Origin of the sequence: Paenibacillus hodogayensis (assembly GCF_039536325.1) — a bacterium.
GTDB lineage: Bacteria > Bacillota > Bacilli > Paenibacillales > NBRC-103111 > Paenibacillus_AB > Paenibacillus_AB hodogayensis.
On record NZ_BAAAYO010000018.1, the window covers coordinates 115,344 to 173,014 of the forward strand.

The following is a 57,671-nucleotide window of genomic DNA, read 5'->3' on the forward strand; positions in this document are numbered from 1 at the left end:
TACGCCTGGGTCAGGACCGGCTCGCCGAAGATCGTCTGGAAGAAGGTCCGCCACCGTTCATCCTTGTTCATCGTTGGCGAGCCGTTTTTCGGATCGACGAACGGTAAGCCCATTTGGTTCCAATTGAGCAGCAGCTGGGTATGGACGCTCAGGCCGATATAGGACTTGTCGCCCTCCACACGGGTCAGTTTTTTGGCTAGTTCCATCATCTCCTGCCACGTCATGCCGTTTTTCGGATAAGGCACCCCGAAGCGGTCGAACACCGTTTTGTTGTAAAACACGACCAGGTTGTTTCCGTTACCTGGAAGCGCATACATTTTGCCGTCGGAAAGCTTCCTAACATAATCGACAAGTCCTTTTTCATAGTCGGCCGGATTGATATTGTATGTTTTGATCAGATCGGTCATATCGTATTGCAGCCTGTTGGCGATATATTCCTCCGCAAAGCCGCCGGCGCTTTTTCCATACAGATCGATCGGCGTTCCGTTCGTGAGCAGCTCCGGGATGGAGTTTCCTTTCGTGGACTGGTTAATATGTCGTATCGTGTAGTTCGGAAACTTCTTGCCGAGTCTTTCGATGAACGCTTCGTTAAAATCCGCGTCGGGCGTAACCACTACGAGCTCCACAGGCCCTTTCGTCTCCGGCTTGGCCGGATTGCCCGCGGGGGCGTTATCCCCCGCGTTCGTACCCGCTCCCTCTTTCGATCCGCATGCGGCTGCGGTCAGCAGCGACAGAACACACAACGACGTTTTCCATTTGTTGCTCATTTGTCCCTATCTCCCCTTCTCATCTGGCTTGCTTTACAAAATCTTCGCGGTTTTGGGCACTTCGATCATATGGCCGCACTCGTGCGAACGGTATATGCTCTCTACTACGGCAATGACGCCGCGGGCATAATCCAGCGAGCATTCCGGCTCGCGGCCGGAGCGGATCGCCTCCAGAAAATCTGCGTACTGCCGCGCGAACAGCAGCTCGCCCGAATCGACCTCCACCCGTTCGTAGCTTCCTCCTCGGCTGACCGAAAGCGCGCCGCCGCCCTCCACCCGGATCATGCCGCCGGTGAAAATCAGCTCCAGCTCATTGCGAGGCGCTCCTTTATAACCGGATTGCGAGATCATGATCGGCACACCTTCTTCGTTCTCCGAGTACACTAGCCCGCTGCCCTCGACATCTCCGCGATTGCCGTAAAACGTAAGAGACGCCTTCACCTTGTTTATTGACCGGTCCGTAATCCATTGAATGCGATCGATCGAATGCGAGCCGAGATTCATCATTCTTCCGCCGCCCGCCAGTTCTTTCCGAAAAAACCAATCCGGCCGGTCAGCCGAGAAATAGTCGCCGTGCCGTGTATCATTGATCATAACAAGCTTGCCCAGCGATCCGTTGCGCACGAGCTCTCTGGCGGTACGATTCGCCGCCATGTAGTGTTGGGTGTGGCCGACCATCGCCATGACCCCGCTCCGGCGCACGGCGGCGCTGATTTCGTCGCATTCGTTCAGACTGATCGCCATCGGCTTCTCGATCATCAGATGGCAGCCGTGCTCGGCGCAAAAAACCGCCGCCTCCCGATGCAAATAATGCGGAAGCGCGATAATCGCCGCGTCCGGCTTTTCCTCGCGGATCATCTCCCGGTAATCGGCGTAGCAGTTCAGCCGGTCCGTTTGACCGAGTTCCCGCGCCCGCTCCTCGTTTACATCCGCAATCGCAACGAGCGCAAACTCAGGAATCGCTCGAACCCCGCTGAGATGGCTGTTGGCGATTCGCCCCGCGCCGATGACCGCTGTCCGGTACCCCATTGTTCCACTTCCTTAGATTCCGTCTGTAGTGCTCGTATTCGTGTCGAAGCTTATCGATTCCAATCTGGCGCATAGCTCCTCCTCGTCGATCAGATCGGCCCAGTACGCCTTGATCGGATTAAATAAAATCCGTAAAGCCGCCGCCGGCACATTCAGATCGCGATGCGTGCGGAGCGAAAACATCATGTCGCGAAACATCGGATACCTCTCCGGTCGGCGAATCGCATCGTCCGTCACCCGCACCGGCAGCGAACGGCTGCTCGGAATACTCATCGTGTGTTTCTGGATAAACCGCTGCGCGATCGGGGAGGTGAAGAAGCCGGCCAGCAAGCGCGCTTCTTCCGGATAACGGGTTTCCGTGCTTACGCCCACGCCAAGACAAATCGACAACGTCCTGGGCGAGCCGATAAAAGGAACCGGCGCGATATCGTAGTCCAGCTCCGTCCGTTTCCAGCGGTTCAAGCCGAGATATGTCGTCAAAATCATCGAAATTTTGCCTTCCGCAAACATTTGGCTGATATCGTAATTATCCTGGGACAAATATAGCGGAAACGCCTTCCGGTTCTGAATCAGATTTCGGCACAGCCGGAGTCCTTCCAACAGCGGCGTGCCACGAATCGGCTTCAGCCTCGCGCCGTCCCAGTCGAATCGTCCTCCTCCAAGCAATAAAAACAGCGGCCATCGATTCAGATCCGGCACATGAAAACAAAATCCGTAACGGCCTTTCACCTCGGACAGCTTCTCCGCGCTTTCGGCCAAATCGTCCCACGTCCAACTGCCATCGGGGATATATAACCCGCATTCGCGAAAATGCGTCTTGTTGTAGCAAAGAACTACCGGCGAAAACACGATCGGCTGCAAGTACAGCCGGTCCCGCAGCATGAACTGTCCGAACAGTCCCGGATAAAGGTCCGGCGGCGGCTCAAGCGGCTCCAATGCCGGGGGCGCCCCCGTTTCTATCCAACTTTGAAACTGAAAATTGTCCATAGTGATCACATCCCCGTCCATCGATTGGGCCGAGGTGATCTTGTAGTCTACTTGGATCCACGGATACTGCTTATGAAACTCGTCCAGCAGCCTCGGAAGCTCCAGATTGCGCACCGTCACGTCATTGCAGGAAATCGTCAACGAAACAGGCTCCCTTTTTGTTCTCTTGATGCGCACCCTGTTTCCTACCCGCGGAATTTTCTCGATTAACTCTTCCTCCACCAGCTGTTCCAGCCCTTTTCGAACCGAAACGTTGCCTAGCCCGAAGCGCGCCGCCAGAAGCTTCTCCGACGGCAAACATTCACCGGCCGCATAACGGCCTCTGACGATTTCACTGCGCAGTGTATTAACCATATCCTCCAGCTGCTTCTGGAATTGCTCGCTCGTCGGTCTGCCTTTCATCGCCCAACTCTCCAATACATCAATAGAATGGTGAATCTTTTATTTTCACTTTACCATATTTCTTTCTCCTTTCTGGTTTTTATTTTTATAAACCAATTATTGAATTCATTGGAAAAAACCCGGGTTTATTTAGTTATATAACGGTAAAACCTCATTGTCAATCCATTATAAAAACCACATAAAATATTTATTGAAACCTGATTCTGTCTAACAATAGGTCCCTGTCGATAAGTCCTTGCGATGGCGAAGGCTGCTGGCAGTTCATTGCGGTTAAAAAAAAGCAAAGCCGCCGGAATTGATCCCGCAGCCCTGCTTCTATGGTCCGGTGATTTGCAAACACGTTAAGCCGCCACGTCTCTTCGCGTAAACATTAACCAGGAGATTAGATTAAAGGCAATAAAGTAAAAAGCAAGCACTCCGATAGAGAATGAAAGCGTCATTCCGTCCTGATAAGGTCTCCCGCTCAAATATGGGGTAAGATCGGTGTTCGCAAATAATAGGTATCTGCTCCAATCGAACCGGTGCAGCGCCTCCAGTAAAATATTGCCTGCAAACAAGGTGGCGATGGAGAAGCCGATGGCCATGGTGCTGCTGCGGAAAGACGACGAGATCATAAAGGCCATAGTAACGTACAGGATCGTGGAAATCCCGTTTAGCAGATACGTTTTCCACAGGTTGAGGAGCATATTCTTCTCGACGATGAACCCGTCATTCGTCACTTCGATCAAAGGCAGATCCAGATGTCCGAAGCCGTATAAGATACCGTTCACCGTGAAGGAAACGACAAACAGTGTGAGCAGCAAAAGCAAACCGAACATCAACGAAGTGGTATATTTGGCTATGAGAATTTTGAGGCGATTGGCCGGCCGGATGAGCAGCAGCTTGATCGTACCGGACGAGAATTCTCCCGCCAGACTGTCTCCCGCAATAATGATGGTGAACACGGTAATGACGAGCACCAGAGCGGCCGAACCGTTTACGCCATCCCACATCGTCCCTTCTGTTGTATGTATATTTCGCTCCAGATGATAATCGATGACGGCGATCTGTTGCAGGTTGTAGGTGCGGCTCTCTTCAGCCAGTTCAGGCTTCTTCAGAGTCTCGAGCCGGTGCTCCTTTTCTTGCTGCAGTTCCGCTCGCCATCCTTCGCCCTGCGACTTTTTCCCTTCGGAGTGCCATTCCATGATATTTACAAAAAGCACCAAGGCGATCATAAATCCGAGCAGAATCCACGTTCGCACCCGTCGATAAATCTTCATGTTTTCATTGCGCACAAGATTAAACAATCTGTCTCCCCCCTGTTATTTCCAGAAAACGATCTTCCAGCGATTGACGAACCATCTGAACGCCATAGATCCGAATTTGGCGCTGCATTAGCTGGTTAAGAATTTCGGGAATTCGCTCCCTTTCGGTCGCGAGCTCGATTTGTCCCTCTTCGATCAGCTTGGCCGTCTGGATTCCATCCATAGATCTCAACGCTTCAAGCGCCAGCTCCGCCGGCTGCGCTTCGATCCGATACGTCAGAGCCTGGTCGGTTCCCTGGGTGAAATGCTGAATCGGCTTCACATCCACCAGCCGGCCTTGCTGGAGAATAGCGATCCGGTCGCACATCAGTTCCATCTCGGACAAGAGATGACTGGAGACGATAACCGTGATGCCTTCCGTGCGGGTCAACTGCCGCAAATAATCGCGCAGCTCGCGAATCCCTGCCGGGTCCAGACCATTCGTCGGCTCGTCCAGAATCAGCAGGGACGGCCGATGCAGCAGCGCCTGAGCGACTCCGAGACGCTGGCGCATGCCGAGCGAGTACTTTTTCACTTTGTCGTGAATTCGGCTCTCCAGCTTGACCAGCTTAACCACTTCGTCGATCCTTTCTTTAGTCACACCCGGCACCATACGGGCGTAATGAACGAGATTCAGATAGCCGCTCAAATACTTGTACATTTCCGGATTTTCAACGATGGCTCCGACGTGACGGATCGCTTGCTCGAATTCGGTTTTGATGTTTTTCCCTTTGATCAGGATCTGCCCCTTGGTGGTCGACATCAGTCCGACGATCATGCGGATGGTCGTTGTTTTACCGGCCCCGTTCGGGCCAAGGAAACCGAAGATTTCGCCTTGCGGCACGTCAAACGTAAGACCGTCGACAATTGTCGTTCGGCCGATCCGTTTCGTCACGTTTTGCAAACTGATGATAGGTTCGCTATTCATACACGGCCTCTCTCCTTTACCTAGTGCTCGTTCCTTACTAATAGCAGTTTGAATTTATCACAATATTTATCGTTTTACAATATATAATTATCGTTATAAATGATAAAATGGATTCAAAACGGTGTAGCCCGATAGCCTCGGGAATGTCGCAATAAAAAAACCGCGAATTTTCGCGGCTTTTGACATCCTCAAAATTTTTCATCATTCTTGTTTCCTCAGTAAACCAAAATGTCCTTATCCAGAACAGATTTGTTTTGCACGGGGTTCCCCAGAAGATATAGCAGTTTCAACTTAGGCAAATTCACTAAAGGCTCTACGTCAGAAATGGCGTTATTCTCCAAATGAAGCTCCTCCAGCTGCTGCCAGTTTTTCAGAAACTGTAACGATTGAAGGGAGCTGTCCTGCAATGTAAAGGAACGCAAGGCCGTCACATTGGCAAAGTAAGGCATCACCTGATCCATTTCTTTCAGATTATCGCCATTCCCTATTCGAAAAGAGGGATGGTTCAAAGTTAAATGCTCCAGCGTGTTATTCGCAAACGGACTCTGACTATTCAGTTGGAACCAGCATTTATTACAGTCGATCGTCGTTACATGCTGCAAATTGAATAAGGCATCCGCTCCGTTGAAAAAAGCCGTCTCATTTAAAATCAGCGTGCGAAGACTTGGCAGCTGATTTAATGATTTAATCCCTCTAAAGCTTCCATACTCCATCAATGTAAGCTGCTCGAGCTGCGGATATTTCACCAGATTTGCCCCGTCCATATCGCCCCCGCGAATGTAAACCTTCAAAGCTTTTAAAGCGGGTGCCTCCAATTTGGGCAGAAAAGCGTCTTTTAGTTCGGCCTGCTTCAAATTCGGTAAAAACAGCGCCGGTATCGACCCGTAATAACCGGATATCGTTAATTCAGTTAGGGACGTCAGGCTATTGATAAACTCGATAGATCCGATTTGACTTCCGGCGAATACATGCAGCTTGGTCAAAGATGTTTTATTTCTAAGGCGTTCCAAGTTCGTAACGCCGACCTGATCCATGTCGAGCGATTGCAAGTTGGGCATATTTTGAATAAAATCAATCGTTTTTAAGTTTTTTACAAAAGCTAGCTTCAACGCTTGCAATTGACTCAGCGAATACAAAGAGCTGAAATCTGTCGCTTCGCTATAATGAACTGCCAATGATTCCAGACCGGTTAAGGATGACAGCCACCTTAGGTCATTGATGCGAGTGATGGACAATGACTTTAAAGGAAGCTGGTTCAGCAGTTGAAAGTCTGTTACCGATTCGTCGACATAACTGATTTCCAGCGAGCGCAGCTTCGGAAACTCGAGTAAAAAAGCCAGCTCCGCATTGCTTCGAATTTGTATGGAAAGCTCATCTATTTTAGTTTTATCGCCAAAATAATCGGCAATCTTTCGAAAAGATTCGTTAAAGCCGCCCGTATAGCTTTTTAATCCTTGCATATGCCGAAAGCTCACTTTTTCACTTTGGGAAATCTGGTATTCGCCCATCAGGTTTAACACGGTAAGTCCGCGAAACACCTCGAAATCTTTTTGTTCGATTCTTTGCGTATTCAATACTTTATCCATAATGACATAGTCGGAAATGACAGCTTGCTTATTCGTAAACGGATCGTCAAAGCTATAAGCAAAATGCCACTGATTATCTTCGTAGCGGGTGGACAAATAACGGATTTTAGCGATTTCCTCTTCTGTCGGTGCCGCTGTCCCTTTATGTAAAATATCTCTTAAAAAGAAAAGGAGGACTTCGCTTTCAGGGACTGTGCGGACAGTCGCTTTTACATTGCTGCTGTGTTCCGATGGATTACTGTTCACAAGAAAATACACAGCTATAAAACAAATGAGTACGAATGGCACAAGGAATAGCTTCTTATAATTCGCCTTTGGTTGTGCCGTTGTTTTGACAGGAGCTGACCCGTAATAATTATTAATGATTACGTTATTCTCCTTTAGCAATAATTCCGTTTGGCAATATGGACACTTGAATGCTCGCCCCTCTTTATATTCGATGTTGCCATTGCAATTCGGACAAGTTAATTTAATAAAATCCAATGGTCATCCTCCTAGCTAAACTTGGCTGCTTCTTCAATACATAAATATACCAGCAAATCCCTGAACTACAACCCTTTATTGTACAAAATGAGGCCCTTTACCTACTCTGAAACGACAAAAAAAGAGCTGCCCTTACGGCAGCTCCACGATCGTTCACGGCTATAACATGTTCGACGTTCATTCCTGACCCGGCGGGTTCAATCTTCCACCATCAAGCGCCTGAACGCAACCTGATTATGCATAGCTCTCCAAAAAAGGCTCCAGCACAGTTAGCGCCTCTTGCTGCTGCGTGCTGCCAATCCCATAAAAAAAACCGTGCTCCGCTTCCGGAAACAACACCGCCTCCGAACGTTTGGACAACCGCCGAAGCTCCTCGCTCATTCCATAAATAAAGGAATGCGGGAAAAACTTCTCCTTGCCTGCAAGAATAAACAGAAAGTCGGCTGCCTCCCCTTCCACATACGCGCTCGGAGAAGCTTTCCGAAATAACGCACTTTCTTCCTCGTATGTGACGCCGAGCATATTCTCAATATCGCGTTTGATGCCTTCGTGCATAGGTTCCCACTTCTCCAATGTGGCCGGCCCATTGATGGAAACGCAAGCGATTGGCCGGAGCCACGGTTCGTTCCATTCCATTCCCGGATTAAATACAGCCGGGTCGGTCAATGCGAGTAAGGAAGCCAGATGCGCGCCTGCAGAGCTTCCGAGCACGATCACCCGCTCGATCCCCAGCTCCCGCTCCCTGATATAAGCGAGAAACCGATCATAGCCGGTAGCGACATCTTCCATCTGCTCCGTGAAATGAACAGTCGGCGCAAGCCGGTAACCTGCCGAGGCGCACACATACCCTTTGCGGGAAAAATAGTACAAGTGCCGGTGAAAGCCGTCCCGCGCTCCCGCTCTCCAGCCGCCGCCATGAATGTAGAAGAGGGCTACCCTCTTGGTAACAGTCGTCGGACAAACGATATCGACAGCTCGTTTCAATATAATTTCCTCATCGTAATAGCGGGTAATCAGTTCCATTCTGCCATTCCTCCTGGCTCCTTCACGCGATCAGATCAAACCGTTCAGTTCCGGCAAAACGAAATGCTGAACAAATTGCTTCAGGTCGACATAAGGCCGAATATCGTTAACGTCGGCGATCGTATAAACGAGTGGGGAGTAGATCTCATAGCTTTCACCGTTTGCAGGCGATTTCCCGCAAGGCCACATGTCCACTGTTACACTCGACGCGGATGAAGCCGCTTTCAGAGCGCTGGTGATAATGGCAAATTCCGTAGTGCGAAACAGATTCCCGTGTCCGTAATGCTCGAATTCGAAAGATTGCCCGCTCGTTTGCAGCGTAATCGCGGTGTATGGGGTACGCCCGATTGTCTTTTGACGAAGCATCCAGCACACGACTACCCATTCCCCCGATACGACCGAAATATCGAACTGCTCCGTAATGCGGCGTGTCGCGACCGTCCCTATCACAGGCGGTATAGCAGGCGCCCCTTGGCTCCAAACTGGTTTTTGTAACAGTTGCGGATCGAAGCGGTCGCTCCGGAAGTACGGTGTCGTCGCACTATTGTTTAATAGTTTCTCGGTATTGTTAGTCCCCGGCATCACAAATTCCATCTTATTCGTTTGCTGCGGCCAATAAGGATCGCTGCATCTGCCGTTGAGCGATTGACTGAGCAGAACCCGGTGTGTGGTTTGCGGTCGGGTCATATAGTTTTCACCGATATCGAAAGGTCCATTGTGGCGATTCACGTAAATAATGGCCTCGCCCGTATTCGCTTCGAAATAATTGTTTTTGATCGTCAGCCCTCGCTGGCCGCCCGAAATCCGTATAGGGTCTCTTTGCCCTTCCAAAACGTTACGGCAAATCGATATGTTGTGTCCCGAAATGTGGATGCCGCCCGTACCTGCGTTTTTCCCATTGTTTCCGCCTTCGTTATAATCGTAGACAAAGCCGTTCCATGCCGTTGCATCTATCGTCCGGGCAATAAAGTCATTGTGCATAGTCGTACAACTCTGAATCCGAATGACGCCCATCGCTGCAAAACTGGTACCGCTGGAAGCGGAGCTCGCGTATAACTCGAACGCTTTCCCGAATTTTCCGACCGATACGTGCTCGAAGACGAACTCTCTTCGGAACTGCCCTTCCCCGCCCACATCGAAACCAAAGCAGCGTTCCGCCTTCAAGCTCTGTGAACCTGACGCTTTCTTTACATTCGTAACGAAAGTCAAGCGATTTGCCGCAAATCCGTTCAAATTGTACGCATGGGACAACCAGACGCAATCCCCGGTATGATCGGCCAATATCGTAGAGGGAACGGTATGGTCGAAGCTGTACTCCCCTTCTCTGTGCAGATGGTGGATACTCCGTTTCCCCGTACCCGATAACATCACATTCCGGTGTTTGACGATCAGCTTCGATGTAGTTCGGTAAGTTCCGTCAGGGAAAAATACGATTCCGCCTTCCGGCATATGATCCATAGCTGCTTGTATCGCTGCGGTGTCATCGGCCAATCCGTCGCCGGCGGCGCCGAACCATTTCACATTTACGCCGCGGCCTTCATGAATACGTTTGAACCGGGCGCCGTATGCCGTAACGATGACGGTTCCCGTATTGTCCGGCGTGGTCGTGTCGAGCGGATCGTAGCGAAAGATGCCTTCTTTGCCTTCATCCGTTACGACATACAGATCGACTGTCGGCGCAGCGGCCATCAAGCGCATATCCGCTATCGCAATCGTCTGTAGACATGATTCATCCAGCATCGTAGTAAGCATGGGAGGGACGAGTTGTTGAATCATTGGCGGCACGTTTTCCTCGACTACTTGCTCGGCGACGCTCCGAATTCCATTCGCATTACCGCCCTTGTTTTCGAAGCCCACTCCATATACCGAAGCGGACACATTCCCTTCCGGGTCCAGTGCCCGGGCATGAAGCAAGCCTCCTACGGCAAACGACGCTCCGGCCGCCCCCATGGAAACAAGCAGCTTTCTCCGGCTTATCGAGTCTGACGGGTTTGGATGTTCTTGGGTCATAGGTTTTTCCTCCCTAAAATAACTTTGCATCATAAGCGTCCGTCATTTTTAATGGCCCAAACCGTCACTTGCTCTTCTCCGCTGCAACCAACTTGTTGATCTCTTCCTCCGCTTGCGCAAGCGCGGTATTCTCGTCTATCGTACCGTTTACATACTCTCTGAATTTGTTCACGAGGACGCCCTCCGCCTTCCCTCGATATGGCGAAGCGACCGGGTACTCAACAGGAATGCTTTTAAAAATGCTTGGCAAACGTTTGCTTTTCAAGTCGGGATTGTCGGCGCCGAGCGCTTGCTTCACTTGATCGCTCTTCAGAGGCGACAGTCTTCCTTTTCGGGACAATGCGAGCTGCACTTCCTCCGAAGTGATCAGTTCGATCGCTTTTACCGCTTCATCCCGGTGTTTGCCCGTTTTGGTCGCAAGCATGACGTATACGCTGGCATTGCCATACGTATTCGGCTTTTCCGTATAGCTCGGATACTGTGCAATATCCCAGTTTAATCCATCTTTTCCGGCAGCCGATAGTTGAGTCAATAGGTTTAAATCCAGCAGCACGGCTAAAGTTTTGCTTTTCATGAACTGATCTTTCGGTGAAGGAGTTATGAGGCCGTTGCCGGGAATATCATAAATCGATTTCGCCAGCTTGAACACTCTGCTCCATTTGTCGTTATTGACGCTCGCTTTATCCGTTTTCGGATCGATCGCGGCGATGGATAACGGCTGAGACATCCATATAACGGTATTTCCCGGATCTAGTCCACGGAACCCCGTCCCCCCTTCCATCCGGGTCACTTTCTTGGCCAAATCAATGAGCTGTTCCCAGCTCATCCCATCCGTCGGATACGCCGCCCCGAATTTATCGAATATGTCTTTGTTGTAGTACATCGCGTGGTAATTCACGTTAATGGGCAATCCATACATTTCGCCTTTATCCGATGCGTTCTTCACATCGCTGATGTAACCGGGCTCGAAACGGTTGAGGTCGATATTGGCTGTTCGGAACAGCGACGTCATATCGGAGACGAGTTCTTTTTCTTTATACGAAGCCAAATTGCCGTTAAAGGTTACGATGAGATCCGGTATCGTTCCGGAAGCAAGCAGCGCATCAAGCGACGTACCGGCGCTCTCCGGATTATAATTCAACGTAATATGCGGGTATTTCTTTTCCAAAAACGACTGGACGACATTTTTAAACTCCTCATCCAAAACCGTACTGGCGCCTTGGCTTGCCACCTGCAGCGTTACCGGGTTTGCTTTAGCCGGCGGAGGTTTTGGCTGTTCGCCTTGCGCTCCTTGCTCGGACGGCGTCCGGCTGCAGCCGGTAAATAGGATTACGCCAATACTGAGCAGGGACAGGAAACTTCTAGTTCTCATATGCTCACCCTCTCCAATTGTACTTTCCAACCGCCTTATGAGGCGGCTCAACTTTCATTCAATATGAATGTTTACGATGCGGGCATGATTGAACCCGTTCGTTTCGATTACTTCCAACCGCAAGCAGGAAACGCTGTTAATCGGTATGTCGAACTTCGCCTGGCGCATATAATTGTCGCGGACGTGGACGATCTCCGTAACCTCGCCGCTAATTTCCGCCAGTATTCGAAATTGCTTGATTGTTTCCGGCTGAGGCCCCCATATCATTTTGCTTTGCTGCGCTTTTTGATGCGTTAGCGACAAGTGACGATGCAGCCCCGTGTCCAGCACGATGGTGATGGCGCGAATGTCGATCGGCTCATCCCAGCGCAGCTCCAACCAAGGCGCCTTGTCGGACGGCTCCGACATCCAGCGGTGCGTACCGGGCTCGGTTAAATCCGGTCGTACACCAAGCGGCCCCGACACCGTCCTGGTATGACCGTCGATGACTTGCGCCGCACGGCCGATTTCTTGCTCGGAGGAGGCCGTTATTCGGGCTTCCGCCGCCCGATTGCCGTCCGCAAGCAGCCGTCCCGGCAAATACGCTCCTTGCCGGAGCAGCTGCTGCTGAGCTTTGGCGATAAGCTGCTTGTCGCACCAAGCGTCCGCCAGCGGTTTTCCCGATTTCAATACAACAGCGGCGAACGTGCCGAGCCCTTCTCCCGCCACCGCGCAAGTAGCCATCACCCTCGTGCTGGAAAATGCAATGTGCGTAGCCGACATGTTGCGCCCGGCGAACATCAGGTTTGCGATATTTTCGCTAATGAGCGAGCGCAGCGGGATGCCGTACATGTGAGGCGTGTAAGGCTGTGCGCACGGCTTCTCCTCTTTGGCGTCGATGCCGGCCGGGGGGTGCGTATCCATCGACCAGCCGCCGTAAGCGATTACATCTTCGAAATCGACCGCCTGCTCCAAATCGTTCTGGGTGAGCACATGTTTCCCGATAAACCGGCGCGATTCCCGTTTGCCAGGCAAAAATCCGAACCAATCGAGCGCCCAATTCATCGATTCGGGATGATTCCCGCTGTTCTTAATGTGATCCCAAACCCCCATCATAATCGCCAACAGCTCATCCCGGATCGTTTCGTTGTCTTTGATCGTATCCATCGTGCCGCCAAACTCAATCCACCAGAATCCGTATTCCCACGAGTTATGCCCGCGGAAACGCAAATCGTCCTCGCTGAATGTGCGTGCCCATGCGGGCTTTACAAACGGCATCGGCTTCCCCTCGTCCCGTGCCGTGAATAGAAGAGAGGAACCAAGGCGGTATGCATCGCTCAGAGCGACTGCCGCGGATTCTCCATACTCCCCGGCCGCTTCCCTCCCAGTCGTGAACGACGCACCCGCCTCGTACCCCAGCCTTCCGTCACCCGTGCAGTCGACGAAAATGTCAGCTGTAATTTCAAAGCGGTCCTCTGTGCTCTCCCGGTTGGCGTATGCTGCCATAATACGGTTCCCTTCTTTCCGCACGCCAACGACCGCCGTATTGAGCATTAGCGTCAGTAAAGGTTCGTCCATACATTTTTCGTGCAAAATCAGATCGAGCATCGAAGCACTTCGCTGAGGGTTGCGTACTGCGCATTCCAGCATGATTTCTTCGATGATTCCGCTCTCCCTCGCCTCCGTTTGCAGCTCCTTTCCACGTGGAGACGAGCCGGATACGTGCATTCGAACCTCTGACGAAGCGTTTCCTCCCAATACCGATCGGTCTTGACAAAGGATCACTCTAGCTCCGTTGCGTGCCGCTGCAAGCGCGGCCGATACTCCGGCAAGCCCCCCTCCCGCGACGAATAGTTGCGTGTTCAGAATCGTTCTTTTGCGCTCCTCTTGATCAAGTTGCATAATTTCCTCCGCGAAATTTAATAGGTATGGTTTCTGACTTCATACTAAATCAGCCGTTTTCCTTTTAAAATGCCAGGATTTTAATTAAAATGTATACATAATTTAATTGCGCACACTTTTTGCGGCAGAGGAGGGAAAACCAGTGGATGACTTCCTGTTGAGCGATTGCGTGCCCCGCTCAATTTACTCGATGTACTGGGAGCGCAAAGACAAATTTTTGTTTTATGAAGATACGTACAAGGAATGGACCGTTTTTGCCGTGGAAAGCGGTTCGTTTTATTACGAACTGGGCGGGGACAAAGGAGTCGCAACGTTCGGCGATCTTCTCATTTGTCCTCCGAAAACGCCGTTTCGCCGTGTCGTCGTGGAGCCGCTCACCTTTTTCGTATTGCGATTGCACTGGTATAACCGGGAAGGAACCCGGATTGAACCGACCGAAAGCCGGGAATTTTTTACGGGCAAAATTAATATACAAAATACGAGCCGCCTTGCCGCCAACTTTAAGATGATGAAACAATCCGAGACGTTCGAAGGCGAGCGAAGACTGCATCGCATCGGTCATTACTTGCAGGACATCTGGCTGCTGTATTGCGGGGAATCCGGAGAAGAGACTGTCGCGGATAACCAGTCCAAGCCAAATAAGCCCGAGCCGCTCATGCTCAAGGCTTCCTCGCTCATCCATAAACACGCGTTCCAGACGATTGATCTGAAACAAATTGCCGCTATGCTCGGCTTAAGCCCTGCCCGATTCAGCCAGAAATTCAAGGCAGACTTCGGCATAACGCCGATTCAGCATCTCACCTCCATTCGTCTGGAAAAGGCGAAGCGGCTTCTGCTGGAAACCACGTTGACGCTGGAGCAAATTTCGGAAAGCGTCGGCTACCAGAACGGTTACTATTTGAACCGGATTTTTATGAAGCATATGAACGTTACTCCGGCGAAATATAGAAAGGCGCACACCGTCTAAGCGCCTTGCGTTTCATTTCATCGCCTATCGATTTATAATAGAGGAATACAATCTTTTATCTGTTGCAAGGAGCTTTGTTATGACAATGAGTGCAAATCCGCCTTTAAACGACGAGCAATGGACGCAGCTGCTGAAATATGCAGCTGATTCTTTCAATGAAGTGACCTTGAGTCGAGGGTTTCAATATTTCAAACAGCAGTACGTCACCTCTCTGAACATTGCCGAAAATCGTGCGATTCAAGCGAAGGTAACCGGCCATGAAGACTATAAGGTTACACTCCTCCTGGAAAAGCTCGGATCCAGCTATTGCACTTGCCCCGTCCACACCTGCTGCAAGCATCAGGCTGCGGTTATGATGGAGCTGGCCGACCGGCTCGGATACCCGGCTAACCAGATCGTGAATGCAAAGCAACACCTGTTGCGGGCAGCAGCAACCCCTTTAGCCGAGTCGCTGTTAAAGGAACTGCCCGGCATGAATGTACACGGCTGGTATGAATTCATGAACCAAGCTACATCTCTTGTGATACCCGGATACGATCAGGGGAGATACATAGCAACGCTGAGAGAGCAGTTGTCCAATCTCATGAAGGGTCCCACTCCGTTAACCGGGATGGACTTGATCTATTTCGAGCTGCATCAACTCTTGTTCATTTTGCGGAAGGTATTCGAGCTGAACGCTCCAGGCGGTTCCGTCCACAACTTTTCACATGCGACGTACCGGCTGTACGATGAAGTGCATGACCTCCTGCACCAGAAAGCAGCCCTGTTCGATTTCACGCTCTCTGAAGAACGTCTGAAGCAAACGTTAAGCTGCTTCCGGCAGCAGATGGCGGAAGAGAATAAATATCTGGAATACGGCCTGTATACGGCCATATGGAAGTACTGGATCGCGCCCCAGCCTGCGGCCGACTACTGGGCGTCTCAAGAGTTGGACGCCATAGAGCGGCAGACTGCCAATAGTGACTCCCCTTCACTTGCAGCGGCAAAAGCTTTCCTATACCTTCATCAAGGCAAAAGCAGTGAAGCATGGGCGGCGTTGGAAGCAAGCGGTACGTTGGCCAAAGCACCGGCGAGTTTGCTGCTCCCTTTTCTGAATCTCCTGTCCATGTCTGGCGAGTGGAGATCGTTGGTTGACTGGTTGATGCGAACGGCCTCGCACTTCTATGGTCCCATGACCAAGGAACGCCTAGCCTATATGGAGTATTGGAAAGAAGCGGTTGAACATGTTCCTGAAGCCGAAGATCTGCTATGGAACGTACTGGAAGGAATACTGCCCCATTCGATCAAAGTGATCGAGGATATGCTGTACGAGCGGCATAACTGGAAAGCATGGATCGAGATGCAGATTCTCCAGGAACGCGATCCCTTCCATCATAAGGTGAGTGTACTGCAGCCCATCGAGAAGGAGGCACCGGAGCTTCTTCTCCCTTACTACCATCAAGCCATCGAGCACTATGTCGCCCTCAAAAACCGGCGGGAGTACAAAGCAGCGGTCAAGCTGCTGAAACGTCTGGCAAAAGTGTACAAGAAGATGAAGCAAGTCGAGCGTTGGGACCGTTTTTTCGCCCGATTCATGGAACGAAACAGCCGGCTGCGGGCACTGCATGAGGAACTCAAGAAAGGAAAACTGTTGGAATGAGTGCGAAACTATATGATATGTCCATACATGCAATATTGACGGAAACCGGAGATGCCTTGCTTTGGGGGCTGAAGGATGGACGCACAGTAAGCGGAGAAACGTTCCGCAAATTGATGTTCGCCTGGCACGAGCCCTCCTGCTACGGAACCATACTGGAGCTGCAGCAGGCCGGGGAGCTTGTCGTGACGGTTCTCCCTTCGGAGATGGTACTCCCCTTCTTCGCCGAACCCAATCTCATGGACGTTCTCCGCTGGGAAAACGGCGACGAAGCGACCAAGGGATTATTCGAAGCTGCGCCGCTTCTGTACCGTGAAGCTCAAGCGGGCCGCTATATGCCCAGCTACGGCGCTTATCGGAACGGGAAGCTGCAATGGACGTGGGAGGCGGATTCCGATGAGCTGGAACAGCTTAATTGGGAGGCGCTAACTAGTCTGGACGCTTCCGGAGACAACCTGTCCGGATTGCGCTCCGCCTTTTCGGCCGCCGTATCGATGAAGCACTATGCGGACGAAGCATCCGTGTCCGACCTACGGCGGGAGTATCCCTCGTTGTTCCAGCGAACGCAGTCGGCAGACTCGACTATGGTGCTGACGGAGGAGGAGTGGCTCATATCGCTCGGCTGGAAGCCGGACCTGGCTCCCTTCCGTCCTACGCTGCAACTGCTTGAGCCGGACGAAGACCAAGCCGAATGGCTCCTGCGTCTGGTGCTGCAGGACAAGAGCGATGGATCGGCACTTGTACCGATCCGTCTCGCTGCAGACGGACATGCTTCCGGCTTATGGCCGCCCGACTGGAGCCCTTTCATCCGGGAGCGTTCTCCAGGATGGGCTGCCAGACTCCTCGCCACGCTTCCGAACATGAACAGTCGTGGTGAGCTGTTCGCTGCGCCGTTAAGCGACGAGGCCGCTTGGCACTTTCTGACCACGGACAGCCGCCAATTGCTCAGTGATGGCTGGCATGTCATGCTGCCCGGCTGGTGGGAAGCCGCCTCGAAGCGGAAGCCCCGCCTACGCGCACAGGTTACACCGGATGCGGGCGGTAGAGGCCAGTCGTTATTCGGGCTGAACGCCTTGGTCGACTTCGACTGGCGCATTGCAATCGGAGATGCGGATCTGAACGAAGCTGAATTCGCAGAGCTGCTGAGCCACAAGGAGCGGTTGATCCGCTTCCGCGGCGAATGGGTCGTCTTGGACCCTGCCCTGTTGGAGAAAATCCGGAGGCTCATGTCAAGTGTGAATCCGGAAGAAGGCTTGTCCTTGCAGGACATTCTCCAGCTCCACCTGTTAAGTGAATCGGAGCAAGAATGGACAGGCAAAAACGGACGGTCATCCCGAGAAGATGCGAGCGATCTCGAAGACGAGGAAGAGCAGCTTCAACTGCAAGTGGAGTTGAATACTCACCTCTTGGCACTGCTCCGTCAGCTTGCACAGCCGTCGGAATTGGCTCCGCTATCCGTACCTGACGGACTGCGCGCCGAGCTGCGCGGCTACCAGCGTGAAGGGTTCACCTGGCTCAGCCATCTGAGAACGTTCGGGCTGGGCGCCTGTCTCGCCGATGATATGGGACTCGGGAAAACGGTTCAATTCATCACCTATTTGCTCCGGCATCGCGCAGAGTCCGAATTTCCCGCACTACTCATCTGCCCAACTTCGGTGTTGGGCAACTGGCAGAAGGAGCTTGCCCGATTCGCTCCCGAGCTGAGGGTTCAGCTTCATTATGGGAAGGGACGGCTCATCCGCGAGGAGATTGCCGAGGCTGTGAAGGATGCAGACGTCGTCATCACCTCCTATACAACGGCGCTGCTGGATCAGGAAGTGCTGCAGGAGATCGTCTGGAGCTCCCTTTGTCTCGACGAAGCCCAGAACATCAAGAACGCGCAGAACAAGCAATCGGTCGCCATCCGCTCTCTGCAAGCCAGACATCGCATTGCCATGACCGGAACGCCCATCGAGAACCGGTTGTCGGAGCTGTGGTCGATCTACGACTTCCTCAACCCGGGTTACTTGGGGAACCAGCGCGGGTTTCAGCATCGGTTCGCCAATCCTATCGAGAAGCACCAGGATGAGGAGCGAACGGCCCAGCTCCAGAAGCTCGTCAAGCCCTTCATGCTGAGGCGCAAGAAGAACGATCCCGCAATCCAGCTCGATCTGCCGGACAAGCAGGAGATGAAAGTATATATGAACCTGACCGCCGAACAGGGAGCGCTTTACGAACAGACGGTCAAACATCTGATGGAGCGGATGAACAATCTGGAGGGGATTGAGCGTAAGGGAGCCATTCTCGCCGCCTTGACCCAGCTCAAACAACTGTGCGACCATCCCGTGCTGCTCACGAAGGAAGCGGTGCCGCCCGAGGAAGTGCTACAGTTCGAAGAGCAGCGCGATGCGTTCATCACCCGATCGGCGAAGCTGGAACGACTGGTTGCCATGGTCGACGAGCTTCGGGACGAGGGCGATTCCTGCTTGATCTTCACGCAGTATGTAGGCATGGGCCGCATGTTGGCCGACGTGCTGCGGGTGCATCGAGGCGAGCCCGTGCTGTACCTGAATGGCAGCACGCCCAAAGCGGATCGCGATAAAATGATCGATACGTTCCAGGCGGGAGACGGTTCGGGACCGGGCATCTTCGTCCTGTCCTTGAAGGCCGGCGGAGTCGGCCTCAACCTGACGGCGGCCAATCACGTCTTCCACTTCGATCGCTGGTGGAACCCGGCTGTCGAGAACCAAGCGACCGACCGCGCCTATCGGATGGGACAGAAGCGCAATGTACAGGTGCACAAATTTATTTCCCTCGGCACGTTGGAGGAGAAGATCGACGAGATGCTGGAGAGCAAGATGAGCTTGAGCGAGAACGTCATCTCCTCCTCCGAAGGCTGGATTACCGAGCTCTCGAACGACGAGCTCCGCGACCTGTTCACGCTGCGGCAATCGTGGTAATGAACAGTGCCGCGTTAGTGAACTAACGTTATCCGTAAGGCGAACAAAGGCAGCCGATCGTTCTGATCGGCTGCCTTCCTGTCTTTGAGCTGGCGTTTCCGCTAGCTCATTAGTTGCTTGCACAAAAGAAACGAGTATTCCTTTCAGCGAATAAGTTCGATCGAGGAATCTCTGGAGGTTTGGAGTAACATCCCATCATCAGACCTGAGTACGCGCGAGATCGAATCGGCCACCTAACGCTGGTGAAATTAGGGGTTCTCGCTACGATTACGACTCATTTGATTGACAGCGCTGAACAGAGCTTTTATAGACGAGGCCATAATATCGACGTCAATGCCGCAGCCCCAATATACAGTGCGGTCCGCAGCCGTAATTCCGATATACGAAACCGCTTGGGATTTAGAGCCGGTTTCCAAAGCGTGCTCCTTATAGACCAGATCGCTGTATTCCAAGCCCAAATAAGCTTGCAGCGCATTGCTGATGGAATCGAGTCCTCCGTTCCCCGTCCCCGTAATTTCTTTGACTCCGTCGCTCGTCCGCAGCACCACGATCGTTTGGAAATCGGTATCGTCGTTTATGCGGTATTTTACAAACTCCAGAGGCGTCTTAATATTCACATATTCCTTGGTGAAAATATCGTGTATGTCATCCGGGAGCAGTTCTTTTTGCTGGTGATCGGATACGTTTTTGACGCAATAGCCGAAGTGCTCGCGCATTTTCTGGGGAAGATCCAGTCCATACTTTTGCTGCAGCACGTAACCGATTCCGCCTTTGCCGGACTGACTGTTGATGCGGATAATATCGCCTTCGTATTGTCTGCCGATATCCTTCGGATCGATCAACAGATAAGGGACCGACCAATGCTGCGGCTCTTTCTCTTCGCGCCACTTCATTCCCTTGGCAATCGCATCCTGATGGGAACCGGAGAACGCGGTAAAGACCAGCTCGCCGCCGTAAGGATGTCTTTCGCTCACCCGCATCCGGGTAAGCCGCTCATAAACAGAGATCATCGCCGGGATGTTCTCGAAATTCAGCTTCGGATCCACCCCGTGCGAGTACATGTTCAGGGCCAGCGTCACAATGTCTACATTCCCCGTCCGTTCGCCGTTTCCGAACAAAGTCCCTTCTACGCGCTGCGCTCCGGCCAGCATCCCCAGTTCGGCGTCAGCTACACCCGTCCCTCTGTCGTTGTGCGGATGAAGCGATACAATCACATGCTCACGGTAATGCAAGCGTTCGCTCATATACTCAATCTGGCTGGCGTAGACGTGGGGCATCGACATCGAAACCGTTGCCGGCAGGTTGATAATGACCGGATTCTCCGCCGTCGGCTGCCATACGTCGAGCACTTGGTTACAAATGTCCAGCGCAAATTCGATCTCCGTGCCCGTAAAGCTTTCCGGCGAATACTGGAACTGGAAGTTCCCCTCCGTTTCCGCCGCGCACTCCTTCAACAGCTTGGCGCCGCTCAAGGCGATGTCGATAATCTCCTCTTTCGATTTACGGAACACTTGTTCTCTCTGCGCAACAGACGTCGAGTTATACAAATGGACGACTGCCTTTTTCGCGCCTTTCAGCGACTCGAACGTTTTACGGATAATATGCTCCCTCGATTGGGTAAGCACTTGGATCGTGACGTCATCCGGAATCAAATCCTGCTCGATCAAGGTGCGCAGGAAGGTGAATTCCGTCTCCGACGCTGCGGGGAATCCGACTTCGATCTCCTTAAACCCGATCTCCACCAGCATTTTGAAGTATTCCAGCTTTTCTTCCAAATTCATCGGAACGATCAGCGCCTGGTTCCCGTCGCGCAGGTCGACGCTGCACCAAATGGGCGCTTCCGTAATATATTCTTTGCGGGTCCAATTCAAGCTGGTCTCCGGCGGCATAAAATATCCTCTGGCGTATTTGTCAACATGTTTCATGGGGTATCCACCTTTTCATCGATTTTTGACACGGATCGGTTCAACGCCAGGCACAACACAAAAAAAGCCTTCCCTCTCTGTTTACAGAGACGAAAGACTGTGACGTCTTGCGCGGTACCACTCCGAATTCACGCCATTGACGGCATGCACTCTGCGGATAAAGAGCTCCCGGACTACTGGCAACCCTTATATCCTCCTGAAGATAACGGTCAGGATGCCGGCTCGGCCTACTTCCCTATCATGGGTTCAGCGAGCAACTCCAAGGCGAGTTCCGGTTTTCCTTGCGGCTGTTTCGCACCAACCAACAGCTCTCTGATCGCTTAGAAAAGCGTACTATTCCTTTTCAACGTATTCGGTATTAAAACTATGCTATAACACCTTCGCCTCGTTGTCAAATGCTTTAGGCTTTTTTTTAATCACATACCCTCGGTTACCTTCGGCTGCCTTTATCCTAGAGCGCGTGTACGCCGCTTCCGCCAGCTTTTAGATCAATACAAAAAAATTATATTATCCCGTATATGGGATTTTTCCATGAAATTTGCTCGTGTGAAAGCCCCTTGAGTATGAGAGCCTAACTATTTAGTCTTTATGTAAAAAACCAAACATTAAACTGGACAACAATGGTGGTTTTGCTTAAATCAAATATCAACAACAAACTTTCAAAGCCTATACAAAAAGCGATGAGAATTTTATTTCTTCTCATCGCGTTGCGGCTCTTCCTCAAAATCAGTGCTCGACGTGATGGGAAGGTCCAGAGAGCCTCTAACGTCCTTATAAAGGATGAGGAGATTTGTACGATTCTTCACACAAGTTGTCTCCAAAGCAATTCCAATTCATGCCTGTTGTGCGAAAAGTCGTACAAAAAGCAAGACGCGGCATTTAAAAAGCGAAAATTTATACGGTATTTCATATAAAACACTCGTCATCGCCTGGAAAAGACCGTTTCCTGTATGAAATATCGTACAAAGCAGCCTTCCTTCCAACGACCTTCTCTCCCGCGCTACAGTCAACGTCATCATGGGTCCAGACCAAGCCCATTTCGAACCTAAAAGGGTGTTTGACTAGACCACACCACTAACGTCATGGAATATGTTGTTATTATAAAAAAATGGGTGGGGGGAAATTACATTGGCTATCCGCTACAGCATCGTCATTCCAACCTATAATCGAGCCCCGCAGCTGTTGCTCACACTCGCATCCTTTGAAACCCAAACTTATCAGAAGCAACTGTTCGAAGTGATTGTAGCTGATGACGGTTCTACAGATGGAACGAAGGAAATGGTTGAAGGCTTCCAAGCATCCTACCCTCTTATCTATGTATTCCATCCGGAACAACGCGGTCGATCTGCCGTTAGAAATTTGGGGCTGCGCCAAGCGAGAGGGCTGTACATCATCTTCTGCGATGCTGACTTTTTGGTGCTGCCTGAGTTCATTAGCATTGTGAGCCGTTATCACCGCAAATATCCCAAAGCGGTGCTTTCAGGCTTTCCTTACTCATGGGATAATGCTTATACCCATTATTACCCTGGGTTTTCCCCTGAGGAAAAAGAACATTTTCGTAGCACACTTACACAATCCAACGTATGGAGGGCAGACTTTGATACAGCGAATGATATTATTCCGCTAATTACGCCAGAAGATATCCTTCGCCAAACAGATGCATTGTCAAAAGTTGCTTTCCCCTCAAGAGTTCCCCCCAATATCAAAAAGCAATTTGCCTCAACGGATGTAGCTCCCTGGATGTTATTAGTTACTCGTTGTGTATCAATGAGACGCAGCCATTTGACTCGTATTAGAGGTTTCAATGAACGGTTTGTACTCTATGGACTCGAAGACTGGGACCTTGGCTATAGGCTGCATCGATTGAAGATCCCTTTTTATTGCATCAAAGAGGTTGTCGGCTATCACCAGGAACATCCAACCTACTTAAGAGGGGAAGTCTTAAATACTGAAAATCTGAAAATCATGTTTGAAACCTACGGGTTCAATGACTCCTCCTTAAATTTATTTGCCCTTGTACCCCCATCCGAGGATTTGGAGACTTACAAAAATACGCTGCGGGTATTGCGCAGGGGAATCCGTTCTAAGTTAACACGTCCGTCAGCACTGTTGTTGAGGAGAACACTAAGAATGGCAGCCAAACAGTTCTTTCAACCCAACAATACCCCAGCCTACAAAAAAACATTGCAAAAGATTAAAAAAGAATCAATGAACAGGAAAAGTCGAGTCGCTCACGTTTTACGAGAAATGGTGCTGAAGTCTGAAAAGCTGGTAGAGTAACATTATTCGTTTTCAACGTGCAACTCGTATCGCATTTGTCCCGATGATATGCAAGAGATGACCCGAGACCTATTTGTTATATGCCTTCGTTGCATGGTAAGTATCGACAATTCGATTGAGCTTGCTCCCGTTGCCGACTCGCCGATGCAGATCGCAGCGGCAGATTTCGATTGCCTGCTCTCTCCGCTTCGCTACGGTCCGCACGATCGCCCCCCTTAGAGGGGTTCACCTTTCTTTACAGACTAAAAGACACCCCTGCGGGTGTCCTTTCGTTTGTATGGAGGCGAAGCGTGGCATGGCAAATTCACAAATTGTCGCCGCGGGATGCCCGGATTCTTGATAAGGTACAAATCTAATCTTTAGCCAGTACGGTCAGTTCCTTCGAATCAATGACCAGCCCAGCTGGACGGATATAATCAAACCCAAGTATACCGTTTATTTCCATTCCGTAATGCATGTCTCCAATTTCTACTTCAAATGCAGACAACGCAGTCTCTCCTACCTTCACAAAATCAAAATGCTTGGAATATACAACCTCTACTCCACCTACGCCCCTGATCTTGTTCAGAAAATCGCCAGGTTCTACTTTAACCCCTATGACGTCCACCGCATCCGCGCTGAAAATGGTTCCGGCCGATCCCGTGTCGAGCAACACATTCTTCAGATGAAGTTCTTCGCCTCGATAACAAATCGTTACTTCTATAAAGGGGAGTCCATTCCTTACGTCTATGTTCATCGGGGTCCTCGAACCCCTGCCCATTTCTCCCGAAGCTCCAGCTTTTCGCGAGATGTATGAAAGAAGCCGTATTCCCGATATGGATGAGCCCGATGCAATTCATAATAGCGCTTCATGGCAACGGAGGAATCATCAAAACGATCAATGACAGCCACCTCGTCAACGAGCCAGTACCCTCCCTCCGAACGAGACTTTAACGCCTCGCAGACAACCCATTCATTAGGAAACTGTTCTCGAGCCTCTTCCCATTTCATCCTTGCCACCCCCAAATTTAGCTATCTTGATTATAGCATAAGAGCCTATCCAGAAAAATACACGTGGTTCGGTGTGACAATCGAATGACTCTTCGGAAGTAACTATTCACTTTTGTAATCAGGGAAAAATCACATTCTGCCGAAGCATCAACGCGCTTCGCGTCACGTATCGTAGGATTCAGTCCGTTCCCTTGCTGCTACATGTTCCTGGAGGCACGTACGGTGTACAAGCGGTCGAAAATATGCCGGATCTCCGACTCCGAAATTCCTTGACCGCGATCCCATACGTCGACCGTCTGCTTCAAATTCATCTGATGAAGCCGTCTATTCTTGCAGACAAGCTAACTTCTCCCCTCCGTGCATCCTCAGCAACCGCTCACCAGTGCAGCAGTCCGGCTCACATGGACGCTCCATGCCGTATCAGCACCTTCTTCACGCTCTCGCTCCCCGTTGCTTGCTGGGGAAGCTTCGTTCCTGCTTGGATAAGGCTCTCTGCAACCGCAGCGTAATCCCCACCCGGATTTTGAATGTGAAGCGATCCCCAGATGCAGCTGTTCAGAGGAGTCCCGCCGAATTCATTCAGAATATCCACGGACGCCCCATGCTCCAACAACAAGCGGACGATTGCAGCGTCGCCTTGCACCGCGGCGCGATGAAGTGCGGTCATCGCCCGATCGTTGCGGCGTGCATCTGCGGGAATACCGATCTCCAGCATAAGCCGCACAGCCTCTGCCCGATGCTCTCCAGCCGCATCCGCTAAGACGCTTTGATCTTCCGGCTGAAGGGCTTGGACGATACCGGGATGCTCCCGCAAGAGGCGGCGGACCGTTTCTGTGTCGGCCCTCATAGAAGCAAGCAGCAGCTTCTGCTCAACGGAACTGTACGACAGCATCAGTTCCGTGATAGCTGCATGCCCCAACCGATCCGCAAGGAAAAGAGGTTTTGCGCCCGAGCCGATATGGTAGGCGTAAATGTGCTCTCCGGCGGCGGTAAAGTCCCCTTCTCCCACCTCGGCTTGGAGAGCCTTCGGGTTCTCCTTCAGAATGGTGCGGACAAGTTCGAGATCCCCCAGTTTACATGCCATGAAGATATCCGTCCGGGCGCCGCGTTTGATCAAATGTCTGCATTTGTCCGGATCATTTACGGCATATTGCGCCGGCGTACTGTTATGGTCTATATCTCTCGTATCGATGTGAGCCCCATGATCTAGCAGGAAATCGACGACCTCCGGCGAAGTGGCGAAATGCAGAGGAACCTGCCCATCCGGACCGCGCTGGTTGACTATGTCCGGCTCCTCCTCGACCATCCTTCGCAGAACATCCAGCATTCCCAATGCCGCCGCAGCATGCGGATCAACGTGAGCTCCCCTTTCGATCAGATAGCGGGACAAATCGTGATGGTCATGATGCAGAACGCCAAATCCTCCCGCCCACCAGCTGCTTTTGACATGGATGTCCGCCCCGTACCGCAACAGCACGTCCACCATCTCGCGACTTCCTCTATTCGCAGCAATGACAATCGCCGGCGTATCGAAAACAAACCATGGTTCGTCGATTTGCGCCGCAAGCGACGGATGGCTTTGCAGCAAAAGCTCTACCGCTTCTGCGTCGTTGCCGTTCACCGCCTGTTGGAATTGCTCGATGGCTTTGGTGTCCGGTTCATTCATTGAAATGTTCGAATTGTTGTTCGTTTCGGTCATGACCTTATCACTCCTCCATTGCTCTAGAGCTTGCCTCCATTTAGCTGCGGCGTATCTTGGCATATCTTGCTAGGCTTGTATTCCTATTATAAATGCTACTGATCCTCTGCGCTATCTGTAGCGGCGAGTGGAAAGGCCATTCTGTAATGTTTTCGTTAGGGTAGCACTAGCTGCATTTAGGGCTTTAAGTGCTCTACAGATGCGAATGAACCTAATTCGAAATGTCCGGATACATATGATAATCGTGTTATCGAACATTCCGGGACCAGATTGCTCTGTACCGCCACAAAATTAGGGTGCCAAACGTTTAGTTGGTCTTCAGAGAATGATTGAACCAAAAAATCGGTTATTAATCCACCATGAGTTACCAATACAATGTTACTGCCAGTCGGATGGTTTTTGGACAATTCCAGTAATAAAGAACATAAGCGCTCGCCTGCCTGCTTCGCAGAATCACCAACGGGCGGTATATACTCAGGATCGCGCGTACACCGCTGCCACATGTCTATAAATTCTTCAAATGTTTGTTCAGGCAGATCTCCCCAGTTAGCGCGTTCGCGTAAACGACTATCCTCTGAAACGGTTGCATTCGTTTTTATTGCGATAGGTTCGGCCGTTTCTTTGGCTCTTTTAAGGGGACTCGTAACAATGGCTGCAATTTGCAAGTTACAAAACCATCGAGCCGTCAATTGTGCTTGTAAGTTACCTTCTGTGGTAATGGAAACATCACCAATCGCTTTTTCTTTTATGGCATGCCTCACGAGAAAGAATGTTGAACTCATTGAACAATCTCCTTTTTACTAATTTTATATATATCTAATTTAACACATGTCTAATTTAAAGGTATCATTTTTTTCTACTGCGAGGCTACAACATGCTGCCAGTTGGTTGAGAAATTAAGCAGCCCCCTTGCGTTGAACACAAGGGGGAATCTGCCATAGGTATGAAGGGTGCGATTCAGCAATTAGAGAAACGAAACGCATCCCCGATGCTGCAGGGTAAACCGGATGTACGTTGAACTTTCCGGCATCAAGCTTGGGTTGCATACCATCGATCGATCGCATTATTTGTTCTATAATCCGCTCATCGTGCGCCGCGTCCGGCGATTGCTTTTCTTACCCCTTATACAACATTTCCTCCTGTCTCTCCCGCAGCCAAACCTGCATAAAGCCGGGCTCCCGATTATCCCAGAAGCAGTATGGAATCGCGGTAAACGTGCGCCCTTCCGGGCAAGCACCCCGAAGCACGGTAACAGGCGGTCCGAAATCCCTGGATCGCACGCATACGAGCGGCGCATGCTCGGGCACGACCAAGCTGTCGAATTGCAGATGGGCGTTATCCGCCTTCTCGACGCAATAGACGAGCGGTCCCCGCTCCAGAGCGATTCGGCCCGCATTATCCTCCACTTCATTGCGGCTGCGGACGCGCTTAACCGGCATCTCCATTTGCAGCTCGACCTGATCTCCCGCGCACCAAGCTCTCTCGACGACCAAGTAGCCGCTGTCCAACGCATAATCGCCCGCATCCAGCGCTTCGCCGTTTACGCGTACGGACATGCCGCGGCACCAGCCCGGATAGCGAAGACGCAGCTCGAAGCGGCGCGTCTCCGACGGCCATACGCTGATTTGAACGTCGCCGTCGTAAGGGTAAGCCGTTTTTTGCTCCAGCTTGACATCTGTTTCCGCCATTGTTACCTTCGTACCGCCCTGCACATATTGATTGACGACGATGCCGCGATCCGCAACCGAGTAAATATAGTGGCCTACGGAAGGCAGGAACCTGGACAGTTGAGTCGGACAGCACGAGCAGTCGAACCAGGGCACGCGATGATGGTCTCCGTGAGACGCAAGCGGGTTGACGTAGAAAAAGGTATCCCCTTCGAGCGAGATGCCCGCAGCGGCGCCGTTATACATGGCCCGCTCCACGATATCGGCGTATTTGCTATGTCCGTGAAGCAGGTTCATCCGATGATTCCATAGCACCATGCCGACAGCGGCGCATGTTTCGCAGTAAGCCGTTTCGTTCGGCAAATGATAGTCGCGCGTAAAGCCCTCATTGTGCTTCGATTGACCGATGCCGCCCGTCACATACATATTGCGCTCGACGACACTGCTCCAAACCCGGTCCAGTGCGTCCATATATGCCTTATCGCCGGTCATTGCGGCCACGTCGGCCATCGCCGCATACAAATACATGGCGCGGACGGCGTGGCCGCTAACTTCCGACAGCTCGCTCACCGGCTTGTCGTCTTGACAGTACGCAGCCCCCATATCGTCGCGGTCCCATATTTCTCCCTTGCCGTGGCCATGCCCTCTCTCCTCCAGCAGCCAAAGCGCCAGCTTCCAGTAGCGCTCCTCGCCCGTCTCGCGGTAAAGGGCGACAAGCGCAAGCTCGATTTCCTCGTGCCCGTCGACCCAATGCCTTTTGCCGGGACCGAATACGTTGTCGTAATGATCCGCCAGCTTGCAGGCGGTGTCCAGCAGCTTGCTCTTGCCCGTGGCCTGCTTGTAGGCGATCGCCGCTTCGATCAGATGGCCGCCGCAGTACATCTCGTGTTTGTTCATATCCGTCCACCGCTGCTCCGGCGTTACGAGCGAATAGTAAGTAAACAAATACCCGTCCTCTTCCTGCGCGGCGGCAATGAGGTCGATAATTCGGTCTGTTTGCGCTTCAAGCTCCGGGTCCGGGTGAATCATGAGCGAATACGAGGCCCCTTCCAGCAGCTTGTATACATCGGAATCGTCGAAAAAGATACCTTGGAACGGCCCCTCGGCCAATCCGGCCGCCTTGGCGAAATTGGCGATTCGGCCGGTTCGCTCGCATTGCTCCAGACAAGCAAGAATCGTCGTTTCTTTCAACGCTTTTAATCGGGAAGCCCAAAACGTATCGTCGATCCAAACCCGATTGAACGGAACGGCTTGAAGCTTTTGATGGGAATTGGCAGATATGTCCATACTAGCACTCCTCTGAAGAATAGTAGGATTTCACTCTATTTCCCCTCCATCATATATGCTATATTTGTTTCAAAATACGCCTTTTCTTAACTATTCGCTTGCACGATTTAAACTTTCCCGGGAGGCATACGCAAATGGAAACGGGGACTGCGCTTTATATGACCGCTCCTCCTATGCCGTTCTATCTCATCGGCGGCAAGGATAGATACGCGCCCGGCCAGGAGCATCCCGATCGGTATGCGCTCGGCGTATTCGATATGCTGCTTGTGAAGAGCGGCGTGCTCCGCATGGCCGAAGAAGGCCGCAGTTACGACGTCGGCGCCGGACAAGCGCTTATTTTGCGGCCAGACCTGCATCATTACCCCACCGAACCTTGCGGCGAAGAGACGCATTTTTACTGGCTGCATTTCTTTCCTGCAAGCGAATGGCGGGAGAGCTCGGACGAATCGCTCGTTCACCCATCGCCCATGGACTCGCCCGCGCCGCAGACGCAGCGCGCCCGAACGGGCCTGCCGTCGGAGCGCACCAGCACGATCGTCCTTCCCAAACATGGCACGCTCCCCTCGCCCGGCAAAACGTTCGACGCGCTCGAGCAGCTCTTGCTATCGGAGCGGCAGCCGCAATCTTCGGCGCTATGGCAGCAGCAAGCGATCTTTTTCGAGCTAGTCAAGGATATGCACCGGGGCCAAAAGACCGTTCGCGATACGCAAGCCGTACGGCTGGCCGAGCAAGCGGAAGCGTTCCTGAAGCAAAATTACCGGAATCCGGTGACGAACGCCATGCTGGGAGAGGCGCTGCATTTTCATCCCAATTACATTTCGCGCTGCATGCAGAAGGTAACGGGCTATACCCCGATCGACTACTTGATCCAGTATCGTCTGGAGCAAGCCAAGCTGCTGCTTATGAAAACGGAGCTGTCCGTCATGCGGATCGCGGAGGAAGTCGGCTTCCATCAGCCGGCTTACTTCTCCCGCTGCTTCTCCCGCAAAGAAGGGATCACCCCTCTCCAGTTCCGCAAAAAGTTTATGAAGTAAACACAAAGAAAACAAGCCTGTCATCCCACACGTTGTGGTTTGAGAGGCTTGTTCCTATTCAAGACGAAGCCGGTTCCGTATGGATGGCAGCGTATAGCTGCGCCAGCAAACCCATCCCCATCTGGGACAAAACCCGGTATCCCCCGCGCTGCAGCACGAGCCCTCCGCAATTGTGCTGGCTCACTCCGTGCAGCAGGCCGTCAGGCGTCACATACGTCTCCAACGCTTGCAGCGCGTGTCGTGCAACATCCAGCGAAGCGGGCGCAAGCAGGCCATGCCGCGCGCCAAGCGCCAGTGCGGCGGCGATCCCCGCCGATCCCGACGTCTCGATCCCGGTCTCCGGCTCTCCGAGAAAGCAGGCCCACAGTCCTTCCGGCTCGCGCAATGAAACGACAACGTCGGCGATGCGCCGGAATTCGGCTGTAAGCTCCTCCATGCCGGCCAGTTCGGCCGCATAAGGGGAACGCTGCAGCTCTATCCAGGTTCGGACGAATCCGAGCATATACCAGGTGTACGAGCGCGCCCAGTTTCGCATAATGCGTCTGTGTCCTCCATTCGAGACGAGGCCGTACAAGTGGCGTCCGTCGATCAGCATGTGCCGGCGAAGCAGCAGCTGCCGGATCGCCAGCTGGGCCAAAGGCTTGCTCGGAAGCTGCGAGGCGAGAACGGCCATCGGGTAAGCCATCGTATAAGCGCCTTCCGCCGTAATGGTACTTTCTGCGGAAAGCACCCCTTTGTCCGCCACCAGTTGATCGTCCCAATAGGCGACCAGCTGCTTCACAAGCGGATGATCCGGCTGCCGCTTCGCTATGACGGCAACGGGAAGCGTGCTCTCGATGCCAGAGAAACGACCGTCGGAAGGTGCCCCGTACAGGTCCTCGTAACGCAGTTGGCCGTCCTCCGTCACATATTGGCTCAAGTGGCTGACGATGGCTTGCTCGACCCGGATCGCATCCGTCGCCTGCCGCAGCGCGTACAACCCGTCCAGCACGCACCCTTCCAGCCAGCCGAACGGCTGCAGACTGTCCAGCGACAGCATTCGGTTGAGGAACTGCTCCATCGGGCGCGGCGGCCCTTCCTCCGCAATCATCAGATGCGGCGCAAACAAGCTTCGCTCCCCGTCGCCCTGCAAGCCGTCGAACACCCATAGCGTTGCCTCCGTCTCCAGAATGCGCAGCCCGACGCCTTGCCGGAGCGCCGCCTCGGCCTGCTGCGGAAGAAGCGGCAATTCGAACGGCTGAAACACATACGCATAGCGAATATCGAACGTGCCCAGCCGCTCGCCGGACTCCAGCAAATACGCCTCGACAAACAACACTTCCCGCATTTCGACGGCAACGTTTATACGCAGCCGCGCATTCCGTTGCGGGGCGGCCAGAAGCGGCCGCAAGGGCAAGCCGCTCCAGGCCAGCTTCAATTCGTGCCCCGTCTGTCCAATCGGGACAGCCGACCAGCCTGCCGGAACCCGCTTATGTTCCGGCAGCGGCAGATCGGGCGCTGCCAGCACTCGCGCTGTTTCATATACGATCGTATCGGTTTGCTTCATCGGTTCTGTTCCCCCGTCCCTTCCCGCTGCCTAACAACGCCCTACTTGCTCTTGGCCAACTCCGCGGCAATTTTCTGATTGATCCGTTCATCCGCTTCACGCAGAACGGTATTCAAGTCTTTTCCGGCAAACTGGATGTCGTTGAATGCGGTCTGCGCTTCCGCCAATGCAATCGCTTGGTAAGGGGTCAGCTTTACGATCGGCGCCGGATTCGCTGTAAACAACGCCTGCACATGCTTGTCTTTCAGGAACGGAATGTCTTTGCCGAACTCGCTGACGATCTCCGGCTTTTGCAGGGCGGGCACATAGCCTTTGCGCGCCAAATGCTTCTGGAACTCGGGCGATGTGACGTAGGCGGCCACCTGGAACGCCGCTTCCTTATGCTTGCTGTTCGACGTCACGTAGAAGTAGCCCGGCGCATTTTGCGGTCCCGTATTGGCCGCTTCCTTGTAGGTCGGATAAGTGGTCAAGTCCCAGTCCAGCGTCTTGTCCTTGTCCGCGAAATACCGCGTCCCCAGCGCATTCGGACCAAGCAGCATCGCGAGCCGCTGTTCGCCGAACATCTTCAGCTGAGCCGAGTACGCCAGCGTCGTCTTGTCGTATTCGTTGTTCGGGATGCGGAACAGACCGGTCAGCGCCTGGAACGGTCGCTTGAACGTCTCGGACGAGAAGCTTCCTTTGTTGCTCGCCGGGTCCACGAACTGCGGCGCAAGCGGATCGAGCGACAGCACGAACCCGAGCGACGTTCCGAAGCCGTAATAGTTGACGCCGTCGACAACACGGCTCATCTTGCGGGTCAATTCGTACAAATCGTCCATCGTCATGTTGTCCTTCGGATACGGAAGGCCGAACTGATTGAAGAGACCCTTGTTGTACAGCAGCGCGACGGAATCGATCGACACGGGCAGGCCGTACATCCCGCCGTTCGCGAGCTGGCGCTGGGCGTCCACCGATGTTTTCTCCAACGGGGACACGTCGTAGTTATACTGTTTTATCAAGCCGGTCAAATCGTACTGAAGACCGTTTTGCAGCAGGTTCGTCGGCGTATTGGCAAACGAGTCGTAGTAAATATCGAGCGGCTGACCCGTTTCGAGAATCGTCTTGAGCGTGACGTCCGCCGGAACGAAGACGGGCGTCACATGCGGGAACTTTTCCTTGATTTTATCGCCGAAGACCGTCATAAACCCTTCTTGGGACGTGATTGACCCGACGTTCATCTTGAAGGAGAGCGTGACCGGATCGTTGGAGACGACCGGTTTCCCGTCCTGGCCCGGCTGATCGCTTCCCTCCTTACCGCTTGTTCCCCCTCCGCAGCCCGCCAACGCGGCCTGCGCCAGCAAGCAGCCCGCCAGCAAGTAAACATGTTTTCTGTGTCTCATCGTGCTTCTCCCCCTTTATTGAATGACAACTCGACTTCAATGACAGCGTTTGCAGCTTGATGTACGGTTTCTTCCGGAGACCGTTTACTGCCTAACGGCGATAATCCGGTCGACATACAAATTTTGAATGGCCGTAGAATTCGGCGGAGCAAACCAATAGTAACGGCCTGACTCATTGGGATTGTACTCGTAGACCCACGGCAATGCAAGGTAATGATATTCGCCATCCGCCAGCTGCCCGTAGTCGATCGACGCCCGTCCGCCGCCGGAGGCAGACGAGAAGCCGTAATTCATCGCAGCTACTCCGGATGAACCTGTGCCGGGATCGATGCGAACGCTGGCATACAGGTTCCATCTTCCTTCACGCGGCAGCTCGGTATCGGGCAATTGAATCGCCCATTGATTCGTGCTTCCTTTCACTTTGGCTGCGGCTTTGTCGGACGCTTTGGCATCGCTGACGAGAGTCGTCCCTACAGGCTCATACAGCCGGAACGTATGGTCCTGGAAGTCCAGCCAATCGGAATAAGGCAGCGAGCTGACGAAAGCCGGTATCGTCGGCAAAGTCCGGCGAATATCGATCAGCTTGTACAGTGCGGCCATCGTCCCCTTGCTCTTGTAGTTGACCACATCCGCGGTGTACGTTTTGAATCGGGCGTACCGGTTGTCGTAATCGGGGTCCCAGACTATATTTCGTCTCTGTGCCTCCATCATATAATCGACATACCGCATCAGGATCGTGTAATCCACCTCGATGCGCGTCCGCTGCACATGATTCAAGTAGACCGGGTCGCTAGTCGCGGCGGCAGCCTGCACAAACAAGCCGTCGATTTGACGCATCAAATCAAACGAAAGAAACGAGGATGTAATCGGTGTAGAAATCGTCAATTTGTCCTCACTTTGCGCAAACGCCTGATGGAGCAATTCTATATATTGGCTCACATACGGCGCTGCTTCTCCATAGTACCCGTTCACAAACTCATCGATCAGCTCACGGTAATCCAGATTCGGGTTCCAAAGCAGCTTGGCGCCCACCCATGCGCGCAGGTCGGTCAGCCCGGTGCTGATCGGAGCGGTCGTCCCTACAATATGTTCGCCAAAGTATCCTTTGAACGCTGGAAAATCCGCCAAAAATTGAATCGTTTCCCCCATCGCGTATACGCTCGGATACGGCATCAAATATCCACCGCCCGAGAAGTCGACGAGATAGTCCCAGAAAAGAAGATTATCGGATAGCTGCGCCCATCGTTCCGCGTTTTGCTTCGAAAAGCTGTTTTTGGGATCATTCAGCGCGCGGCCGTGATCTTTGTAGATCGGTGCAAGCGTCACGACGACGTTGTCCGGCAGCGTCATATTCGTGGGCGCTTCCTCGGTAAACATGTAGGCGAGCGTTCCGATGCGAGCATTCGGAATCGCCGCCTTGACTCGCGTTGCAATGTCGCCGACCATATCCATAATCGGTGCGGCCAGCGTACCCCCGTGCTGGGCGGCAAATGCCAGACTGTCCGGGTCGGGGGTCCAGGTCGTATCCTCCTGACTGAAACCGTAAGAGGCATCCTTCCCAGCATATACTTGCTGCGTCACGCGGCTGATCAAGTTGGCGGCCGCGATACTGCGAACGTTTTCATTCATCGCCAGCAGCTGATTGCCGAAGTGATAGCTCGTCTGCGGCACGATCTGCTTGAAATTATGGACGTCATACGGCCAATACGGGGACCAGCTGTTCAGCCATGGCTCCGACTGCGGAACCTGCGTATACCGGTCGCGGTATTTTCCGTTCAATAAGTTATGGGCGCGATACGCTTCATTATTGCCGTCGTTCACGTACATTTCGCGGTATTGGAAGCGCGGCACCTGCACGTCGTAATGGACGCACACCTTCAGCTTGGGCAACGTCGGCACGAACGTATAGGTCGGCGAGTACCATTTGACCCCGACATACGTATCCAGAAAATAGTTCACGCCGTACATCGTGCCCTGCGGATGACTCCCGGCGATGAAGAGATACCGCCCTGACTCTCCGATGACGAAACCGTCTTCCCCGAGCGAAGAACCGGCCAGCTCCGGCACAAGGCTCTCTGTCAGCGCGCTTCTGCCGACGACGATCACCGGTCCGTTCGGCGGAGTTATACCTTCGGTCAGTTGAAACGGCGCTCCGGTCACTTGCGTCAAGTAGGCGGTCAGCTCCTGCGCGGCATGCCTTACCATCTCACCGGCGTCGGAACGGACGAAGATGCCGTACTTGGCGCTCCCGTTGTTGGCGAGCATGATCTGCTTTCCCTTCCCTTCTGCAGAAGACGTTGTCGCAAACGCAGCCCCCTGCGTCGTAAAGATCAAGATCAAAGACAAAATGATAGCGAATGATATGCGGCGCATTCCTACTCCTCCTGTGATTGTAGTAGTATGCCTCTCTCTTCTCCATCCGCGGAATAGTCCCGTCCCGGGAGCATCACCTCCATTCTGCATCGATGGTTTCGACGATTGTGCCGGGAAGCCGCCGCCAACGAGGATTGATTCGCTTCATGATGGTATGGAGGACGCCCATGACGACGGTACACCGTCGTCAGCGGCGCGCTCTACACTTCCCCCCATACTCGCTTGGCGTATTCAAACCCTTGCATCGTGGCGCTTTTGCATTCCTCGATTCCTTCGAACTCGAGGGATATGTACCCGTCGTAGCCTGCCTCCTTGACGACTCGCAGGATGTCTCGAATGGGGATGTCGCCTTGCCCCAAGATCGCCCCGCGCAGCCGGTTGCCGCCGGCCGTCGGGAACCAGCCCGGGCACGATGGGCCGGGACTTCTGTCGGGCGTGCGCACATAGAAGTCTTTCAGATGGACCATCGACGCCAGGCGGATGTTTCGCTGAACGGCGATTAGCGGCTGCTCGTCGACGCACAAGAAATTGCCGATATCGACCGTCGTGCGGTAATTGTCGCGGTCCACTTCATCGATCAACTGCTGGACGCGTTCGCTGCCCTGCATGTAGTAACCGTGGTTCTCGACGCTCGTCGTAATGCCGTATCCGGCCGCATAATCGGCAATGGCGCGGCACGCTTCGGCCAGCTTGGGCAGATCGCGCCGAAAGTTGCGGACGGAAATGTCGCCGATCGGCCGCGATGCGACGTCATGCCGCATCCGCTTCGCGCCTAGCCGTGCCGTCACATCGACATGCCGTTTCAGGCGCTCGATCATATGCTCGACTTCCTCCGCATCGGCCGTCACGAAATTGGCGGAGACGCAGTAGTTCGATACCTCGATCCCCGCCCGGAGCGCCCGATCCCGAATCGCATCGGCAAACTCCGGCTGCTCCAGCAGGTCGAAGCCGATCGGAATGATCTCGACATGCGTCGCGCCCGCTTCCGCGATCCAGTCAATCGCCTCCAGAACGGTCATTTCGCTGGAGACGATCGCTCCTTTTAGACAGTACAGACTGATTCCCAGCTTCATACCATTTCCCTCTCCTTATGCATCTGTGCGGACGGTTTGTTTTTGGCGAAATTCGGGAACGAAACCGGAACGCCGTTCTGTATTGCGGATTGTGCCGACAACGGCATGACCGAGCTGACCGCCACCGCGTCGTATACGTCGAAGTCCGGCTGGCGCCGCTCCAGAATCGCGGTCGCGAACTCCTTCATCACAAAGTAATCGCCAAATCGGGCAGCCTGTACGGCGCGTTCCCGCTCGGTCTCGTTTTGCCACCACGGGTGCTCGTAGAGCGACTCATAGTCCGACAGCTTCGACCATGCGACGTTGCCTTCGTACGATTTGCCGGGTCCTCTGCCGTCCAGCCAGACGAGCGGTTCTTCGACGGTATCGCGCCCGGATACGAACGCACCTTTCGTCCCTTGCAGCTCGTAGGCCAAATAGTTGAACGGGCGCGGCGACGAGAAGTCGTTGCGCAAATAGATGACGGCGCCTTGCTTCGTGCGGATGAGCGACAGGCAGGAGTCGCCCTGCTGCCAGTAACCCATGCTCGCTCCGGGATGGTCCGAACCGAACAGCTCCCGGAAATAATCGCTTTGCGCCGCCGGCTTCGATACGATCGTGGTCATATAATCGAACGCATCGCCGCGATTGATGCCGAGCCATTGCGAGACCGGGCCCAGCGAATGGGTCGGGTAGTTGTTGCCGTTGAATTGGCGCATCATCTCCCCTCTCCATTTCAATTGGCCCTCGGGACCATGAGTAGCCGTTCGCACGTCATGGATATACCCGCACTCCGCATGAGTCAGCTCGCCAAACACGCCGCTCTCGGCCATATGCCGCACCATCAAGTTTTTGCGAGTGTAGCAAAAGTTTTCCGCCAGCATGTACACTGCACCGGTCTGCTCCACCGTCTGGACAAGCTCCCAGCATTCGTCGACCGACTGAGCGGACGCAACTTCACAAAGGACATGTTTGCCGGCACGCATTGCCTGAACGGACTGGCTCGCATGAAGCTCCATCGGGGTGGCCAGCAGCACGGCGTCGATTCGGTCGTCCGCCAGCAGCCGCTCGAAACTCGTAAACGTAAGGATGTCGGGGTACTGCCGCTTCCATTTGGAGAAAACGTCTTCATTCAGATCGCATATCGCGCTTACCTCGACTAGGTCGGACAAGAGGTCGCAAGACTTGTAGTAGGCAAATCCCCGATTCCCGCCGACAACAGCCAATCGGACTCGTTTGGTCATCGTCTAAGCTCCTTCAACTCGTTCGTTTCGGCGTACTCTTTTCATTATAGAAATTCGGGCAGGAAGCGGAATGGAAAACAATCAGGCGGTATCCGTAAAATACTCAGATTCCCGCCCTGACGGAGACGCCGGTATACGCAGCCGGAGCAAAGCAAGGTATAATCAAACAGAGAGGGGGATGATGGATGCAGCATACGCAAGCCCAGCAGCAGAATTTTTCCAGTTATCTTGCCAATGTCCAAACCGCGATTCTGCGGTCTTCCTTTCGGATGCTCGGGGTGGAATGGAGTCATTCCAATCTGAAGCTCGAATACAACATGCTGTATTACATCGTATCCGGCAGATGCAAAATTTGGCTTGACGGTTCGCTCCTCGTGCCCACGGCCGGGCAACTCGTGCTTCTTCCCGCCGGTTCGGTCATTTCGGCTTCCTCCTATGACGGGGAAGTGTTCGGCAAATATTACTGCCATTTTACAACCTTCATCGGGGACAATCGCCTGTTCGACCTGCTCTCCATCTCGCCCATCATCGAAGTGGACGACCGCGTCCTCATCGAGGAGCATTTCCGGCTTTTGAACGAGACGTATACCGGCTATGAAATGACTTCGATTCTGCGCGCCAAGACGACGCTGGCGCAGCTGTTGTGCTACGTCATCGACAACAGTCCTACGCGGATCATCAACGACGCCGGCCATCGGGACATTCAGAGCATTACACGGGTGCTGGACTATATGCGAGCGCGGCTGTCGGACAAGCTGTCCGTCGAAGATCTGGCGAAGTTCGCCCATTTCCACCCGCGATACTTCATCTCGGTCTTCAAATCGATGACCGGCTTCTCGCCCATGCAATATATGGCCAAGCTGCGCTACGACCGCGCTTGCTCGCTGCTGCGCACGACCAATCTCAGCATGAACGAAATTGCCGACCGCGTCGGGATCTTGCCGGATTACTTCACGAAATTTTTCAAGCATCACAGCGGCGTGTCTCCGACCTCGTACCGCGAGCTTGACAAGCGGACGTAGCGCAAGCGCGAGTACGACTGTAAGCCCCCGATACAAATAAAGAGCCTTTCCTTCCACCGGCCGTGGAATCGAAAGGCTCTTTATTTGTTATTCGGTTTTAGAGGCGATCCGATTATTCCAATGGTCCACTCAAGATGGCTTCCCCAATTTATTCGATATTTTTAGAGCCGCCAGCCGGGTGTTTTCAATCATCGCGTCTAATTTCGTTGGGGTAAACCGATAAATCGGGCCTACAACGGATAGACTGGCCACAACCCGCTGATACGTATCCAGGATCGGAGCCGATATGGCAAAGGCATCGGTGTCAAATTCCCCTTTGGTAAAGCTAAAGCCATCTTCCTTAATTTGCTGCAATTCCTGTACGAGATGATCACTTATACGCTGATCGTCCATGGATTGGACAACCTGGTTGACAATACTCGCATTTTCATAAGCAAGAATAGTTTTCCCGGTCGCCCCTTGACACAATGGAACGACCCTCCCGTTATCGATGGAAAAACGGATAAGTTGATGGCTTTTTACATTTTCAATACAGACTGCGTTCGTCCCGGACCGGATGAAGAGAACCGACGTCTCATTCGTTTGTTCGGTAAGCTCCTCCATGATCGGTCTGGCAATAACCAGCAGCTGCTTGTCGATTTGGTTGCTCAGGCTCCGCGCCAAATCCAGGATTCGAAGTCCCAGCGTAATTTGGCCCTTTCCTTTCCGCTCGACAATCCCGTTCTGCTCCAGCGTCTGAATAAAACGATAAATACTGCTTTCCGGGATCGATACTTTATCGGCAATCTCGCTTACGGTCAGCGTAGAATCCGCATCGGCCAAAACGAATAAAATATCCAGTGCTCTACCTAGTGCTTGCGTTCCGTTCATTTACTCACCTCAGCAAAGCTTCTCCATGCAACAGCGCCATGAGTAAGTCCCTATCGCTTATTCTTGCGATTGAAACGCATATTCCACAAGAGATACGCCCAAAGCTCGTTCAACCTCCGGATAAACGGACGGATCCTTGACGCCCGAGCTAAGCGGGATATACTCTTTTTTGACCCGAAGAACAGCCAGCTCCATTCCTTCTTGCACATCCCCCACGCTAACAGGCTCGCCGCTTTTTGTGGAAAGGGTCGTAATCACTTCCGGAAATGTGGATAAACGGGTTCCTTCCGAGTCATCGACCGCCATATATTCGTTCATCACATGAAGCGTCAAAGGCAGCCCTTGCACATCCAAAACAATGGTGCCGATGTCCCAGCCGCCCGAATAGATGACGTCCTTCTTGATGACTTTACCGCTGCCGATAATCTCGCCTTTGGTGAAATCGCATATCGTTTGGATAATGGCTTCTGCTCCCTGTTCTTCCACTTCTATTATAGCCTTGCCTAACTCGATTGCAAGCGATACGCCGCCTACGGCCGCGTGCTTTTTGACGTAGCTTGCCGGCAAAGGCAAACGTGCCGCAGCAATGAAACCGCCGGCCATATCGGCTGCCGTGCGCAAAACACTCGACGTTTTCGCAGTGGTTCCTTTGACGACCAGTTCCAAATAAGAACCTGTCGCTCGTTTGCCGCCGACGACGACCTGGATCGTTTCATGATCGATTCGTCCCGCCATTCCCATTGTACCGAACTTCCCTGTCGGATGAGCGCGAATATCGCCTGTCGCATCGACCACGACAAGGTCAAGCGCCGCAGCCGGTAGCCAGCCGTTGATTGTGCTGGACATCCCGTTTTGCGGGGTCATGATCCCGACGACTTTCCCGTCGTAGTTATCCATCAGCAGTTTTACCGCTTTAATATAATCCGTACCGATCATTTCCCAATCTCTTCCTGCGGGCGCGCCAATGGCAGTGGCTGTAATGATGATGGCATCGTCCGGCAGCTCGTCCACCTGGACGAGTTTGGGCCGTCCTACCGCTACCGCCGCTCCGCCAATTTCCAATCCGTGATCGACCCAGCCGCCTCCGCCGCAGGCGAACACCGAACCGCCTTTTACCGCTGCACGCACATCTTCTATCGTCAATTCACGCATAGTGATATCCACCCTTCTCGTCTCTGTTCCTTCATAGCTGTAAACTGCTTAGAAATTGGTTAAACCTCTCCGAACCGTTTCCTTCAAATAATACATCCGGCGTCCCTTGGGCGGTGATTTCCCCGTTTTCCATAAACACGATTCGGTCCGATACTTGTCTGGCAAATCGCATCTCATGCGTAACAATAATCATGGTCATGCCTTCTTTGGCCAAATTCGTCATGATCTGCAGCACCTCGTTCACCATTTCCGGGTCCAATGCGGAAGTCGGTTCGTCGAACAAGATCGCCGAAGGCTCCATAGCGAGCGCTCGGGCAATGGCCACTCTCTGCTGCTGGCCGCCAGATAACTCGATTGGCATCGAATGCGCCTTTTCAGACAGGCCAACGATTTCCAATAAATATCGGGCCTTTTCTACAGCCTCGGCCCTATTCTTTTTTTTGACCGTCACAGGGCCTGCAATGATATTTTCCAGTACAGTTTTATGATTCCATAAATGAAAATGCTGGAAAACCATCCCTACCTTGCTGCGGAAATGACTTGTCCGATATTTTGATAGAAGCGTGAGCTGCCCTCCGCGATTCACGGAATAGGGCACTCTCTTCCCTTCAAGCAAAATTTCGCCCGACGTCGGCACTTCCAACAAATTGATGCATCGCAGCAACGTGCTTTTCCCTGCGCCGCTTGGCCCAATAATCGAAATGACTTCACCCTTTGAAACTTTCAAATCCACATCTTTCAGTACATGATGGTTGCCGTATGACTTGTTTATCTGTTTCAATTCAATGACGTTCACAGGTTCCCCGCCTCTCGCTCGCAAAGTTGCATCATGTTAGCTTTTGCGTGATTTTCAGCTTCTTCTCTGACCATGCTTGAACCGCCATCATGGCGCTTGTCATAATCAGATACAATAGTGAAGCCGTACCCAGCGTTTCCAGAGGCATATAGGTGCTGCTGTAATGGGTTTGCGCCCGCAGCATTAAATCGGGTACCGTAATGACCGACAGTTGAGCCGAACCTTTCAGCAGGGCGATCGAATTGCTAATATAGATAGGCAAGATGATTCTTGTCGTTTGGGGAATCCGAATTTGCCACATCATTTGCCAAGGATTCATCCCGACCGCTTCGGCCGCCTCGATTTGCCCTTTGGGAATGGCCAGCAGGCCGGAGCGAATGATTTCCGCTTTATAAGCGGCCGCGTTCAGCGACATCCCGAGCAAGCCCGCATAAAAAGCCGATAATTTTAGGCCAAAGGGCGCCGCATAATACACAAGAAACAAGATGACGAGCAGCGGCAGCCCACGGAATAACCAGGTGTAGAAAAACGCAATCGCTTTTAACGCTTTAACATGAGACAACCGCATTAAACTGAGCAAAAAGCCTGCCAGCGTTCCTAAAACAATCGATAAGATGGAAATTAGAAACGTGGTGCCCGCCCCATGCAAGAGGTCGGGGAAAATATTTTTAACGATTGTCCAGTCCATGGGCCGTCATCCTCTATTACTTATCTAATGTGAAACCGAAGTGTTTGTTCGTCAGCTTATCGAACGTCCCGTCTTTTTTCTTATCCTCAATGACTTTGTCGATTGCGGCCTTTAATTCCGGGTTATTTTGGCGGATGACGACTCCTACTCCTTTGGTATCGTAAGGTTTTCCTACGATTTCAAGGTCTTTTCCGAACGGGGAGTTTTTGATGTAATCCGTAGCGGATATTTTTCCGATCGCAACAAGGTCAAGGCGTCCGGCAAGCAAATCCGTGAAGCTTTGAGGAGCGCCCGGGTAAGACTTCAATTCCTTATAGCCGCCGATGGTTTTGACCGCCGCTTCAAACGAAGAGCCCGCGTTAGCTCCAACCACTTTCCCCGCGATATTCGTCAAGTCGTCTACCGCGTTCGAGCCTTTCTTGATGACCGCTATAATGCCATCCTGGGAATAAGGGACGGAAAAATCGACCGTTTTTTTCCGTTCTTCCGTGATGCTCATCCCGCCCATTACGATATCGAATTTCTTGGCTACCAATCCAGGGATCAGCCCTGACGCTTCACCCGTTACATACTCGACCTTAACTCCTAATCCTTCAGCGATCAAATTTCCCCAATCAATGTCGTAACCGACCAGGTTGTTGTTGTCCATGTAGTTGTATGGGCGGTAATTGCCTCCGGTGCCAATGACGATTTTCCCGGCTTTTTTGATTTGAGCCAACGTATTTTCGGAATCACTATTTTGCTTAGAATCGTCTTTGGGCGTTTCCGTCTTGGCGGGGTCGGGTTGGCTGGCTGTGCCTTTATTCGACGCCGTTCCGCACGCGCTGACCATCAGGAGAACAAAAATAAAGACGAGAGGAAGAGACCACTTTTTCATATGCATAATCACCTTTTCCTTTTTCCTTGTTTGTAATGAATATCTGCAGCGAACTTGCTCTTGAAGGGCCTCCAATCCAAATTTTATGTGATAATTAATTTTCACAATGTGATAATTAATTTGTTGTTTTATAATTTAGCACGATTTATTTGCATTGTAAATAACTATTCCGATATTTTTTATTGGTTTTATATGATTAGTAGGATTAAAGCGATTTCAACTTTGCGCGAGGTTTTTGACAAAATAGTTAATGATATTAATATTTAGTATCATTAAAAAGGCTCATGCCGTTATGGAAACGTCATGAACCCCGGTATTCGAGTATGAGCCGATTCATATAAACGTCAAACAGGATGCTATCTTACTTCGCTGCGATCCGGGTTATGCCGCCGGGACTACTCCTTCCGTCAACCAAGCCCCTTCTTCTGCCACGCGACATTTCATCTCCCCTTCCGCTTCAGCACGGCTTCCTGTATCAATAAAAAAGAACCATCCGCTTGGATGATTCTTTTGCTTGTTACGATTTTGTAGGGTTTTTTTCGCCTTCTTGACCGTACTCATTCAGCAGCGCCTGCACATCGATAGCCGGCTTCGGATAAGCAAGGTCCAGCTTTTCCATAGAACGGAGAATAATCCGGAGCACCAAATAGTCGCGGAACCAGCGGTTATTGGCCGGAACGACATACCAAGGGCTGTGCTTAACGGACGTTCGCCGGAACACCTCTTCGTAGGCGGCGGCATATTGGTCCCAATAACGGCGCTCCTCGAGATCGCTCGGGTCGAATTTCCAAAGCTTCTCCGGATCGTTCAGCCGTTCGCGGATTTTCTCCAGCTGAAATTCGGGAGAAATATGCAGAAAAATTTTGATTAGCAGCACTCCGCTGTCCGCAAGCAGTTTCTCGAAATGCCGGATATGACTCAGGCGCGACTCCGCTTCATCGTCCTCAATGGTGCCATGCACCCGGGTAATCAATACGTCCTCGTAATACGAACGGTTAAAAGCCGTAATAGAACCTTTGGCCGACACAACCTTATGGCTCCTCCACAAGAAATCGTGGGAAGATTCCTCGGGAGTCGGCTTCTTAAAGCTCTCCGCTCGAAAGCCTTGCGGGTTCAGATTGGACAGCACCTTCTTGATGACGCCGTCCTTACCGCTGCAATCCATCCCTTGGAACAAAACGAGCACGCCGTTCGTCTTGGAGGCAAAAAGCTTGTCCTGCAGCTCGCGAAGATTTCGCTCCATGTGTTCAAACTCTTCCTGGATGTCTTCCTTGCTCGCGAAGCCGCCTGTGTCGTTCGGATCGAAACGGCCCAGAGCTTTCCCCTTTTCTTTGTTCAGCCGATACGATTTCAACATGGAAAAAACCTCCACCCGCTTTTTTACCTATTATATCACTTTCAGCCCGTTATCAAGTATAAGATACGCTTCTCTATCGAAAAACGAAGCAGCCCGGGCAAGACGAAAAGGCATCTGCAGAGATGCCTTTCGTTTGATATGAATATACGGACCAACCTCTCAAACGAACGCCGCAAGCTCCTCGTCCCGAAGCGCCCGGTCGAACACCGCCAACCCGCCGAGCAAACCGGCGTAGAAGTTGCCCATCGTGCCGGAGCGGTACACGGAGCCCACGGTAAAGTCAGCCCCTTCCGCGCCTCCGTCATACAAGCCTTCCTCGTACAAAAACGGATTGTACGTTTGCCGCTCGTCGAGCCTGCCGTCCAAATAAGTGCGGGCATACGTGCCGTCATACGTAAAAGCGATCGCATGCCAATCGCCCTTCGACACCGGCGTAGAGCCGATAGCCGTCGTCATGCACCATGGGTGACCGGGCGTCGGTCCGCCGCCGGAAGAGACATGGCCGCACACCTGCTCTCCGCTGTCCCATATGTGCAAATCGAGAAACAGGCAGTACTGCCGCTTCTTCTCCGTCTCGTTCCACATGCCGGCGACGGCCTGGCATTCGCGGTTTTGCCGCGGTTCCCTTTTCACCCAGGCGATGATGGTGAGCGCGGCGTCTTTGCCGTGGAAATCAAGGGCCGGGCACTCGGCGCGCGGCAACTGAAACCATTGTCCAAAGCGGAGCTTCGCCGCGTACGGGCCGAACACCCCATCCTCTTCCCGCTCGATCGGACCTTCCCGTTCCTGCAGCATGTAAGCGTAAGGACCTCGCGCCTGCCTTGACTGTCCTGCCGTCTCTTGAAAGTCCCAGAACGAAACGAGCGCCGGATGTTCAGCGATCGCTTCTGCTGTTTTGTAATAATCCATACCTGAGTTCCTCCGATTTTCGATAATGGAATGAGGCCGATGCAATAACTTTATACCATACGGAGGATGGAAGCGATGAAAATTCCTACTTCTTTTTCGTAAACCAGACGTTCATCGCGTCGATGGCCGCCTTGCCGCCTTTGGCGTTAAACTCTTGAACGAACTTATCGAATTCGCCGAGGTCTCGCTTGCCCATAATGAACTTGAGCGCGTTCTCTTCGGTGTAGTTGCGCAGCTCCGTATATTTCGTATCGTACGCTTCGATCGCCGGGGCGTACGCCGTCTCTTCGCGATTTTGCTTGAAGGCGAGCAGCGGCTCGTAATACGGCAAGAACCCTTTCGCTTTCAGCCGGGCGTTGAAGCTCGGGTCCGTGTCGCCGAAGAAGTACAAGGTGCGCCAAGGGATGTTGTTGCTCTGCTCGGCCGTCTGCACGGGCTGGCCGTTCTCTACCTTGTAATCCTCGCCCTCGATGCCGTACGTCAAAAACGTGTCGGTTTCCGCGCTCAAAATGTAATTGATGTAAGCGGCTGCGCCTTCTTTGTTCTTCGCCTGCTTCGGAATGACAATGTAGCCATTCGGAATGCCTTCCACTTGAAAACCGGACTGGCCGTTTTTGCCGGTAATCGGAGCGATGTACTGCAGCGTGCCGCCGTTTTTCTTCTCCTTCATCGAATTGTCGATCGTGTACGCGTCCGCCCAGTAGACGGAACTGAACGCTGCTGTACCGTTGATGATCTTGTCCTTGACGTCTTTGTTGATGGCGAACTCCTGATCGATCAGCCCTTCCGCATACCATTTCCTCATCGTCGTCAGAAACTCTTTGTATTCCGGCTGCACCCACGAAAACTCCAGCTTGCCGTCGCGGACAACCGTCGAGGTGCCTACGCCGTATGCCGCCGCATACGGGAGGAACGAGCCCATGAACGAACCCGGACTGCCACCCGTTCCGGTCAGCGGAGCGATATTTTTCTTCTCCTTGATCGTCTTCAGCGTCGTGTACATGTCGTCGAGCGTGGCCGGATCTTTCAGCCCAAGCTCCTTCATAATGTCCGAACGCTCCAGAATCCCGTTGCCCACCTTCTGGGCCACCCGGTTCGGGATGCCGTACATCTTGCCATCCAGCTTGGCGGCCTCTGCAATTTCCGCCGGCAAGTACGTCGCCATGTTCGGGATGTACGTTTTGATGAGCTCGTCGAGCGGCTCGAACGCCCCTTGCTGCGCCAGCTTGAAATAGTTCGACTTGCCGCTTACCCACAAAATGTCCGGTACGTCGCCCGATGCGAGAATAATCGATACTTTTTGATCGGCGTTGTCCTTCGGCAGCGATTCGTATTTGACGTTAAAGCCGGATTTCTGCTTGAGCACGTTCACGAGCTTGTTGCTGTTGATCGTGTCGCCGCCCTTGAACTGCTCCATGGAAGCATGGTACGAGCGCATGAGGGTAATGTTTTTGTTGCTCACCGTACCTGCGCCATTCGATCCGCCCGAGGCGGACGGCCCGTTCTTCCCCCCGCCGTCTCCGCACCCGGCGGCAACTCCGGCAAGCATCACCGTCGATAACCCGATAAACGCCGTCTTTTTCAATCTCATCTTGGAACCTCCCTTAGTATGCATGCATCTATGTTTTGCAGAACGGAGTGAAGGAAACGCATTCACGTTACCCTTTCACTGCGCCCAACATAACCCCTTTGACGAAGTATCGCTGGATAAACGGATAAACGAACAAAATCGGCAGTACGGCGCACAGAATGGCGGCGGCGCGCACCGTCTCCGGCGTCACTTCGCGGAACACGTCACTGACGACCATATCCGCCGATTTCTCGTCGGTGACAAGCTGCAGCAGAAACATTTGCAGCGGCATCAAGCTCCGGTCCGTAATGTACATCATCGCCTGAAAAAATTGATTCCAATACCCCACCGCGTAGAACATCCCGACTGTCGCCAAAGACGGAACGGATAGGGGCAAATAAACGGAAAGCAAAATCCGGAAGTTCGAAGCCCCGTCCATCCGGGCCGATTCTTCCAGAGCGTCGGGGACGCCGAGGAAGAAGTTGCGGATCAGAATGAGGTTGAACGGAGCCAGCGCGCCCGGCAAGATGAGCGCCCACAACGAGTTGAGCAGCCCGACCCCCTTGACGACCAGATAGGTCGGAATCAGTCCTCCGCTGAAAAACATCGTAATGACGAACAGCAGCATCAGAAACCGCGTATACGGCAGCCCTTTGCGCGACAGCGGATAAGCCGCCAGCACGGTCAGCGCCATGCTGATCGCTGTCCCGACGACGGTAATGAACACCGAGTTGCCGAAGGAAGCGAAAAACTGCTTATTGGACAGTACGTATTCGTATGAAATCGTCGTGAAGCCGCGAGGCCACAGCAAAATATCTTTGGCCAATACGTGGGCTTCGCTGCTGAACGATTTGGCCGCGATGTGGACGAACGGCAGTATCATCGTCAGCGACAGCAGTGTCAGGATGAGCACGTTGAAGTAGCCGAAGACGGTTTCCCCTTTCGTTCGAATCATGTCGCTCGACCGCCTTTCGTTAGATTTTGGTGAAAAGAGAGCTTCGCTAAAAGATGCCGTCCTCGCCCATTCGCCGGGCCAGCGTGTTGGCCAGTACCAGCAGGATGCAGCCAATCGCCGACTTGAACAGTCCCGCCGCGGTCGTCAAGCCGAATTGCATCGTCCCGAGCCCGACGCGGAACACGTACGTGTCGATAATGTCGCCGACGTCGTAGACGGTGGGATTGTACATGACGAGCACCTGCTCGAAGCCGGCATCGAGCAGATGGCCGATGCGCAGCAGCAGTAAGATGACGATCGTCGAGCGAATGCTGGGCAGCGAAATATGCCAAATTTGCCGCAGCCTGCCCGCTCCGTCGACCGTTGCCGCCTGGAACATCTCCTCATTGATGCCAAGCAGCGCGGCGAGATAAATGATCGCGCCCCAGCCGACTTCCTTCCACATGTCCGAGAAGACGAGTATCCAGCGGAACAGCTTCTCGTCGGATAGGAAGAAGATCGGCTCGAAGCCCAGCGATTGAATGAGCTTGTTGACAATCCCGCTGCTCGGAGACAGCAGGTCGACGGCAATGCCGCCGATGACGACCCATGAAATAAAGTGCGGGATATACGTGACCGTCTGCACGGACCGTTTAAACTTCTCAAGTCTGAGCTCGTTCAACAGCAGGGCAAGTATGATCGGCGCGGGGAAACCGACGACCAGCTTCATCAGGCTGATCAGCAGCGTGTTGCGGATCACGCGCGGAAATTCATCGAACGCGAATAGCTCGCGAAAATATTGCAGACCGATCCACTTGCTATGAAACACCCCTTGCATGATGTTGTAGTCCTTGAACGCGATGACGACGCCGTACATCGGCACGTACTTGAACACGATCAGGAAGATCAGCGCCGGCAGCGCCATCAAATACAAGTCCCAGTAACGCAGCAGCGGATGACGTTTGGCGCGTTTGCTGGCTTGCGGCGTCCGAATCGCCGCAGCGGTTGCTGCTTTCATGCTCTTTCTCCTCTCTTGTAAACGTTATAATGGGTATGGCCTTATGATAGCGCTTCGCCCGGCCGATTCGTATCCACATTCTTTTACTTTCGCTGCAACTTCTTTTACTTGTTTGGGTTTACCCCCCTCATCCGACGAAAAAAAGGAGTCGTTCTTGATGGGATTCGGCTTCCTCCCCGTTGACGCGAGGAGACCGTGTAGATTAACGTTAGGTGCAGAGGACAAGTTGAAGTTAAAAAATCGAGTACATTCTATTGGGAGGTGCGTCTGCATGGCGATTTACATCGCTTTGCTGCGAGGCATTAATGTCGGCGGCAAACATAAGATCAAAATGCCCGATTTGAAGCGTTCTCTGGAAACGTTGGGGCTTGGCCGCGTACAGACGTATATTCAGAGCGGCAATGTCCTGTTCGAATCCGACGGAGAAGCAGAGGAGCTGCGCAAGCGGATAGAGCTGGAGATCAAGACGGTTTTCGGCATAGCCGCTGCCGTCGTCCTGAGAACCGCCTCGGAGCTGGAGAGCATCATCGCGAGCTGTCCGTTCGACGCCAATGCATTGTCGGAAGGTGAAAGCGTTCAGTTGACTTTGTTGACGGAAACGCCCGCACCGGAAAAAATAGCCCTTTTGTCGATGGGCATAAGCGATGTCGACGAATTTCGCGTCGCAGGGCGCGAGATTTACTTGCTGTTTCGCCAAAGCGTGCTCGATTCCAAGCTGGCCGCCAACCTGCAAAAACTGGGCTCTACAACGACCACGCGCAACTGGAATACGATCACCAAGCTTGACGCTTTAGCGAAAGCAATGACTTGATAACGGTACGTCTCGACGAGAAAAAGGAGCCGTCTTCTGTCGATTCGGCTCCTTTCCCGCTATTTGTTCACTTCGCTCGGCTTCATTCCCCAATACTTCTGGAAGCTCTTGGAGAAGTAGTTCACATGCTTGTAGCCGACCTGCTCGGCCGCGTCGTACACCTTCATGCCTTTGGCCAGCAGCTCCTTCGCCTTCTCCATGCGCAGCCGCAGCACATAGTCGGAGAACGACTCCCCGGCCACTTCCTTGAACGTTCGGCTTAAGTAAGAATAGTTGATATACATATTTTCGGCGACGAGATACAGGCTCAGCTCCTCCTCGTGAAGCCGCTCCTTCGTAAAACGAATCACCTCGTCGATCGTCAGCCGCGTGCCGGATTTGCGCCGGCCGGCAATCGCATCTGCGATGCGCGCGGACATCCGCTGCAGCCATTCCTCGATCTGCTCCCTCGCCAACAGACGGTTGAAGCTTTCGAAATCGTCATACGCGTCCCGCAGCGTCTCGTGGAGCGACCAGCCCTGCTCGTGCACGATGCCCGCAAGCAGACACGTCAGCCGCAGCAGCTGTTCCTTGGCCTCGGCCACAGGCTGATCCGCCGCGAAGCCTTCCTCCATCAAGCGGCGAACCAGCTCCTGTCTGCGGTCCGCCTGACCAGACTGAATGGCCAGCTCAAGCTCCTTCTCCAACCGGCCGAGCGCCGCCCGCGACTTCTCGCCGCCGTCTCCGCCCCTGTACGGAATCGCCATGTCGTTGCCGAGCACGATTCGTTCCTGAAGCGCCAACCGGCTGTGCTTGTACGATAGCGGAAGCAGCCCGGGGGCTGCCGTGCACGAACCGATGCCGGCGCTGGCCGTCAGCTTCAAGCAATCTTTCACCGTGCCGAGCAAGAGGCCGATCTTCGGATTGATCCGGCTGAATAGGGCATCCTCGCCTTCCGCAGCCGGGGCGAAGAACAGAGCGGCAACCATCCCGTCGTCGTCCTGCAGCACGGCGCAATCCTCGCCCTCCAGCAAATCTCTGGCGATCGTATACAACGAGAATTGGACGAGCGCCCGGTCGTCGGCCTGAAACCGCTCGTTCTTTTCCAGAATCGGGTCCATATCGAGCGTAACCGGCAGCAGGAGCCGCGCCGCGCCTCCCAGCTTCAAATCGCGGCGCCGCCTTTCGATCTCCCAATCGGAAAAACGGCCGTTCAGCCATCCCTTGTAAAACATTTGCTTCAAGTACGGCAGATGCTCGTCCCATCGGCTCTCCAACTGAGCGATGTTGTACGCCTCGCGCAATTCCTTCTCGCGCAGCGCTTTCGCCTCCAGCACCGCTCCGGCAATTTCTTCGTTATCCGCCGGCTTGACCAAATATTTCAGTACCCCGTGATCGATCCCTTGCCTGGCGTACTCGAAGTCGTCGTAACCGGTCAAAATAATAAGCTTGATGTGCGGCCGATCTCTCCTGAGCCGGCTCGCCAGCTCCAGCCCGTTCATCTCCGGCATCTGAATGTCCGTCAGGACGATGTCGATATGATCGTTATGAACGATAGCCAGAGCCTCCCTCCCGGTCGATACGGCGTCCACCAGCTCGATCTGCATGGCTTTCCAATCGATGCCTTCGGCGATGCGCTCTCGGACGTAAGGCTCGTCCTCGACAATCAGCAGCTTCACGGCAGTTCCTCCTCTGCAAGCGGGATGACGAGCGTCACCTTCGTCCCTTCCCCGTATAGGCTTTCGATCGTGACGTCCGCCTGCTCCCCGTAGTACAGCTTCACTCTCGACTTTACGTTTTTCAACCCGAAATAAGTGGACGACGGACTGGCCGCCGACAGTCGGTAAGACTTGCTCGTAATAAGGTCCAACTCCCGCCGAATGTCGGCCAGTTTGTCCGGCGCGATCCCTTTGCCCGTGTCCTCCACTTCGATGCGCAGCATGGACGCCTCCAGAATCGAGCGAATCCAAAGCTCCCCGCCTTGCACGTTTCTCTCCAGCCCGTGCACGATCGCGTTCTCGACGATCGGCTGCAAAAGAAGCTTCAGCAGCGCAATCGGCTTCGTCCTCTCGTCCAGACGAATGTCCACGGTAAAATGCTCGGATCGCAGCTGCTGAACGCGGATGTAGTACATCAGATGCTGCATCGTTTCCTCTAACGTGAACGTCTCTCTGCCCTTTCCAAGACTGACCCGGAAAAACCGCGCCAGATTGATGACCATCTCGCTGATCTCGCCGACCTTGTGCTTGAGCGCGACCGAATAAATCGAATCGAGCGTGTTGTACAGAAAATGCGGATTGATCTGCGATTGCAGCAGGCTGAATTCCGATTTGGCAAGGCGCAGCTCCTTCTCGTAATCGTCTTCAATCATTTGGCGCTGGGCTTCGGCCATCCGGTTGAACCCGTTCATGACGTAGCCGAATTCGTCCTTTCTCCGGTGCGCGACGCGCACCGACAAGTTGCCTCCGCTAAACTGCTTGAACGCGCCGGACAGCTGGCGCAGCGGCTTGGCGATGGCCGCATACACAAGCCAAGCGGCCCATACCGCCAGCACGACGCTGACGAGAATGATCCAGTACGTAAACTGCTGCAATTGGAGCGACAGCTTGAACAGCTCCACGCGAGGCTGCTGCAGTTGAATCGACCATACGCCGTTGCCGGCCTCGATGGACAAATCTTTCGGCCCCGCGCCGCTGGCGGTCTGCTTGCGCGGCGTGTTCGTCTCCAGCACGAACTCGTCGTTGTAATACAGCGAAATGTTCATATTGTCCGACGTCTGCAGATGTTGAATGATTTGCCGGAACGAGGATTTGTCGACCGACAGCACCAGAACGTTCGGCTCCCGGTTGCGGCTCAGCACGTCGAGCAGGCGAGCGAAATAAATATTGTCCTTATCCAAGTAGCCGGAGCCGGCGGGATTCGAGGCGGTCGGCACGTATACGACTAGGCCTCCGCTCGCGTCGATTGTCCGCTTGAACCACGCTTCCTTGTTAACTCCGGGCCATTTGATGCCGCCATTCATCGTGGACAGCCCGTTCTCGCTGTTTCCGTGCAAAATAAACGCCTCTTTGATCGCTCCGTTTACGTTCGTGAGCGCCGACAGCTGCTGCTGGACGGTATGAAGCTCGTACAGATGGTCAGGGCTGAGCGGATCGTCAAAACCGTTCCACACGTTGACCACGTTCGGGTTGGAGCCGATCAGCAGCGTCTGCTGATCCATATTTTTCGTCAGCTGTTCGACGTATTCCACCGTTGTCATGAGCGCACCGCGGGTCCGGTCGCTAATTTGCCCATCCATAATCCGCTGCGAGTAATCATTTGCGAATACGCTTACAAAGACGAGCGGAAGCAGCAGGAGCAGGAAGGTGCCGGTCAGCTTGAACTGAATCGAATGAAGCCGTTCGACCGCTCTCATCTCGCTCTTTGCACCTCCCGAAGGACCGAGGATGGCGGGTAGCCCATTATTTTTTTGAACATGCGGTTGAAGTGCGCCTGGTCGCTGTACCCGAGATAATCGGCCACCTCGCCTATCGTCATCCGCGTGTTCAGGATCAAGTCGCGCGCGGCATGGATGCGCACCTGGTGCAAATAGGAGATCGGCGTCATCCCCGTCACCTCCTTGAACGACTGGGTAACGTAATTCGGCGCGCGGTCGACGAGTTGCGACAGCTCTTCGATGCGGATTGGCTCCCGGTAGTGCGCCGCAATATAGTCCTGCACCTCCCCCATCAGCCGCAGCTTCGCCGAAGCGATCCGGCCTTCGACCGTTTCCTGCACGAAGCAACCGAGCAGTTCGACCGCGATGCCCTCGCAGATGATGCCGGCATACAGCTTTCGGCCGAACCAGTGCTGCGCCAGAATCGTGAAGCGCTGCTTCATGTAATCGAAGCTGTGCGCCTTCAGCTTCCTGTAGGCGCCCACGCCCTCCAGCAGCTCTCGGCCCCGCTCGTCCAAGCGAAAGTGGGCGGAATATTTCTGGTGCGGCCCTTCAGGTGCGTTCTCCCCGGCTCGAATAACGCCTTTGCGGATGAACAGAAGCTCCCCTTTCTCCAACGCGACCGTCTCTCCTTCCAGCGTATAGTTCACTTTGCCATGTGTCGCCAGAATGAGAATATCCGTCAACGTGGCCTCCGCCTTCTTGCGCCAATCCGGCATCATATCGTCCAAATATACGGATTCGAGCTTCAGCATATCGCGTTCTCCTCTCGCCTGCCTGCTTTCCAAAATCTTAGAATCGTTCAAATATAAGTTGTTTCGGCAATGGTTTTCGTTTGGCCTTGGCTCTACAATAAGATCATAAACCATTAAGGGAGCTGAAGGCAAATGGCTTTATATCCCGTCTCCGCAGTCGAAGAGCTGCCAGAAGGCACCTTTAAAATCGTACAAATCGGCAAGCGTTCCGTCGGTGTGTACAACGTGAAAGGCGATTATTACGCGGTGCTGAATTATTGCCCGCATCAAGGCGCCGAGCTTTGCAGAGGCACGGTATGCGGAACGACGCTGGAGTCGCAGGTATACGAATTTATTTACGGACGCGATCAAGAAATTTTGCGCTGTCCGTGGCACGGCTGGGAGTTCGATTTGAAATCGGGAAAATCGCTGTTCAGCGATAAAGTGAGAACGCGCAGCTATCCGGTCGTCGTGGAGAACGGGACCGTGCAGCTTGTCATCGGCGCGGAAGAGACGAAGGAGGAGCACCACGTATGAAACGAACGAGCCCATTGCCTGTGATCGATTGCGATGTCCATAACCAGTTTCGCAGCGGACGCGATTTAATCCCTTACCTGGAGGAACCTTGGAGAAGCCAGGCTGCCCAATTCGGCGTGCCTGGGGCCGGCTTGCCGTATTCGTCGCCGATCGGCAACAAGCGCAAGGACGCCAATCCGCCCGGAGGCGGACCTGTCGGTTCCGACCCCGGCTATATGCTCGAGCACTACGTCGAGCCGTTCAACGTCGAATACGCGCTGCTCTGCTCGGATTCGATCATCGGGACGTCCGGCTTCGCCGACGCCGATTATGCGGCCGCCATATGCCGCGCCTACAACGATTATTTGCTGGCCGAATGGCTGCCCCGCAGCCCGAAATTCAGAGGCTACATGTGCATCGGCACGCAGGACCCGGAGCAGGCCGTGCGGGAAATCGACCGGATCGGTCCGCATCCGGACATCGTCGCCGTAAGCGTAACCGGGGGCTCGCGGATGCCGTACGGGCAGCGCTTCTTTCACCCGATCTACGAAGCTTGCGAGCGGCACGGACTGCCTCTCGTTATTCATCCCGGCTCCGAAGGAAGCGGCATCTTCAACGCGCCGACCGCCGTCGGCTACGTATCGAACTACTTGCAGTGGCACACCTGCCTCCCCCAGACGTTCATGGCACATCTGGTCAGCTTCCTCTGCGAAGGCGTGTTCGAGAAATATCCGCAGTTCAAAGTCGTCCTGTGCGAAGGCGGAGTGACCTGGCTGCCTCCTCTTCTGTGGCGGCTCGACAAAAACTACAAGGCGCTGCGCTCCTCGGTTCCGTGGCTCAAGCGGATGCCCAGCGAATACGTGCGCGACAACTGCTTCATGACGACGCAGCCGATCGAGGAGCCGAACAATCCGAGGCACCTCGAATCGATGTTCGAGATGTTCGACGCCGAGAACATGCTGCTCTTCTCCAGCGACTATCCGCACTGGGACTTCGACGACCCGACGAAAATTTTACAGCGTCTGCCCGAAGAGAAGCAGCGCAAAATATTCAGCGAGAACGCCCGCAAGCTGTTTCGCCTGCCGTAAAACGAAAACACGGGTCCGCCCCCGTCATCCGATGATGATGACTTCCGGAATGGCCCCGAATGGTTGCCTCCTATCCGTTGACCGGAAAAGGAGGCTTTTTGCAGGTATGTTCGCTGGCTCCGTGGAATAACGCCAAGGCAAAGTTAAATAAAGAAACAGCAGCAGCCTTGGACCGAAAAAGTCCTAGACTGGCGCTGTTTATTAAACTAACGTTTTCCGTTACCCTATTCTCTCCGGATATAATAGTATGGGACCTTTCGGTTCCCAGATACCGGATATTTTTCATTCTTCACCAAAATGCTTATTCTTTAATACGTCGGATTCCTTGTATAATCTGTTTCCGCTCATACTCTCCCAACGAATAGAGTATAGGTGCCGCAGGAATCTCGAACTTCAGATGAGAATGAGGAATTTCCGTCAATAAGGTTCCGATTGGTTGCCGGCTTTTTTTACGATGGACAACATTCCAAAATATCCTGGATCTATTTTCTTCGGTTCCCCACTTTTCAATGGAATTCCTAAATATTAAACACTTTCCAATGACGAAATCATGTTCCTCGAGGGGTTCCGTTACTTCGAACCCGGCATCCTCAAGGCCATCAAATAGTGTAGGCATCAACTGGTCCAAATACATCCCGTAGGCAGCATCCTCGATTTCACGGAAAGCGACCGTTAATTGATCAAGCATCGAATCGTACAAGGTCTTCCATATAGATTCGATATACCGATTGCCTACCTCGCCAATCTCTTCGATTGTCATATCGTAATGGAATACTGGTTGTACTGTCATTCTTATTCCTCCTTGATTTGATTGATCTTCATCATACAACATATAAGCCAATTGGAAGGTTTCTCAAATAATAGCTAAATAAAATCAACAAAAACTCAGAAAAACATTACAATGGGTTTAATGTTCTTCCAATCATTAGAAAGGCGGCATAACATGGGCATACGACCAAAAAAACTGGCGAGTAAATATATGATAAGCGCCAACACTTTGCGAAACTACGAAGCGAAGGGGCTAATCCCTCTTGCGGAGCGATCCGCCAATGGATACCGCATGTATACGGAACGGCATGAGGCCTATCTGGCATGTATTCAAGCCATGGCCCCCGCATTCGGGATGGAAGTGACGACCAAGGTACTTCATGGTCTCCAAAAAAATGAGTTGGACGATGCATTATGGGTTGTTAGGGAAAGAGAGGTCATGCTGCATCGGGAAAAAACAAGTTTGGACCAACTCGTAAATGAATTTCAATCGTATGCCGATGGAACTCAAGCTTACGACTTTAAGCAACGCTTCAGCATCCACGAGGCCTCCAGACGGACGGGTGCTCCTAGATCTGCGATCCGTTACTGGGAGAAAAGCGGCTTGTTCACTACAGAGCGGGACCCTAATAACGAATACCGTCTCTATCATGAAGCGCATCTTCTTAAAATCAGGATGATTCAGGTGCTGCAAAGCTCTATTTATTCGGAGGAGACCGTGAACCTAAAGCAATCGATCGCACTTTTAGAATTCCAGAACATGGAGCATGCGATGAAGCTTGCGGAAAGTATCCGAACTTACCTGCATAAAACGATCAAACTCCAGATGCGAGGTCTCTACTTTCTATATCGCTTGATTCGAGCGCTAGGTTTTGCGGAAACAACCGAGGCCCATAGTTGATCGTTCCTCCAAGCTTCTTGACAAGGCTTGCAGGCTTCTGTTCCTCTTTAAGGCAGAAGTATGCGGTTTGATACCGACGGCAGCCCCGACCCTGCCGAACGAATTGCCAACAATTTACCCTTTCGGCCAGCGATACGGAGCTGCATGTTGAAGCATGGAATGAAAGAGCGACGCCCACTGCTCCAACGATAGTGAAGCTACCGCCAGCTCCCGATCGACCTTTGCATTCTTTAACACTACTTTAAGCTGAGCCGGTGTAAAAATTTCCCGGAGGGCATCCGCCGCCAAAAGCCGCGGATGACTCAAGACATATGCCGCAAATGCGGCAAATCTCTTTCCTTCCTTGGCGGGCACCAACGGGGGATCTCTTCGGGCTATCCGTACAATTGCGGCATCGACGCGCGGAGGCGGAGCAAAATGAGTGCGAGGTACTATCGCCCTCATCTCGAACAAAAATTGCATTCTCCACATCAACA

General features: G+C 53.0%; 46 protein-coding genes and 1 other annotated feature (2 of these 47 cut by a window edge). Of the genes, 10 read left to right on the plus strand and 36 right to left on the minus strand.

Annotation, left to right across the window (positions count from 1 at the left end; translation table 11 throughout):
* From ABD796_RS31870 to ABD796_RS31915, 10 genes are all read right to left on the minus strand, one after another.
* Positions 1 to 767, minus strand: partial view of an ABC transporter substrate-binding protein gene (locus ABD796_RS31870; protein ID WP_344916115.1) — the 5' portion only. It extends 547 nt beyond the left edge of the window; 767 of the gene's 1,314 nt are visible here — the first part of the coding sequence; the start codon lies at positions 765 to 767; its stop codon lies beyond the left edge, outside the window.
* Positions 768 to 800: 33 nt separating this feature from the next.
* The gene (locus ABD796_RS31875; RefSeq protein WP_344916117.1) at positions 801 to 1,796 is read right to left on the minus strand and encodes a Gfo/Idh/MocA family protein; all 996 of its coding nucleotides are present in this window, start codon (positions 1,794 to 1,796) and stop codon (positions 801 to 803) included.
* Positions 1,797 to 1,808: 12 nt separating this feature from the next.
* Positions 1,809 to 3,185, minus strand: coding sequence for an extracellular solute-binding protein (locus tag ABD796_RS31880; protein ID WP_344916119.1), 1,377 nt, complete (start codon positions 3,183 to 3,185; stop codon positions 1,809 to 1,811).
* A gap of 341 nt (positions 3,186 to 3,526) precedes the next feature.
* On the minus strand, positions 3,527 to 4,471 hold the full coding sequence (locus ABD796_RS31885) for an ABC transporter permease (protein WP_344916121.1): 945 nt from the start codon (positions 4,469 to 4,471) through the stop codon (positions 3,527 to 3,529).
* A complete protein-coding gene (locus ABD796_RS31890; protein WP_344916123.1) occupies positions 4,464 to 5,396 on the minus strand; it encodes an ABC transporter ATP-binding protein in 933 nt (310 codons plus the stop codon). The genes ABD796_RS31885 and ABD796_RS31890 overlap by 8 nt, the downstream gene beginning before the upstream one ends.
* Positions 5,397 to 5,611: 215 nt before the next feature.
* Entirely contained in the window at positions 5,612 to 7,465 is a 1,854-nt protein-coding gene (locus tag ABD796_RS31895; RefSeq protein ID WP_344916125.1) for a leucine-rich repeat domain-containing protein, read from the minus strand.
* Between the two features lie 234 nt (positions 7,466 to 7,699).
* Positions 7,700 to 8,488, minus strand: a complete 789-nt coding sequence (locus tag ABD796_RS31900; protein ID WP_344916127.1) for an alpha/beta hydrolase — start codon at positions 8,486 to 8,488, stop codon at positions 7,700 to 7,702.
* A 30-nt stretch (positions 8,489 to 8,518) separates the two neighbouring features.
* Entirely contained in the window at positions 8,519 to 10,498 is a 1,980-nt protein-coding gene (locus ABD796_RS31905) for a glycosyl hydrolase family 28-related protein (RefSeq protein WP_344916129.1), read from the minus strand.
* 64 nt (positions 10,499 to 10,562) lie between these two features.
* The gene (locus ABD796_RS31910; protein WP_344916131.1) at positions 10,563 to 11,870 is read right to left on the minus strand and encodes an ABC transporter substrate-binding protein; all 1,308 of its coding nucleotides are present in this window, start codon (positions 11,868 to 11,870) and stop codon (positions 10,563 to 10,565) included.
* 54 nt (positions 11,871 to 11,924) lie between these two features.
* Positions 11,925 to 13,751 carry an FAD-dependent oxidoreductase gene (locus tag ABD796_RS31915; RefSeq protein ID WP_344916133.1) on the minus strand — a complete coding sequence of 609 codons (1,827 nt, stop codon included), beginning with the start codon at positions 13,749 to 13,751 and terminating at the stop codon, positions 11,925 to 11,927.
* A 142-nt stretch (positions 13,752 to 13,893) separates the two neighbouring features.
* On the opposite strand from ABD796_RS31915, the gene ABD796_RS31920 reads away from it, so the two are divergent.
* The 3 genes from ABD796_RS31920 to ABD796_RS31930 all read left to right on the plus strand — a co-directional run bounded on the left by ABD796_RS31920 (position 13,894) and on the right by ABD796_RS31930 (position 19,293).
* Positions 13,894 to 14,718 (plus strand): helix-turn-helix domain-containing protein, encoded by an 825-nt coding sequence (locus ABD796_RS31920; protein ID WP_344916135.1) that lies wholly within the window; start codon positions 13,894 to 13,896, stop codon positions 14,716 to 14,718.
* Between the two features lie 79 nt (positions 14,719 to 14,797).
* On the plus strand, positions 14,798 to 16,357 hold the full coding sequence (locus tag ABD796_RS31925) for an SWIM zinc finger family protein (protein WP_344916137.1): 1,560 nt from the start codon (positions 14,798 to 14,800) through the stop codon (positions 16,355 to 16,357).
* Complete coding sequence (locus tag ABD796_RS31930; protein WP_344916139.1) at positions 16,354 to 19,293, plus strand: DEAD/DEAH box helicase; 2,940 nt, start codon at positions 16,354 to 16,356, stop codon at positions 19,291 to 19,293. The genes ABD796_RS31925 and ABD796_RS31930 overlap by 4 nt, the downstream gene beginning before the upstream one ends.
* Before the next feature lie 248 nt (positions 19,294 to 19,541).
* On the opposite strand, the gene leuA is transcribed toward ABD796_RS31930, so the two are convergent.
* Complete coding sequence (leuA, locus tag ABD796_RS31935; protein ID WP_344916141.1) at positions 19,542 to 21,218, minus strand: 2-isopropylmalate synthase; 1,677 nt, start codon at positions 21,216 to 21,218, stop codon at positions 19,542 to 19,544.
* 82 nt (positions 21,219 to 21,300) lie between these two features.
* Positions 21,301 to 21,574 (minus strand) — a binding site (T-box leader).
* A 772-nt stretch (positions 21,575 to 22,346) separates the two neighbouring features.
* Here leuA and ABD796_RS31940 point away from each other — a divergent pair.
* Positions 22,347 to 23,498 carry a glycosyltransferase gene (locus ABD796_RS31940; protein WP_344916143.1) on the plus strand — a complete coding sequence of 384 codons (1,152 nt, stop codon included), beginning with the start codon at positions 22,347 to 22,349 and terminating at the stop codon, positions 23,496 to 23,498.
* A 352-nt stretch (positions 23,499 to 23,850) separates the two neighbouring features.
* Here the strand turns inward: ABD796_RS31940 and ABD796_RS31945 are convergent, their stop codons facing one another.
* The 5 genes from ABD796_RS31945 to ABD796_RS31965 all read right to left on the minus strand — a co-directional run bounded on the left by ABD796_RS31945 (position 23,851) and on the right by ABD796_RS31965 (position 29,141).
* Positions 23,851 to 24,234 (minus strand): retropepsin-like aspartic protease, encoded by a 384-nt coding sequence (locus ABD796_RS31945; protein WP_344916145.1) that lies wholly within the window; start codon positions 24,232 to 24,234, stop codon positions 23,851 to 23,853.
* On the minus strand, positions 24,231 to 24,488 hold the full coding sequence (locus ABD796_RS31950) for a hypothetical protein (protein WP_344916147.1): 258 nt from the start codon (positions 24,486 to 24,488) through the stop codon (positions 24,231 to 24,233). Before ABD796_RS31950 ends, ABD796_RS31945 begins: the two co-directional genes overlap by 4 nt.
* A 397-nt stretch (positions 24,489 to 24,885) precedes the next feature.
* Positions 24,886 to 26,187 (minus strand): ankyrin repeat domain-containing protein, encoded by a 1,302-nt coding sequence (locus tag ABD796_RS31955; protein ID WP_344916149.1) that lies wholly within the window; start codon positions 26,185 to 26,187, stop codon positions 24,886 to 24,888.
* 176 nt (positions 26,188 to 26,363) lie between these two features.
* On the minus strand, positions 26,364 to 26,969 hold the full coding sequence (locus tag ABD796_RS31960) for a histidine phosphatase family protein (protein ID WP_344916152.1): 606 nt from the start codon (positions 26,967 to 26,969) through the stop codon (positions 26,364 to 26,366).
* A gap of 333 nt (positions 26,970 to 27,302) precedes the next feature.
* Positions 27,303 to 29,141: a glycoside hydrolase family 127 protein gene (locus ABD796_RS31965; protein ID WP_344916154.1), complete on the minus strand. Its 1,839-nt coding sequence runs from the start codon at positions 29,139 to 29,141 to the stop codon at positions 27,303 to 27,305.
* A gap of 134 nt (positions 29,142 to 29,275) precedes the next feature.
* On the opposite strand from ABD796_RS31965, the gene ABD796_RS31970 reads away from it, so the two are divergent.
* Positions 29,276 to 30,175 (plus strand): helix-turn-helix transcriptional regulator, encoded by a 900-nt coding sequence (locus ABD796_RS31970; protein ID WP_344916156.1) that lies wholly within the window; start codon positions 29,276 to 29,278, stop codon positions 30,173 to 30,175.
* Positions 30,176 to 30,233: 58 nt separating this feature from the next.
* Here the strand turns inward: ABD796_RS31970 and ABD796_RS31975 are convergent, their stop codons facing one another.
* The 5 genes from ABD796_RS31975 to ABD796_RS31995 form a co-directional block, all read right to left on the minus strand.
* The gene (locus tag ABD796_RS31975; protein WP_344916158.1) at positions 30,234 to 31,721 is read right to left on the minus strand and encodes a glycoside hydrolase family 88 protein; all 1,488 of its coding nucleotides are present in this window, start codon (positions 31,719 to 31,721) and stop codon (positions 30,234 to 30,236) included.
* Between the two features lie 41 nt (positions 31,722 to 31,762).
* The gene (locus tag ABD796_RS31980; RefSeq protein WP_344916160.1) at positions 31,763 to 33,100 is read right to left on the minus strand and encodes an ABC transporter substrate-binding protein; all 1,338 of its coding nucleotides are present in this window, start codon (positions 33,098 to 33,100) and stop codon (positions 31,763 to 31,765) included.
* 84 nt (positions 33,101 to 33,184) lie between these two features.
* Positions 33,185 to 35,473: a DUF4838 domain-containing protein gene (locus ABD796_RS31985; RefSeq protein WP_344916162.1), complete on the minus strand. Its 2,289-nt coding sequence runs from the start codon at positions 35,471 to 35,473 to the stop codon at positions 33,185 to 33,187.
* A 200-nt stretch (positions 35,474 to 35,673) separates the two neighbouring features.
* The gene (locus ABD796_RS31990; protein WP_344916163.1) at positions 35,674 to 36,546 is read right to left on the minus strand and encodes a sugar phosphate isomerase/epimerase family protein; all 873 of its coding nucleotides are present in this window, start codon (positions 36,544 to 36,546) and stop codon (positions 35,674 to 35,676) included.
* Positions 36,543 to 37,769 (minus strand): Gfo/Idh/MocA family protein, encoded by a 1,227-nt coding sequence (locus tag ABD796_RS31995; RefSeq protein WP_344916165.1) that lies wholly within the window; start codon positions 37,767 to 37,769, stop codon positions 36,543 to 36,545. The genes ABD796_RS31990 and ABD796_RS31995 overlap by 4 nt, the downstream gene beginning before the upstream one ends.
* Positions 37,770 to 37,954: 185 nt before the next feature.
* Between ABD796_RS31995 and ABD796_RS32000 the strand changes: the two genes are divergently transcribed.
* Positions 37,955 to 38,791: an AraC family transcriptional regulator gene (locus ABD796_RS32000; protein ID WP_344916167.1), complete on the plus strand. Its 837-nt coding sequence runs from the start codon at positions 37,955 to 37,957 to the stop codon at positions 38,789 to 38,791.
* Between the two features lie 129 nt (positions 38,792 to 38,920).
* On the opposite strand, the gene ABD796_RS32005 is transcribed toward ABD796_RS32000, so the two are convergent.
* The 10 genes from ABD796_RS32005 to ABD796_RS32050 all read right to left on the minus strand — a co-directional run bounded on the left by ABD796_RS32005 (position 38,921) and on the right by ABD796_RS32050 (position 48,962).
* Entirely contained in the window at positions 38,921 to 39,661 is a 741-nt protein-coding gene (locus tag ABD796_RS32005; protein WP_344916169.1) for an IclR family transcriptional regulator, read from the minus strand.
* Positions 39,662 to 39,718: 57 nt separating this feature from the next.
* Positions 39,719 to 40,813, minus strand: coding sequence for a thiohydantoin desulfurase (locus tag ABD796_RS32010; RefSeq protein WP_344916171.1), 1,095 nt, complete (start codon positions 40,811 to 40,813; stop codon positions 39,719 to 39,721).
* A 31-nt stretch (positions 40,814 to 40,844) separates the two neighbouring features.
* The gene (locus ABD796_RS32015; RefSeq protein ID WP_344916173.1) at positions 40,845 to 41,609 is read right to left on the minus strand and encodes an amino acid ABC transporter ATP-binding protein; all 765 of its coding nucleotides are present in this window, start codon (positions 41,607 to 41,609) and stop codon (positions 40,845 to 40,847) included.
* Positions 41,610 to 41,640: 31 nt separating this feature from the next.
* The gene (locus tag ABD796_RS32020) at positions 41,641 to 42,297 is read right to left on the minus strand and encodes an amino acid ABC transporter permease (RefSeq protein ID WP_344916175.1); all 657 of its coding nucleotides are present in this window, start codon (positions 42,295 to 42,297) and stop codon (positions 41,641 to 41,643) included.
* 16 nt (positions 42,298 to 42,313) lie between these two features.
* Positions 42,314 to 43,279 (minus strand): transporter substrate-binding domain-containing protein, encoded by a 966-nt coding sequence (locus ABD796_RS32025; protein WP_344916177.1) that lies wholly within the window; start codon positions 43,277 to 43,279, stop codon positions 42,314 to 42,316.
* 412 nt (positions 43,280 to 43,691) lie between these two features.
* A complete protein-coding gene (locus ABD796_RS32030) occupies positions 43,692 to 44,531 on the minus strand; it encodes a PPK2 family polyphosphate kinase (protein WP_344916179.1) in 840 nt (279 codons plus the stop codon).
* A 159-nt stretch (positions 44,532 to 44,690) separates the two neighbouring features.
* Entirely contained in the window at positions 44,691 to 45,440 is a 750-nt protein-coding gene (locus ABD796_RS32035) for a LamG domain-containing protein (protein ID WP_344916181.1), read from the minus strand.
* Positions 45,441 to 45,525: 85 nt separating this feature from the next.
* A complete protein-coding gene (locus tag ABD796_RS32040) occupies positions 45,526 to 47,031 on the minus strand; it encodes an extracellular solute-binding protein (protein WP_344916183.1) in 1,506 nt (501 codons plus the stop codon).
* Positions 47,032 to 47,098: 67 nt separating this feature from the next.
* On the minus strand, positions 47,099 to 47,965 hold the full coding sequence (locus tag ABD796_RS32045) for a carbohydrate ABC transporter permease (protein ID WP_344916185.1): 867 nt from the start codon (positions 47,963 to 47,965) through the stop codon (positions 47,099 to 47,101).
* A gap of 46 nt (positions 47,966 to 48,011) precedes the next feature.
* A complete protein-coding gene (locus ABD796_RS32050) occupies positions 48,012 to 48,962 on the minus strand; it encodes an ABC transporter permease (RefSeq protein WP_344916187.1) in 951 nt (316 codons plus the stop codon).
* 271 nt (positions 48,963 to 49,233) lie between these two features.
* On the opposite strand from ABD796_RS32050, the gene ABD796_RS32055 reads away from it, so the two are divergent.
* Positions 49,234 to 49,773, plus strand: coding sequence for a DUF1697 domain-containing protein (locus tag ABD796_RS32055; RefSeq protein ID WP_344916189.1), 540 nt, complete (start codon positions 49,234 to 49,236; stop codon positions 49,771 to 49,773).
* Between the two features lie 59 nt (positions 49,774 to 49,832).
* Here the strand turns inward: ABD796_RS32055 and ABD796_RS32060 are convergent, their stop codons facing one another.
* From ABD796_RS32060 to ABD796_RS32070, 3 genes are read right to left on the minus strand one after another with little or no spacing between them, the layout of a single operon-like run.
* Positions 49,833 to 51,431 (minus strand): response regulator transcription factor, encoded by a 1,599-nt coding sequence (locus ABD796_RS32060; RefSeq protein ID WP_344916191.1) that lies wholly within the window; start codon positions 51,429 to 51,431, stop codon positions 49,833 to 49,835.
* The gene (locus tag ABD796_RS32065; protein ID WP_344916193.1) at positions 51,428 to 53,167 is read right to left on the minus strand and encodes a sensor histidine kinase; all 1,740 of its coding nucleotides are present in this window, start codon (positions 53,165 to 53,167) and stop codon (positions 51,428 to 51,430) included. The genes ABD796_RS32060 and ABD796_RS32065 overlap by 4 nt, the downstream gene beginning before the upstream one ends.
* Positions 53,164 to 53,943, minus strand: coding sequence for a helix-turn-helix domain-containing protein (locus ABD796_RS32070; RefSeq protein WP_344916195.1), 780 nt, complete (start codon positions 53,941 to 53,943; stop codon positions 53,164 to 53,166). Before ABD796_RS32070 ends, ABD796_RS32065 begins: the two co-directional genes overlap by 4 nt.
* 132 nt (positions 53,944 to 54,075) lie before the next feature.
* Between ABD796_RS32070 and ABD796_RS32075 the strand changes: the two genes are divergently transcribed.
* Both ABD796_RS32075 and ABD796_RS32080 read left to right on the plus strand, forming a co-directional pair.
* Complete coding sequence (locus tag ABD796_RS32075; RefSeq protein WP_344916197.1) at positions 54,076 to 54,459, plus strand: Rieske (2Fe-2S) protein; 384 nt, start codon at positions 54,076 to 54,078, stop codon at positions 54,457 to 54,459.
* Positions 54,456 to 55,526, plus strand: coding sequence for an amidohydrolase family protein (locus ABD796_RS32080; RefSeq protein ID WP_344916199.1), 1,071 nt, complete (start codon positions 54,456 to 54,458; stop codon positions 55,524 to 55,526). Before ABD796_RS32075 ends, ABD796_RS32080 begins: the two co-directional genes overlap by 4 nt.
* Before the next feature lie 301 nt (positions 55,527 to 55,827).
* Here ABD796_RS32080 and ABD796_RS32085 read toward each other — a convergent pair whose 3' ends face one another.
* A complete protein-coding gene (locus ABD796_RS32085) occupies positions 55,828 to 56,316 on the minus strand; it encodes a DUF6022 family protein (RefSeq protein ID WP_344916201.1) in 489 nt (162 codons plus the stop codon).
* Positions 56,317 to 56,469: 153 nt separating this feature from the next.
* On the opposite strand from ABD796_RS32085, the gene ABD796_RS32090 reads away from it, so the two are divergent.
* On the plus strand, positions 56,470 to 57,195 hold the full coding sequence (locus ABD796_RS32090; protein WP_344916203.1) for a MerR family transcriptional regulator: 726 nt from the start codon (positions 56,470 to 56,472) through the stop codon (positions 57,193 to 57,195).
* A 114-nt stretch (positions 57,196 to 57,309) separates the two neighbouring features.
* On the opposite strand, the gene erm is transcribed toward ABD796_RS32090, so the two are convergent.
* Positions 57,310 to 57,671, minus strand: the 3' portion of a protein-coding gene (gene erm, locus ABD796_RS32095; protein WP_344916205.1) for a 23S ribosomal RNA methyltransferase Erm. It continues 475 nt past the right edge of the window; the window shows 362 of its 837 coding nt (coding positions 476-837); its start codon lies beyond the right edge, outside the window — the gene reads right to left on this strand; the stop codon is at positions 57,310 to 57,312.

Excerpts from the sequence above, each read along its gene's own strand:
- ABD796_RS31990 (WP_344916163.1), bottom strand. The coding sequence starts at position 36,546 with ATGAAGCTGGGAATCAGTCTGTACTGTCTAAAAGGAGCGATCGTCTCC.
- ABD796_RS31900 (WP_344916127.1), bottom strand. The coding sequence starts at position 8,488 with ATGGAACTGATTACCCGCTATTACGATGAGGAAATTATATTGAAACGA.
- ABD796_RS32070 (WP_344916195.1), bottom strand. The coding sequence starts at position 53,943 with ATGCTGAAGCTCGAATCCGTATATTTGGACGATATGATGCCGGATTGG.
- ABD796_RS32000 (WP_344916167.1), top strand. The coding sequence starts at position 37,955 with ATGCAGCATACGCAAGCCCAGCAGCAGAATTTTTCCAGTTATCTTGCC.
- ABD796_RS31915 (WP_344916133.1), bottom strand. The coding sequence starts at position 13,751 with ATGCAACTTGATCAAGAGGAGCGCAAAAGAACGATTCTGAACACGCAA.
- ABD796_RS31930 (WP_344916139.1), top strand. The coding sequence starts at position 16,354 with ATGAGTGCGAAACTATATGATATGTCCATACATGCAATATTGACGGAA.
- ABD796_RS31965 (WP_344916154.1), bottom strand. The coding sequence starts at position 29,141 with ATGGACATATCTGCCAATTCCCATCAAAAGCTTCAAGCCGTTCCGTTC.
- ABD796_RS31905 (WP_344916129.1), bottom strand. The coding sequence starts at position 10,498 with ATGACCCAAGAACATCCAAACCCGTCAGACTCGATAAGCCGGAGAAAG.
- ABD796_RS32090 (WP_344916203.1), top strand. The coding sequence starts at position 56,470 with ATGGGCATACGACCAAAAAAACTGGCGAGTAAATATATGATAAGCGCC.
- ABD796_RS31880 (WP_344916119.1), bottom strand. The coding sequence starts at position 3,185 with ATGAAAGGCAGACCGACGAGCGAGCAATTCCAGAAGCAGCTGGAGGAT.
- ABD796_RS31980 (WP_344916160.1), bottom strand. The coding sequence starts at position 33,100 with ATGAGACACAGAAAACATGTTTACTTGCTGGCGGGCTGCTTGCTGGCG.
- ABD796_RS31945 (WP_344916145.1), bottom strand. The coding sequence starts at position 24,234 with ATGAACATAGACGTAAGGAATGGACTCCCCTTTATAGAAGTAACGATT.
- ABD796_RS32055 (WP_344916189.1), top strand. The coding sequence starts at position 49,234 with ATGGCGATTTACATCGCTTTGCTGCGAGGCATTAATGTCGGCGGCAAA.
- ABD796_RS31910 (WP_344916131.1), bottom strand. The coding sequence starts at position 11,870 with ATGAGAACTAGAAGTTTCCTGTCCCTGCTCAGTATTGGCGTAATCCTA.
- ABD796_RS32045 (WP_344916185.1), bottom strand. The coding sequence starts at position 47,965 with ATGATTCGAACGAAAGGGGAAACCGTCTTCGGCTACTTCAACGTGCTC.
- ABD796_RS32010 (WP_344916171.1), bottom strand. The coding sequence starts at position 40,813 with ATGCGTGAATTGACGATAGAAGATGTGCGTGCAGCGGTAAAAGGCGGT.
- ABD796_RS32040 (WP_344916183.1), bottom strand. The coding sequence starts at position 47,031 with ATGAGATTGAAAAAGACGGCGTTTATCGGGTTATCGACGGTGATGCTT.
- ABD796_RS32030 (WP_344916179.1), bottom strand. The coding sequence starts at position 44,531 with ATGTTGAAATCGTATCGGCTGAACAAAGAAAAGGGGAAAGCTCTGGGC.
- ABD796_RS32065 (WP_344916193.1), bottom strand. The coding sequence starts at position 53,167 with ATGAGAGCGGTCGAACGGCTTCATTCGATTCAGTTCAAGCTGACCGGC.
- ABD796_RS31975 (WP_344916158.1), bottom strand. The coding sequence starts at position 31,721 with ATGAAGCAAACCGATACGATCGTATATGAAACAGCGCGAGTGCTGGCA.
- ABD796_RS31985 (WP_344916162.1), bottom strand. The coding sequence starts at position 35,473 with ATGCGCCGCATATCATTCGCTATCATTTTGTCTTTGATCTTGATCTTT.
- ABD796_RS32075 (WP_344916197.1), top strand. The coding sequence starts at position 54,076 with ATGGCTTTATATCCCGTCTCCGCAGTCGAAGAGCTGCCAGAAGGCACC.
- ABD796_RS31995 (WP_344916165.1), bottom strand. The coding sequence starts at position 37,769 with ATGACCAAACGAGTCCGATTGGCTGTTGTCGGCGGGAATCGGGGATTT.
- ABD796_RS32050 (WP_344916187.1), bottom strand. The coding sequence starts at position 48,962 with ATGAAAGCAGCAACCGCTGCGGCGATTCGGACGCCGCAAGCCAGCAAA.
- ABD796_RS32035 (WP_344916181.1), bottom strand. The coding sequence starts at position 45,440 with ATGGATTATTACAAAACAGCAGAAGCGATCGCTGAACATCCGGCGCTC.
- leuA (WP_344916141.1), bottom strand. The coding sequence starts at position 21,218 with ATGAAACATGTTGACAAATACGCCAGAGGATATTTTATGCCGCCGGAG.
- ABD796_RS31890 (WP_344916123.1), bottom strand. The coding sequence starts at position 5,396 with ATGAATAGCGAACCTATCATCAGTTTGCAAAACGTGACGAAACGGATC.
- ABD796_RS31925 (WP_344916137.1), top strand. The coding sequence starts at position 14,798 with ATGACAATGAGTGCAAATCCGCCTTTAAACGACGAGCAATGGACGCAG.
- ABD796_RS31970 (WP_344916156.1), top strand. The coding sequence starts at position 29,276 with ATGGAAACGGGGACTGCGCTTTATATGACCGCTCCTCCTATGCCGTTC.
- ABD796_RS31875 (WP_344916117.1), bottom strand. The coding sequence starts at position 1,796 with ATGGGGTACCGGACAGCGGTCATCGGCGCGGGGCGAATCGCCAACAGC.
- ABD796_RS32020 (WP_344916175.1), bottom strand. The coding sequence starts at position 42,297 with ATGGACTGGACAATCGTTAAAAATATTTTCCCCGACCTCTTGCATGGG.
- ABD796_RS31955 (WP_344916149.1), bottom strand. The coding sequence starts at position 26,187 with ATGACCGAAACGAACAACAATTCGAACATTTCAATGAATGAACCGGAC.
- ABD796_RS31950 (WP_344916147.1), bottom strand. The coding sequence starts at position 24,488 with ATGAAATGGGAAGAGGCTCGAGAACAGTTTCCTAATGAATGGGTTGTC.
- ABD796_RS32085 (WP_344916201.1), bottom strand. The coding sequence starts at position 56,316 with ATGACAGTACAACCAGTATTCCATTACGATATGACAATCGAAGAGATT.
- ABD796_RS32080 (WP_344916199.1), top strand. The coding sequence starts at position 54,456 with ATGAAACGAACGAGCCCATTGCCTGTGATCGATTGCGATGTCCATAAC.
- ABD796_RS32005 (WP_344916169.1), bottom strand. The coding sequence starts at position 39,661 with ATGAACGGAACGCAAGCACTAGGTAGAGCACTGGATATTTTATTCGTT.
- ABD796_RS31960 (WP_344916152.1), bottom strand. The coding sequence starts at position 26,969 with ATGAGTTCAACATTCTTTCTCGTGAGGCATGCCATAAAAGAAAAAGCG.